Annotated in this window: 50 protein-coding genes, 4 pseudogenes and 1 riboswitch (1 of these 55 only partly in view); of the genes and pseudogenes, 21 read left to right on the top strand and 33 right to left on the bottom strand. The window is 71.4% G+C overall.

Translation table 11 applies throughout. The annotated features are described in order from the left end of the window. The 3 genes in view from ACIQM0_RS37500 to ACIQM0_RS37490 are tightly spaced (at most 9 nt apart) and all read right to left on the bottom strand, a layout consistent with a single transcriptional unit that may run on beyond the window. On the bottom strand, positions 1-182 hold the 5' portion of the coding sequence (locus ACIQM0_RS37500) for a DUF742 domain-containing protein (RefSeq protein ID WP_401295351.1). Its footprint begins 241 nt before the window's first position; only the first 182 of its 423 coding nucleotides appear in the window; the start codon lies at positions 180-182; the stop codon falls past the left edge of the window. Between the two features lie 9 nt (positions 183-191). Next, positions 192-635, bottom strand: coding sequence for a roadblock/LC7 domain-containing protein (locus tag ACIQM0_RS37495; protein WP_385036240.1), 444 nt, complete (start codon positions 633-635; stop codon positions 192-194). Beyond that, positions 632-3,511, bottom strand: a complete 2,880-nt coding sequence (locus ACIQM0_RS37490) for a nitrate- and nitrite sensing domain-containing protein (RefSeq protein WP_401295349.1) — start codon at positions 3,509-3,511, stop codon at positions 632-634. The genes ACIQM0_RS37495 and ACIQM0_RS37490 overlap by 4 nt, the downstream gene beginning before the upstream one ends. A 402-nt stretch (positions 3,512-3,913) precedes the next feature. Here ACIQM0_RS37490 and ACIQM0_RS37485 point away from each other — a divergent pair, with 402 nt between their 5' ends. After that, positions 3,914-4,399, top strand: a complete 486-nt coding sequence (locus tag ACIQM0_RS37485; protein WP_401295347.1) for a hypothetical protein — start codon at positions 3,914-3,916, stop codon at positions 4,397-4,399. A gap of 67 nt (positions 4,400-4,466) precedes the next feature. Here ACIQM0_RS37485 and ACIQM0_RS37480 read toward each other — a convergent pair whose 3' ends face one another. The 5 genes from ACIQM0_RS37480 to ACIQM0_RS37460 all read right to left on the bottom strand — a co-directional run bounded on the left by ACIQM0_RS37480 (position 4,467) and on the right by ACIQM0_RS37460 (position 14,277). Then, complete coding sequence (locus tag ACIQM0_RS37480) at positions 4,467-9,284, bottom strand: hypothetical protein (RefSeq protein ID WP_401295346.1); 4,818 nt, start codon at positions 9,282-9,284, stop codon at positions 4,467-4,469. Positions 9,285-9,368: 84 nt separating this feature from the next. Continuing rightward, the gene (locus ACIQM0_RS37475; RefSeq protein ID WP_401295344.1) at positions 9,369-10,289 is read right to left on the bottom strand and encodes a hypothetical protein; all 921 of its coding nucleotides are present in this window, start codon (positions 10,287-10,289) and stop codon (positions 9,369-9,371) included. A 190-nt stretch (positions 10,290-10,479) separates the two neighbouring features. Beyond that, positions 10,480-12,006: a hypothetical protein gene (locus ACIQM0_RS37470; protein ID WP_401295342.1), complete on the bottom strand. Its 1,527-nt coding sequence runs from the start codon at positions 12,004-12,006 to the stop codon at positions 10,480-10,482. 240 nt (positions 12,007-12,246) lie between these two features. Beyond that, positions 12,247-13,665, bottom strand: a complete 1,419-nt coding sequence (locus ACIQM0_RS37465; RefSeq protein WP_401295341.1) for a HEAT repeat domain-containing protein — start codon at positions 13,663-13,665, stop codon at positions 12,247-12,249. 219 nt (positions 13,666-13,884) lie between these two features. Next, a complete protein-coding gene (locus ACIQM0_RS37460; RefSeq protein WP_385354776.1) occupies positions 13,885-14,277 on the bottom strand; it encodes an ankyrin repeat domain-containing protein in 393 nt (130 codons plus the stop codon). A 312-nt stretch (positions 14,278-14,589) separates the two neighbouring features. Between ACIQM0_RS37460 and ACIQM0_RS37455 the strand changes: the two genes are divergently transcribed. Beyond that, a complete protein-coding gene (locus ACIQM0_RS37455) occupies positions 14,590-14,784 on the top strand; it encodes a hypothetical protein (protein ID WP_123468223.1) in 195 nt (64 codons plus the stop codon). A gap of 38 nt (positions 14,785-14,822) precedes the next feature. Beyond that, the gene (locus ACIQM0_RS37450) at positions 14,823-16,412 is read left to right on the top strand and encodes a hypothetical protein (protein ID WP_401295338.1); all 1,590 of its coding nucleotides are present in this window, start codon (positions 14,823-14,825) and stop codon (positions 16,410-16,412) included. Positions 16,413-16,487: 75 nt separating this feature from the next. Here the strand turns inward: ACIQM0_RS37450 and ACIQM0_RS37445 are convergent, their stop codons facing one another. Continuing rightward, positions 16,488-17,987, bottom strand: a complete 1,500-nt coding sequence (locus tag ACIQM0_RS37445; RefSeq protein ID WP_401295336.1) for a PLP-dependent aminotransferase family protein — start codon at positions 17,985-17,987, stop codon at positions 16,488-16,490. A gap of 102 nt (positions 17,988-18,089) precedes the next feature. Here ACIQM0_RS37445 and ACIQM0_RS37440 point away from each other — a divergent pair, with 102 nt between their 5' ends. The 4 genes from ACIQM0_RS37440 (at position 18,090) to ACIQM0_RS37425 (ending at position 21,581) form a co-directional block, all read left to right on the top strand. Beyond that, the gene (locus tag ACIQM0_RS37440; protein WP_401295334.1) at positions 18,090-18,752 is read left to right on the top strand and encodes a YitT family protein; all 663 of its coding nucleotides are present in this window, start codon (positions 18,090-18,092) and stop codon (positions 18,750-18,752) included. Beyond that, positions 18,749-19,513: a glycerophosphodiester phosphodiesterase gene (locus ACIQM0_RS37435; RefSeq protein WP_363031268.1), complete on the top strand. Its 765-nt coding sequence runs from the start codon at positions 18,749-18,751 to the stop codon at positions 19,511-19,513. The genes ACIQM0_RS37440 and ACIQM0_RS37435 overlap by 4 nt, the downstream gene beginning before the upstream one ends. A 45-nt stretch (positions 19,514-19,558) precedes the next feature. After that, positions 19,559-20,932: an MFS transporter gene (locus ACIQM0_RS37430; RefSeq protein ID WP_401295332.1), complete on the top strand. Its 1,374-nt coding sequence runs from the start codon at positions 19,559-19,561 to the stop codon at positions 20,930-20,932. Positions 20,933-21,206: 274 nt separating this feature from the next. After that, positions 21,207-21,581, top strand: coding sequence for an RNA polymerase-binding protein RbpA (locus ACIQM0_RS37425; RefSeq protein WP_003959706.1), 375 nt, complete (start codon positions 21,207-21,209; stop codon positions 21,579-21,581). A gap of 114 nt (positions 21,582-21,695) precedes the next feature. Here ACIQM0_RS37425 and fxsA read toward each other — a convergent pair whose 3' ends face one another. From fxsA to ACIQM0_RS37405, 4 genes are all read right to left on the bottom strand, one after another. After that, on the bottom strand, positions 21,696-22,271 hold the full coding sequence (gene fxsA / locus ACIQM0_RS37420) for an FxsA family membrane protein (RefSeq protein WP_401295330.1): 576 nt from the start codon (positions 22,269-22,271) through the stop codon (positions 21,696-21,698). Positions 22,272-22,337: 66 nt separating this feature from the next. Then, positions 22,338-23,105 carry a polyprenol monophosphomannose synthase gene (locus ACIQM0_RS37415; RefSeq protein ID WP_363031505.1) on the bottom strand — a complete coding sequence of 256 codons (768 nt, stop codon included), beginning with the start codon at positions 23,103-23,105 and terminating at the stop codon, positions 22,338-22,340. A gap of 528 nt (positions 23,106-23,633) precedes the next feature. Further along, the gene (locus ACIQM0_RS37410) at positions 23,634-25,274 is read right to left on the bottom strand and encodes an amidohydrolase (protein ID WP_401295328.1); all 1,641 of its coding nucleotides are present in this window, start codon (positions 25,272-25,274) and stop codon (positions 23,634-23,636) included. A gap of 45 nt (positions 25,275-25,319) precedes the next feature. Then, on the bottom strand, positions 25,320-25,760 hold the full coding sequence (locus ACIQM0_RS37405; protein WP_123528381.1) for an Lrp/AsnC family transcriptional regulator: 441 nt from the start codon (positions 25,758-25,760) through the stop codon (positions 25,320-25,322). Between the two features lie 204 nt (positions 25,761-25,964). Between ACIQM0_RS37405 and ACIQM0_RS37400 the strand changes: the two genes are divergently transcribed. Then, the gene (locus ACIQM0_RS37400) at positions 25,965-26,366 is read left to right on the top strand and encodes a hypothetical protein (RefSeq protein ID WP_363031507.1); all 402 of its coding nucleotides are present in this window, start codon (positions 25,965-25,967) and stop codon (positions 26,364-26,366) included. Positions 26,367-26,818: 452 nt separating this feature from the next. On the opposite strand, the gene ACIQM0_RS37395 is transcribed toward ACIQM0_RS37400, so the two are convergent. Further along, the gene (locus tag ACIQM0_RS37395; RefSeq protein WP_401295325.1) at positions 26,819-27,991 is read right to left on the bottom strand and encodes an acyl-CoA dehydrogenase family protein; all 1,173 of its coding nucleotides are present in this window, start codon (positions 27,989-27,991) and stop codon (positions 26,819-26,821) included. A 403-nt stretch (positions 27,992-28,394) separates the two neighbouring features. On the opposite strand from ACIQM0_RS37395, the gene ACIQM0_RS37390 reads away from it, so the two are divergent. Then, a complete protein-coding gene (locus tag ACIQM0_RS37390; RefSeq protein ID WP_401295323.1) occupies positions 28,395-29,666 on the top strand; it encodes a glycoside hydrolase family 18 protein in 1,272 nt (423 codons plus the stop codon). A gap of 83 nt (positions 29,667-29,749) precedes the next feature. On the opposite strand, the gene ACIQM0_RS37385 is transcribed toward ACIQM0_RS37390, so the two are convergent. Further along, positions 29,750-29,902 (bottom strand): SCO1431 family membrane protein, encoded by a 153-nt coding sequence (locus tag ACIQM0_RS37385; protein WP_401295321.1) that lies wholly within the window; start codon positions 29,900-29,902, stop codon positions 29,750-29,752. A 117-nt stretch (positions 29,903-30,019) separates the two neighbouring features. Then, positions 30,020-30,163 (bottom strand): annotated as a pseudogene (locus tag ACIQM0_RS37380) (peptidase C39 family protein); the annotation flags it as partial. Between the two features lie 462 nt (positions 30,164-30,625). On the opposite strand from ACIQM0_RS37380, the gene ACIQM0_RS37375 reads away from it, so the two are divergent. Both ACIQM0_RS37375 and ACIQM0_RS37370 read left to right on the top strand, forming a co-directional pair. After that, positions 30,626-31,294, top strand: coding sequence for a hypothetical protein (locus tag ACIQM0_RS37375; RefSeq protein ID WP_401295319.1), 669 nt, complete (start codon positions 30,626-30,628; stop codon positions 31,292-31,294). 55 nt (positions 31,295-31,349) lie between these two features. Further along, positions 31,350-31,976 (top strand): class F sortase, encoded by a 627-nt coding sequence (locus tag ACIQM0_RS37370; protein WP_401295317.1) that lies wholly within the window; start codon positions 31,350-31,352, stop codon positions 31,974-31,976. 269 nt (positions 31,977-32,245) lie between these two features. Here ACIQM0_RS37370 and ACIQM0_RS37365 read toward each other — a convergent pair whose 3' ends face one another. Continuing rightward, entirely contained in the window at positions 32,246-32,830 is a 585-nt protein-coding gene (locus ACIQM0_RS37365) for a helix-turn-helix domain-containing protein (protein ID WP_401295315.1), read from the bottom strand. Between the two features lie 115 nt (positions 32,831-32,945). Between ACIQM0_RS37365 and ACIQM0_RS37360 the strand changes: the two are divergent. The 3 genes and pseudogenes from ACIQM0_RS37360 to ACIQM0_RS37350 form a co-directional block, all read left to right on the top strand. Then, a pseudogene (locus ACIQM0_RS37360) lies at positions 32,946-33,035 on the top strand (EamA family transporter); the annotation flags it as partial. Positions 33,036-33,301: 266 nt separating this feature from the next. Next, positions 33,302-33,808, top strand: coding sequence for an FMN-binding negative transcriptional regulator (locus tag ACIQM0_RS37355; protein WP_401295371.1), 507 nt, complete (start codon positions 33,302-33,304; stop codon positions 33,806-33,808). Continuing rightward, positions 33,805-34,512 (top strand): B3/4 domain-containing protein, encoded by a 708-nt coding sequence (locus tag ACIQM0_RS37350; RefSeq protein ID WP_401295313.1) that lies wholly within the window; start codon positions 33,805-33,807, stop codon positions 34,510-34,512. Before ACIQM0_RS37355 ends, ACIQM0_RS37350 begins: the two co-directional genes overlap by 4 nt. Before the next feature lie 310 nt (positions 34,513-34,822). On the opposite strand, the gene ACIQM0_RS37345 is transcribed toward ACIQM0_RS37350, so the two are convergent. Further along, on the bottom strand, positions 34,823-35,686 hold the full coding sequence (locus ACIQM0_RS37345) for a helix-turn-helix domain-containing protein (RefSeq protein ID WP_401295311.1): 864 nt from the start codon (positions 35,684-35,686) through the stop codon (positions 34,823-34,825). A 151-nt stretch (positions 35,687-35,837) separates the two neighbouring features. Here ACIQM0_RS37345 and ACIQM0_RS37340 point away from each other — a divergent pair, with 151 nt between their 5' ends. Together ACIQM0_RS37340 and ACIQM0_RS37335 are read left to right on the top strand one after the other, a co-directional pair. Further along, positions 35,838-36,884 carry an NAD(P)-dependent alcohol dehydrogenase gene (locus ACIQM0_RS37340; protein ID WP_401295309.1) on the top strand — a complete coding sequence of 349 codons (1,047 nt, stop codon included), beginning with the start codon at positions 35,838-35,840 and terminating at the stop codon, positions 36,882-36,884. 389 nt (positions 36,885-37,273) lie between these two features. After that, positions 37,274-37,594 carry a barstar family protein gene (locus ACIQM0_RS37335; protein WP_401295307.1) on the top strand — a complete coding sequence of 107 codons (321 nt, stop codon included), beginning with the start codon at positions 37,274-37,276 and terminating at the stop codon, positions 37,592-37,594. Between the two features lie 4 nt (positions 37,595-37,598). Here the strand turns inward: ACIQM0_RS37335 and ACIQM0_RS37330 are convergent. Together ACIQM0_RS37330 and ACIQM0_RS37325 are read right to left on the bottom strand one after the other, a co-directional pair. Beyond that, positions 37,599-37,715 (bottom strand): annotated as a pseudogene (locus tag ACIQM0_RS37330) (IS5/IS1182 family transposase); the annotation flags it as partial. Positions 37,716-37,801: 86 nt separating this feature from the next. After that, positions 37,802-38,011, bottom strand: coding sequence for a hypothetical protein (locus ACIQM0_RS37325; RefSeq protein ID WP_401295305.1), 210 nt, complete (start codon positions 38,009-38,011; stop codon positions 37,802-37,804). A 254-nt stretch (positions 38,012-38,265) separates the two neighbouring features. On the opposite strand from ACIQM0_RS37325, the gene ACIQM0_RS37320 reads away from it, so the two are divergent. Continuing rightward, positions 38,266-38,457 carry a hypothetical protein gene (locus tag ACIQM0_RS37320; protein WP_401295303.1) on the top strand — a complete coding sequence of 64 codons (192 nt, stop codon included), beginning with the start codon at positions 38,266-38,268 and terminating at the stop codon, positions 38,455-38,457. A 251-nt stretch (positions 38,458-38,708) separates the two neighbouring features. On the opposite strand, the gene ACIQM0_RS37315 is transcribed toward ACIQM0_RS37320, so the two are convergent. Then, positions 38,709-39,620, bottom strand: coding sequence for an alpha/beta hydrolase family protein (locus ACIQM0_RS37315; RefSeq protein ID WP_401295301.1), 912 nt, complete (start codon positions 39,618-39,620; stop codon positions 38,709-38,711). Between the two features lie 103 nt (positions 39,621-39,723). Between ACIQM0_RS37315 and ACIQM0_RS37310 the strand changes: the two genes are divergently transcribed. Together ACIQM0_RS37310 and ACIQM0_RS37305 are read left to right on the top strand one after the other, a co-directional pair. Further along, positions 39,724-40,293: a TetR/AcrR family transcriptional regulator gene (locus ACIQM0_RS37310; protein WP_401295299.1), complete on the top strand. Its 570-nt coding sequence runs from the start codon at positions 39,724-39,726 to the stop codon at positions 40,291-40,293. 172 nt (positions 40,294-40,465) lie between these two features. Next, positions 40,466-40,645 (top strand): annotated as a pseudogene (locus tag ACIQM0_RS37305) (IS5/IS1182 family transposase); the annotation flags it as partial. 199 nt (positions 40,646-40,844) lie between these two features. Here the strand turns inward: ACIQM0_RS37305 and ACIQM0_RS37300 are convergent. Together ACIQM0_RS37300 and ACIQM0_RS37295 are read right to left on the bottom strand one after the other, a co-directional pair. Then, positions 40,845-41,699: a class I SAM-dependent methyltransferase gene (locus ACIQM0_RS37300; RefSeq protein WP_401295297.1), complete on the bottom strand. Its 855-nt coding sequence runs from the start codon at positions 41,697-41,699 to the stop codon at positions 40,845-40,847. Positions 41,700-42,005: 306 nt separating this feature from the next. Beyond that, positions 42,006-43,367, bottom strand: coding sequence for a peptidase C39 family protein (locus tag ACIQM0_RS37295; RefSeq protein WP_401295295.1), 1,362 nt, complete (start codon positions 43,365-43,367; stop codon positions 42,006-42,008). A 174-nt stretch (positions 43,368-43,541) separates the two neighbouring features. Here ACIQM0_RS37295 and ACIQM0_RS37290 point away from each other — a divergent pair, with 174 nt between their 5' ends. Beyond that, positions 43,542-44,171 (top strand): uridine kinase, encoded by a 630-nt coding sequence (locus ACIQM0_RS37290; protein ID WP_401295293.1) that lies wholly within the window; start codon positions 43,542-43,544, stop codon positions 44,169-44,171. Between the two features lie 357 nt (positions 44,172-44,528). Beyond that, positions 44,529-46,421 carry an AAA family ATPase gene (locus ACIQM0_RS37285; RefSeq protein WP_401295291.1) on the top strand — a complete coding sequence of 631 codons (1,893 nt, stop codon included), beginning with the start codon at positions 44,529-44,531 and terminating at the stop codon, positions 46,419-46,421. A gap of 112 nt (positions 46,422-46,533) precedes the next feature. On the opposite strand, the gene ACIQM0_RS37280 is transcribed toward ACIQM0_RS37285, so the two are convergent. The 10 genes from ACIQM0_RS37280 to ribD form a co-directional block, all read right to left on the bottom strand. Further along, positions 46,534-47,631, bottom strand: a complete 1,098-nt coding sequence (locus ACIQM0_RS37280; RefSeq protein ID WP_401295289.1) for a hemolysin family protein — start codon at positions 47,629-47,631, stop codon at positions 46,534-46,536. Then, positions 47,628-48,998 carry a hemolysin family protein gene (locus tag ACIQM0_RS37275; RefSeq protein WP_401295287.1) on the bottom strand — a complete coding sequence of 457 codons (1,371 nt, stop codon included), beginning with the start codon at positions 48,996-48,998 and terminating at the stop codon, positions 47,628-47,630. Before ACIQM0_RS37275 ends, ACIQM0_RS37280 begins: the two co-directional genes overlap by 4 nt. 184 nt (positions 48,999-49,182) lie before the next feature. After that, entirely contained in the window at positions 49,183-49,647 is a 465-nt protein-coding gene (locus ACIQM0_RS37270; protein WP_401295285.1) for a PH domain-containing protein, read from the bottom strand. 22 nt (positions 49,648-49,669) lie between these two features. Further along, complete coding sequence (gene hisG / locus ACIQM0_RS37265; RefSeq protein ID WP_401295283.1) at positions 49,670-50,518, bottom strand: ATP phosphoribosyltransferase; 849 nt, start codon at positions 50,516-50,518, stop codon at positions 49,670-49,672. Positions 50,519-50,594: 76 nt separating this feature from the next. Then, positions 50,595-50,867: a phosphoribosyl-ATP diphosphatase gene (locus tag ACIQM0_RS37260; protein WP_018524273.1), complete on the bottom strand. Its 273-nt coding sequence runs from the start codon at positions 50,865-50,867 to the stop codon at positions 50,595-50,597. Between the two features lie 34 nt (positions 50,868-50,901). Beyond that, positions 50,902-51,387, bottom strand: a complete 486-nt coding sequence (gene ribH / locus ACIQM0_RS37255) for a 6,7-dimethyl-8-ribityllumazine synthase (RefSeq protein WP_024493156.1) — start codon at positions 51,385-51,387, stop codon at positions 50,902-50,904. A gap of 49 nt (positions 51,388-51,436) precedes the next feature. Next, positions 51,437-52,735 (bottom strand): bifunctional 3,4-dihydroxy-2-butanone-4-phosphate synthase/GTP cyclohydrolase II, encoded by a 1,299-nt coding sequence (locus ACIQM0_RS37250; protein ID WP_401295280.1) that lies wholly within the window; start codon positions 52,733-52,735, stop codon positions 51,437-51,439. Next, positions 52,732-53,376 carry a nicotinamide riboside transporter PnuC gene (locus ACIQM0_RS37245; RefSeq protein WP_401295278.1) on the bottom strand — a complete coding sequence of 215 codons (645 nt, stop codon included), beginning with the start codon at positions 53,374-53,376 and terminating at the stop codon, positions 52,732-52,734. Before ACIQM0_RS37245 ends, ACIQM0_RS37250 begins: the two co-directional genes overlap by 4 nt. Continuing rightward, complete coding sequence (locus ACIQM0_RS37240) at positions 53,373-53,990, bottom strand: riboflavin synthase (protein WP_401295276.1); 618 nt, start codon at positions 53,988-53,990, stop codon at positions 53,373-53,375. Before ACIQM0_RS37240 ends, ACIQM0_RS37245 begins: the two co-directional genes overlap by 4 nt. Next, positions 53,991-55,091 carry a bifunctional diaminohydroxyphosphoribosylaminopyrimidine deaminase/5-amino-6-(5-phosphoribosylamino)uracil reductase RibD gene (gene ribD, locus ACIQM0_RS37235; protein ID WP_401295274.1) on the bottom strand — a complete coding sequence of 367 codons (1,101 nt, stop codon included), beginning with the start codon at positions 55,089-55,091 and terminating at the stop codon, positions 53,991-53,993. It abuts the gene before it with no gap. Between the two features lie 155 nt (positions 55,092-55,246). Continuing rightward, a riboswitch (FMN riboswitch) is annotated at positions 55,247-55,377 on the bottom strand. Between the last annotated feature and the right edge of the window lie 306 nt (positions 55,378-55,683).

Below are 55,683 nucleotides of genomic sequence, written 5' to 3'. Positions count from 1 at the left end.
TCGTCGGCCGCGGGTTCGGGGACGACGATCGCGATCAGGTCGAGACGATGACGGGACGCGCTGCTGGTACGTCCCCGCGTCATCGCGTACGGACGGACGACCGGCCCCGCGTCGGCGTCGTACCAGCGCGAGGACTGCGGACCGCCGGGGGCGGCCGGGGAACGGGAGGAGTCGGCGCTCATGCCATCCACTCACCCTCCGGAGGGCAGACCGGTCGTCCGGGGGGAGTTGGCCAGGTGGGCGCCGACACGCTTGACCATCAGCGTCATCTCGTACGCCACCTGGCCGACGTCCGAGTCGGAGTCGGCGAGCACGGCCAGACAGCTGCCGTCACCGGCCGCCGTGACGAACAGGAACGCCTCGTCGAGTTCGACGACGGTCTGGCGGACCCGGCCGGCGTCGAAGTGCCGCCCGACTCCCTTGGCGAGGCTGTGGAACCCGGAGGCCACGGCCGCCAGGTGCTCACCGTCCTCCCTCGTCAGGTCCTTGGACGCGCCGGTGGGGAGACCGTCGCTGGAGAGCACCAGCGCCTTGCGGATACTGGCGACGCGCTCGACGAGTTCGTCGAGGAGCCAGTTGAGTTCGCCGGACCCCTCGCGTGCTGAGTTGAGTGCTGCGGCGTTCGGTGCGGTCATGGACCGTCCCCTCCCGGAGTGGTTCCTTGTGCTGTGTCACCGGGGTCGGTCACGTCCTCGGCGTTCTGGAGGCGGCCGCGCTGCCAGCCGCGCTGGAGCGACGCCATGCGGCTGCGTACCTCGTCGGCGTCGCGTTCGATGTCCTCCACCGTCTCCACCGGGTCCGGCGCGGCGGCGCGGCCGACGGACCCCTCGCGGAGCTGCGGGGCGAGGCTGGCCTGCCGGACCCTGCGGGGCAGCCCGCCGACCGTCTCGGGAGCGGGCGCCGGGGTCCGGGCGGGTGACGACGAGCGGGGCGCCGGCACCGAGGGCGTGGCCGCCGGAGACATGGCGTGCTCAGTGCGGGTCCGCGAGCCGTTGGACTGCCGGGGTTCGGCGGGCCGGCCGCGGTCCGCGGACCGGCCGGGTCCGGGCGCAGGGCGGGTGCTCTCCGGGTCGGCTGCCGTGGGGTGGGACCGGCCCGTCTCGTCGATCCGGCGGCCCCGGTCGGTGACCAGGGTCGGCGGGGTGCGGCGGGGCAGCGGCCTGACGCCGTCGGGGCGCAGTTCCCGGACACCGCCCGGGTCCTCGATCTGGTCGGCGGCCTGCTGGTGCTGATCGCGGTCGCCGTCGCGCCGGAGCTCGCGGGCCCGGAAGATGCCGCCTCGTTCGCTCTCGGTGTCCTCCAGGTCGGACACACCGTCGAGCACCGGGTCGAGCCCCGGTCCGGCGACGGCTTCGAGTACCGGGTCGCGGGTGAAGTCCATTGGGCCGACCGGCCCTTCGAGCTCGACCGGACCGTCGAGCAGTGCCGGGTCCACCAGTCCGGTGGGCACCGGTGAGAGGCCGGCGGGCCTGCCGCTCTTCGGACGGCCGCCGTCGGGCCGGTCGGACGCGTCGCCGCCGCCCTTGCCGCTGCCCGCCGCGCCGCCGCCCGGCCTGCTGCTGGCGATCGCCCGCTCGGACCTGCGGTCGAGGCGGAATCCGGTGCCGTGCGCCTCCGGGGCGTCGGTGAGCAGCGCCGCCGGGATGAAGACGACCGCGGTGGTGCCGCCGTAGGGGGAGGTCTGGAGCGACACTCTGACGTTCTGCCGCTGGGCCAGCCGGCTGACGACGAAGAGGCCGAGCCGGTCGGTGTCGGACAGCTCGAACTCGGGTGTCTCGGCGAGTCGGAGGTTGGCGTCCAGGAGGAGTTCCGCGGGCATGCCGAGCCCGCGGTCGTGGATTTCGAGGGTGAACCCGTTGGCGACGCGCTCGCCGTGCACCTGGACCGCGGTGTGCGGGGGCGAGAACACCGTGGCGTTCTCCAGGAGTTCGGCGATCAGGTGGGTGAGGTCGGCGACGGCCGGGCCGCCCACACCGATCCTGGCGAGCCTGCGGACCTCGATGCGTTCGTAGTCCTCCACCTCGGCGACCGCGGCGCGCACCACGTCCATCAGCTGGATGGGCTTGCGCCACTGCCGTGACGGTGCGGCTCCCGAGAGGATCACCAGGCCCTCGGCGTGGCGGCGCATGCGCGTGGTGAGGTGGTCGAGACGGAACAGGTCGGCGAGTTCCTCGGTGTTCTCGGTGCGGCGCTCCATGGTGTCCAGGAGCGTCAGCTGGCGGTGCAGCAGCACCTGGTTGCGGCGGGCGAGGTTGACGAACACCTCGGACACCCCGCGGCGCATGTCGGCCTGCCTGACGGCGGCCTCGACAGCGGCCCGTTGCAGGATGTTGAGCGCCTGCCCGACCTGGCCGATCTCGTCACGCTCGTACTTGAGGTGCGGGGACTCGGTCTCGACGTCGATGTGTTCGCCCGCCGCGAGACGCCGCATCACACTCGGCAGGCGCACCCCGGAGACCTCGTGGGCGTCCTTGCGCAAGCGCGAGAGGTCGCGGATGAGTTCCCGGCCGATGCGCACGGAGACGAAGACCGAGACGAGGAGGGCCAGGAATCCCAGGACGCCGGCCACACCCGCCTTGATCAGGACGCCGTAGCCGGCGGGCCTGCCGCGGTCCTGGAAGCGGTTGTTCATCTCGGTCGAATCGTTGGCCAGCCGGTCCAGGACCGGCGGGGCCACCTCCTGCCAGCGTGCGGCGTCCATCTCGCGGGGGTCGTGGGTGGGCCCCTGGGCGATGAGCTTGTCCTCTGCGGAGCGCAGGGGCTCGCTGTCCGGGCTCGCCCAGTACTGCTCGACCCGGCGGCGCTCCGAGGCGGGGAGCGCTTCGAGGTTGATCTCGTACAGCAGTCCGCGCTTGGCGATGAGGTCGGAGATCTGCCGGAGTTCGGGGGCCGTCAGCCGTCCCGCGAGGAGTCCCGACACGACGAGCGCGTCTTCCTGGGAGAGCATTTCGCGGGCGCGCGAGATGCCCGCCAGGGCACGGACCTGCTTGTCCATCGACACGTTCTCCATGACGTGGAGGCCGGTCAGGAAGCGGTAGCAGGGGTCGATGAGGTTGTTGTAGTACTCCATCGCCTTGGCCCGGTCGATGGTGCGCTTGTCGACGGAGTCGCGGAGCGACTGCAGTCCCTCGACAGCGCCCAGGATCGAGCTGAGCTGGGTCTCGGCGTCGGTGCGCAGCGCGTCGCGGATGTCCTTCTGCGCCGCGCTCCTGTTGACCTGCTTCACGACCCGGTCGGTGGCGGCGCGCTGGCGGCGCAGGACCGGCAGGGCGTCGGAGGCGCGCGGGTCCGCGAGGAAGACGAGAGTCTGCCGGCGCTCGTTCTGGACGGCCCGGACGGTGTCCTCCAGGGGGTGGCCGATCTTCTCCACCACGGTGCTCGCGCTCATCAGCTGCCCGGCCTCGCGGCCGGTCAGATAAGTGGCGAAGCCCCATAGTGCGGTGAGGGAGACGAGCGGCACCAGGAGCAACGCCACGATCTTCCTGCGGATGGACTTTCCGCGAAAGCGCATGGCCTCCCCCAGCTCGGCACCGCAGAGCGGTGATGGTGTTCCGTCAACAAACGGCGCGAGCCTACTACCGACGCACAGACAACTCGAAGGGACGTCCGGACGATTTTCGGCCTCCTTACTGGGAGTTGACCATGGGTTGTCCTGGTATTCCTGGAGATGAAATTCGTGAAAGCGACAGAAGAGACCAGCCAGAGCCCCACATTCCTCCCCGCGCCAGTTGGCTGGAATTCTTCGTTCCGTGACGGTTCGGGGGAATCTTCACAGCCCGGCACTCGTCTGTCTGTACGGGGGTAGGGGGACTGCAGGGGCGCGTTCGGCAGGATGGGGCGGCCCGTCCGCGTAGAAACCGCCCATGCCGGGCAGCAACCCTGAAGTCGGACAGTGGTGGGGAGTTGAAAGACCTTGGAAACGGAAGAGCGCCATGGCGCCGCGGAGTCGGCGCGGTTCCGGGCGGCGAAGGGTGCGGCGCCTGCGGCGAGAGGCCGGCCGGAGATTCCGCGGCAGCAGCTCTGGGTCGAGGAGCCCGCGCTGCGGCGGCGGATGCCGGACCCGGTACGCACCGCGGCCGTGCGGGCCGTTCTGATCATGTCGCTGACGATCATCCAGGCGATGGTGGCCTTCCTGTCCACGGTGACAGGGTCCTGGCTGGCCTTCCCGATGGTGCTGAGCAGCGTGGCCAGCACGGTGGGCACGACATGGTCGGTACTGGACGTGTGGGTCACCCGGCAGGTGTGGAATCAGCGCAACGGCGTCGTCTCGATTCCGAGCAGCTCGGCCCGGCGGCTGCGCCGCGAGAGGCGCCGGGCGAGGCGCGCCGCTCGGACCGAGGTCCGGGACGGTACACGGATACGCCGTCGCTCCACGGACCGCGGACTGTCCCGGGCCTGAACCCACCGCGGCGGCCACACCCGGTGGGTGCCGACTCGCAGGCACCCACCGGACGCTGCTCGCCTTCTCAGTCGGTACGTTCGTCCGTGGCTTCTGCCTCGGTCCGTGCCGGGAGCGCGTCGGGCGTCGGTGCTGAGCGCTTGAACATCCGGGTGGCGGTGATCTCGCCGTGGACCGTCTCGACACCGGGGTCCTGCTGCGGCAGTCCGGGGCGCAGGTGCTCCTCGACGCTGATGTACTTCAGCCCGGCCCGCAGGTCCGCGTCGTTGCGCAACCTGATCACCAGCGGGAATTCGGCGAGCGCCGTCGTGTCGAACAGCCCGGTGGTGTAGAGCAGTTGTACGCCGAGCGCGTCCGACACCGCCCGCTGGAGCTCCAGCAGATAGGTGGCGTTGGCGCGGCCGATGGGGTTGTCGAGGAAGAGCGTGCCCGCGTGCTGGGGCTGGTGCCGGTCACGGCCCCGGTCGTTGCTGCGCAGTGCGGCCATCGTGCAGTACAGGGCGATGGCGGCGGTCAGCAGCTGACCGCCGGAGAAGACGTCGCCCATCTGCCCGACGGGTACGCGCTCGGCGCGCAGCACCGCGTCCGGCTTGAGGATCTCCACGGCGATGCCCTTGGGCTCAAGTGCCGCCTGCACACCTCGCAGCAGCAGGGACATGCCGTCGCGGCGCAGGTCGGAGTTCTTCTTCAGGGCCGCCTTGGTGGCCTCGTCGACGACCTCGCCGAGGCGTTCGGTCAGGGTGGCCTGGTCGGGTTCCTCGAAGCGGATCCGGAGGAACTCCTGGCCGGACCACTCCCCCAGGCCCTCGGGGAGCCGGGAGAGCCGCTGGGCGGAGCGGAGCGTGGTGAGCGCGGAGTCCACGAGGCCACGCAGCCGGTCGACGATGGAGTCGCGGTTGCGCTCCAGCTGGGTCAGTTCATCGGTGAGGACCCGCAGCCTGGGGGCGAAGGCGATGGCCCACTTCTCCGCGTGATCGGGCAGTGCGGCGGCCGGGAGTTCACGGATCTGCTGGCGGGCCGGGGTGCGGACCTGTTCGTACCGGGTGGAGTTGGCGTGCCGGACCAGCACATCGCCGGCCTCCCTGACAGCCGCTTCCGCGGTGGTCAGGTCGGCGGCGCAGCCCCGCAGTGAACGGCGTGCCTCCGCGGCGGACTGCCGGGCCTCGTCGAGGCTGCCGGGGTACGGCTCGGGGGTCTCCGGCTCGTCGTCGCCGTGGTCCCTGAGGAGGTCGCGCAGGAGGGCCGCGGTCTCGTCGAAGCCGCCTGCCGAGTCCTCGGCCGTGCGATGGGCGTGCAGCAGCTCGGCGTGGGCGGCCCTGGCGGTGTCCAGGGCCGCGGTGGCGGAGGCGAGTTCGCCCGTGGCGGTGCGCAGGAGGGCCTGGGCCTCTCCGGCGTCGGCGGGGACCTGCTCGTCGGGGAGTTCGGTGTGGAGGGTCTCGCCGTCGGCGGGGGCCAGCCGCTCGGCCTCGCCGCGCAGCCTGCCCAGCTGCTCGCTGGCGGCCGACGCCCGGGTCTCCAGCAGCTGGACCAGGGACTCGGCGCGGGCGGCCGCCGCCTGCCGGGACGGGCCGTCGGCGCCGTCCGTTCCCTCCAGGAGCTGGGCGGCCCGGGTGCGGACCTTGTTGGTGAGCCGGTCCAGCTCGGCCAGTGCGGCGCTCTCGTCGCTCTCCGCGCGGGCCTGTTCGGCGCGCAGGTCGGCCCCGACGCCCACCTTCTCGTAGAGCTGGGACGCCGCCCGGTAGGCCTCGCGCAGGGCGGGCAGTGCGTGGCGCGGGGCGTCCGGCGCGGGCTCCGGGATGTGCTCGGGCACACCGGCGATCTCGGCTCGTTCGGCCCGCAGGGCGCGGGCGGTGCGGCGGGCGTCGTCGGCGGCGCGCTGGGCGGCCCTGCGGTCCTCGTCGGCGGCTCTGGCGCGGTCCAGGCAGGCGGTGGCGCGGCCCTCGGACTCCGCCGCCTCGTCGACCAGTTCGCGCAGCTTCACCTGCCAGCCCGCCCGTTCGCGGAGGCGGAAGGCGAGTCCGGCGAGTGCGTCGGCGGCCCGGCGGGCGCGCTGGGCGGCCTCCTGGCGCTCGTCGCGGACGCGGGCGGTGTCCGCGGCGGCCTCGTCGGCCTCGGCGCGCACGGTACGGGCTTCGGCGAGCGCGGCCTCGGCCGTCTCGGCAGCCGTACGGGCGGTGCCGGCCGCTTCCGCCAGTTCGGCGAGGGTGCCCGGCGGGCAGTCCACGCGCCAGGAACCGATCCGGGCGGCGAGCGCGCGGTCCGCGGCGAGCCGGGCCGCGAGGGTGCGGATGTCCTCGTCGCGGGCGGCGGTGCGGCTCCTGAGCGCGTGCCGCTCCTCGTCGGCGGCGTGTTCGTCGTGCATCGCCGGGTTCGGCGGGACGAGGAACACCCCGTCACCGCTCGCGGCGGAGCCGGTGCCGGGCTCCGGAACGGGGGCGAGCAGGGCGGCGGCGGTGCCGACGGCCACGGCCGAGCGCGGCAGCAGGGCGGCGGCGCCGAGGACCTCGCGGGCGCGGGCGTGCGCGTCCGGGTCGGTGATCACGACGCCGTCGACGAGTTCGGGCCGGGCCGCGAGCACGGCCGCGTGGTCGGCGGGGTCGACGGCCTGGGCGAGGTAGCGCCAGCCGGGGAGGGCCGGGATGCCGTGCTCGCCGAGGTATTCGACGGTGGCGAGGACGTCGGGGCCGGGCGGCAGCAGTCCGCCGTCGCCGAGCGCGCCCAGGATGCGGGAGTCGTCGGCGGCCGCGGTGCGCAGCTCGAAGAGGCGTCGTTCGGCGGAGCTGACGCCCTGTTCGAGGAGCTCGCGCAGCTCTTCGGCGTTGCGGTCGAACTCGGCTGCGGTGAGCGGCTGTTCGGCCGGGCGGGACTGCCGGGCCGTGACGGTGTGGGCGCCGTGCGCGGCCGGTTCTGTCCCGTCGGCGCCGGGGGCGGCGGCGCTCCCCTCGGGGTCCGGGGCCTCCTGCCGCGGTCCCTGCTCCTCGGCCCCGGATCCGAGGCCGGTGGCGCCCCGGCGCGGCCGGGGTACGCCGCTGCCCTGCGCCGTGGGCAGGCCGAGCAGGTCGGCGAGGCGGTGCTCGGCGGCGATCGACTCGGCGGCCCTGAGCTCGGCCTCGTAGGCCTGCTCCGCGGCCCGCGCGCCGTCGGCGGCCCGCGCCGCGGCGAGTTCGGCGCGGCTCTCGGTGGCAGCCGCCTGCCGGGACCGGTCCGCCGCTGCCCCGGCGGCCTCGCGCGCCGTGTCCCAGGCGGCCACCGCGGACTGTTCGGCGTCGTTCGCGGCGAGGGCCGCGCGGGCGGGGTCCGCGTTCGGTGCGGTGTCGTCGAGCCAGCCGGCCCGGACCGCTTCGGCGGTCTCCTGCTCGACCTCGGAGAGGCGCTGGCGGAGGTGGCCGGCCTCGCTGCGGGCGCGCTGGGCCTCGGTGGCGGCCGTGGTGGCGTCACGGTGGGCGGCCTCGCCCGAGGTCTGCAGCGTCTCGGAGCGTTCCTCCTCCTCGTTGGCCACGCTCTCGCCCGCCTCCGCGGCGGTGTGCAGGGCCCGTACGAGATCGGCGGCGGCGGTGGCGCGTGCGGCCAGTGCCGGGGCGGCGTCGCGCTCGGCCTCGCGGATCGCGACGGCGACGCGGGCGGCGCGGTCGGCGGCGGCGCGGTGGCGCAGTACGGCCTCGGCCGCCTGCCAGGCGGAGTGCAGGGTGCGGGCGTCGCCCAGCTCGCGGCGTTGGGCCGCCGCGCTCTTCTCGGCCGCGGTGAGGGCCAGGGAGGCGTGCCGGTAGGCGAGTTCGGCGGCGATCAGGGCGGCCCGGCCGCGGGTCTGCTCGGCGCCGGTGACGGTGTGGGCCGCGCCGGTGACCTGCTGGGCGAGCTCCGCGGTCCGGCCGCGCTCCAGGCCGGCGCGGGCGGAGAGCCTGCGGGCCAGCGTGCGGGTGCGGCGCTCGGCGCCGGCGTGGACGTCGCGGGTCCGCGAACGCGTACCGGTCGCCTCCACGATGCGGCCGAGCAGGTCGACGGAGCCCGCGGTGAAGTCGCGCTCGGCGGTGAGTTCGGCTCTGCGGCCCAGTTTGTTGCCGAAGCCGCTGACGAGGTCGGCGAGGCCGTCGGTGTCGCGGGTGTCGGTGACGGCGCGCAGCAGCAGGTCGGTGAAGTCGGAGTCCTTCTTGACGGCGAAGAGTCCTGCGGCCTCGCCCTCGTCGGCGTTCATCTCGCGCTGGTAGCGGAAGAGTTCGGGGTCCAGGCCGATGTCGCCGAGGTGCTCGTTCCAGCGGTCGTGGATCTCTTCCCAGTGCACGTCGAGGTGCTGGTAGAACTTGCCGGCCTCGGTGAGCGCGTCCCGGAAGCCCTTCATGGTGCGGCGCCTGCCGCGGGCGCCGGAGACGCCTTCGGCGGGGCGGCCCACCGAGGTCGCCTCGGCGACGGGCAGCGAGTCGAGGCTGAGTCCGGGGCCGGGCCGGAAGGAGTACCAGGCCTCGGCGAACTTCCGTGGGTCGTTGGAGACCTGGCGTCCACGCCATTCGCTGACCTTGCCGACGACGACGCACTCGCCGGTCAGGGTGTGCTGCCACTCCAGTGCGACATGGCCGCAGTCCTCGGCGAGCAGGAACTTGCGCAGCACGCCGGAGCTGGCGCCGCCGAGGGTGTTGCGGTGGCCGGGCAGCATCACCGAGAAGATCAGCTTCAGCAGGACGGACTTGCCGCCGCCGTTCTCCAGGAAGAGCACTCCGGCGGGGGCGGGGCGGCGGGGCGGGCCGACCGGTTCCTCCTCGAAGAACTCCGCCTGCGCCGGTGCGGGGTGGGGTACGGGCGCGCCGACCCCGCGCAGGTCGAGCACGGTGTCGGCGTAGCGCGCACCGGCGGGCCCGATGGAGTAGAGGCGGACCCGGGACAACTCGTACATGGCGGCGGACTCTCGTCGTTCAGGCAGCGGGAAGGAGGCGTCGGTGGAGGGCCGGCCGGCCGTGCGGTGGCCGGCGGGGGCCGGTCAGCCGTGGAAGGGCAGGCCTGCGTCGGCCGCCAGCTCCAGGTCGTCGGGGTCGGGGGGCGGCAGCAGCGTCGCCGATCCGTCGGTGACCGGGACCACCCCCAGCTCCAGCAGTTCGGCCATGGCGGCTCCGCCCGCCATGTCGCGGACCTGGAGCTGGTAGCGGGCGGTGGTGCGGAAGGCTCCTCCGGCGTCGTCCCCGGTGCGCTGGAGGAAACCGGAGTCGGTGAGGAAGGCGACGGCCTTGCCGACGATGCCGGTGGTGGATCCGGCCAGCCGCCGGGCGTCCTTCGTCGCTCCGGTGGAGCTGCGCCGGGAGTAGACACGCCAGCCGGCCTCCAGGCCGGGGGCGTCACTGGCCGGGTCGGTGTTGTCGCCGTGCTCGTCGGCGCGCTCCTCCAGGCGGTGGCACGCCTGGCGGACGAAGGCGTCGACGCCGTTGACCGTGATCCGGCCGATGTACGCGTCGTCGGCGAGGTCCTCGGGGCGCGGGAAGGCCATCGCGGCGACGGCCAGGTGGGCGAGGCCGTGCAGGAACCGGTCGGCGGAGTCCGGCGAGGCCCGGCGGGCGTAGTCGCCCATGCGGACGGCGAAGACCGAGTCCTCGCCCGCCGTGACGGCCATGCCGGCCCGGGTGGACACCTCGAGCACGATGAGGCCGAGTCCGGTGGCCACGGCGTCCGCGAGGCGGCCGAAGGCCGGTTCCTCCCGGTAGCGGCGCAGCAGTTCGGCGTACTCGGCGTCGCGGGCGGGCAGCAGCTTGGGCTGGAGCCCGAAGGCGACGAGCCGGGCGGCGTCGGCGGCATCGGCCGGGGTGACGGCGGCGGGGGCGGACGGCGGCGCGGACGCGGTCCGGTCGGCCGGGTACCCGGCGCTCTGCTCGCTCCACGCGTCGGCGTGCTCTGCGCGGTGGTCGCTCACGACGGGCGCTCCTTGCTGCGGACGGACTTCGGTACGGGTACGGATACGGGGTGGGCGGTTCGGGTGCTCGCGGCCGCGAGCCGGAAGGGAGCGGTCCGGACGGAAGCGGTCCGGACGGAAGCGGTCCGGACGGAAGCGGTCCGGACGGAAGCGGTCCGGACGGAAGCGGTCCGGACGGGCCGCGGGGCGCTCACGCCGCCTCCGAGCGGTCCGCCGCCGTGCCCGCCGCGTCCAGCAGGGCCATGCCCACGATCAGGTCGGCCCCGCCGAATTCGTGGTCCTCCAGCTGGGTCCCGTCGTCGACGGAGAAGAGCAGGCGGCGCTCGCCCTGCCGGTAGGCGGTGCCGACCGGCGGGCTCGCCGCGTGCACCGCGAGCAGGGCGACCAGGTAGGGGAGGTCCTCGTCGCGCCGTCTGGCGTCGGCCAGCAGCCCGGAGAGGCGGCGCGGCGCGTCGGGCTCGAGGTCCAGCAGCTCCATGGCGCTCGCCAGTTGCTCCTCGCTGAACCGGCTGTCGGCCGGGGTGGCGATCAGATCGGGTTCGGGCATCTCCGCGCCCAGGTGTTCGCGCTCCAGCGGCGGGGTCAGCAGCATGTCGACGAGGTCGCCCACCCGTACAGAGGTGGGGGTGCGCAGTCCCGTGCCGTGGGCGAAGAACGCGTCGGTGGCGCGGATCGCCTGCTCGACGGGGAGCGGCAGCAGCGGTGCCAGCAGCTGTCCGTACAGGTCGAGGCCGGTCCGGACGGCCGGTGCGGCGAACGCCTGCCGGTCCTGCTCGGCGCGGAACAGCGGTCCGGCCTCCAGCAGGCGGGACTGCAGCTGGGTGTGGCGGCGGATGCAGTCCTTGACGATGTCGACGAGTTCGGCGGCGCGCCGCTTGTGCTCGGGCTCCTCGGCCTCGTCACGGGCCTTGCGGATGTTGGTGAGGATGGCGTTCTCGTGGCGGTAGCGGTCGGCGACGTGGTCCAGCGCCTCGGCGATCATGTCGGGCACGGCGTTGAGCCAGTCGACCGCCCGGACGTTGCGCCGGGTGGCGTCGAGTGTCTTGCGGAGGGTCTCGGCGTACTGGACGGTCCGGTAGCGGGCCTGCTCGGCGGCGAGCTGCGCGTCGGCGAGGCGGCCGCGGCTGATCAGGACCTCCAGCTTCACCTCGGCGGCGATCTGGGCGCTGGTGACGTCCGTGTCGAGGGCGCCGACCAGGACGTTGACCGCCTCGTCGGTGGCCCGCAGATAGACGCTGCCGCCGTATCCGGGGACTTCCTCGATCAGTTTGAAGTCGTAGTCCCGGCGGACGTACGTGCCGTCCGGGCCGAAGGTGCCGTAGACGGCCCGGAAGCCCCGGTCGACGCTGCCGACGTTGATCAGGTTCTCCAGGACCCAGCGGGCGACCCGTTCGTGTTCGGCGGCCGGGCGGCGCGGGGCCTGCGCGGCGACGCGCGGGAGGAGTCTGGCCACTATCTGGTCGTGGTCCGCGCCGGTGTCGAAGTCCATGTTGAGCGTGACGTGGTCGATCGCGGCGAGCGCGACCTCCGCCATCGCGTAGATGGTGAACTCACCGGCGAGGTTCGCCTTGCGCACGTCGAGGTCGTGCAGCGGCGCCGTGCAGGCGAGGGCGCGCAGCCGCCGCGAGAGCCCCTCGTCGGCGGCCGGGCCCGGTGCGGGCCGCGGCCCCGCGCTGAGCTGGGGCGCAGCGTTTTCCGTATAGGCAGGCGAAGTCACGCTGCACAGATTAGGTCCTCGCACCGACAACGGTCGAAACGGCGCAGAAGCCGCTGCTTGCCCCGGAGTCGGTCACGCGCTGCCGGCCGGCCCCGCGGGACCCGGACGGCTCCGCTCCCAGGCCCTCGGCACGGGGTCCGCACCCCGGCCGGACACCGTACCGGCGCGGCCCGTCGCCGGTCGGGCGATGTCGCGCCGCGCGCCCCCCGACGCGCAACGCCCCTGCTGTGCGTACCCCGGTCAGACGGCGGATGCGTCCGGACCGATCCTGCTGCGTACGGCTGTCTGCACCTCGGCCTCCTCGGCCGGGTCGGCGGCCAGCCGGCGCAGCCGTTCGGCCACCCTGATGTCGCCGGTCTCCGCGTGGCGTGCGGCGACTTCGCGGGTCGTCTCCTCGCAGTCCCACAGGCACTCGACGGCGAAGCCGGTGGCGAAGGAGGGGTCGGTGGCGGCCAGCGCGCGGGCGGCTCTGCCGCGCAGGTGGGAGGAGGACGTCTCCCGGTAGACGTGGCGCAGGACGGGAGCGGCGCAGGCGATGCCGAGCCGTCCGGTGCCGTCGACCAGTGTCCACAGGCGGGGTGCGTCGGGCCCGTCGCCGCGTACGGCTTCGCGCAGGGCGCCGAGGACCAGCGAGGCGTCCTGCGCGCCGCCGCGGCCGGCCAGTACACCCGCCGCCGAGGCGCCGAGCGCGTCGGGCCGCCGGGCCCAGCGCCGGGCGCGGTCGACGGCCGCTTCACCGCACATCCGCTCGAAGGCGGCGACGGCCGCGTCGGCGACGGTGCGCGAGGAGCTGACCGCGGCGGACTCGATCAGGTCGAGCACGACCGGGTCCTGGGCCTCGGTCAGGTAGTGCAGGGCGGCGCACCGGGCGCCTTCAGGACCGCTGCGGGCGGCCTCGACGATCACGGGCCGGTCCTCCGGTCCCGCGACGGCGGAGAGGCAGCGGGCGGCCGGTACATGGAGGTCGCTGCCGCGGTCGAGCCCTTGCTGGGCCCAGTCGAAGACGGCCTGGACGCTCCAGCCGGGGCGGGGTCCGCCGGGCCGCATCTGGCGCTGCCAGCGGTCGAACGAGCCCTGTTCGGAGGCGGCCCTCACCCGGGCACCGACCGCTTCGCGCGGATCGTCGGCCCAGAGCCGCCAGGGCCGGGGTTCGAAGGCGTCGCGTACGGCGGTGGCCAGTTCGGCGGAGCCCTCGGCGTCCATGCCGAAGCGGGCGAGCACGGGCACAGCGAGGGAGCGCAGGCCGGCGTCGTCGTCGCGCAGGGCCAGCTCGTCCAGGGCCCAGGCCCAGTTGGCGCCGGTCGCGGCGTAGCGCCGCAGCAGGGCGAGGGCGTCGTCGCGTCCGTACGAGGCGAGGTGGCCGAGTACGGCGAGGGCCAGGCCGGTCCGTGACTCGTCGGTGTCGAGGTGGTCGTCGGGATCACCGAGGTGCCGTTCGATCTCCTCGATGCCGCCGTCGAGGTCGAGGTAGAGGCGCGCGTAGTAGAGGGAGCGGTTCTCCACCTGCCAGTCGTGACGCGGATCGCTCAGGACGCAGTGGTTGAGAGCCGCCAGGGCCTCGGGGCGCGGTGCGGCGAGCGCGTGGAGCGTGCCGTCGCCGCGGCCCCTCTGCAGCAGGCCGAGCAGCGTGCCGCTCGGCGCTATGAACGGATCAAACATGGGAAAAGCCTCACATCAAGCTGTCGACGCAACCGGGGACTGTGCAGTGCCGCGTGCCGGACAGGCACTAGACCGCGCAGCGACATGATCGGCCGACCGCCGTCTTCCGCCTGGTGTAGACCATCTTCCTCTGCCTCTCGTCGGTGGCCCGAATCGGACCCGCGACGTCATGATGACCCACCCATTTCGCCACCGCGACCACATTTACGGCGGACCCGGTCAGCGGGAACCGAAGAGTTCCAGCAGGTCGGCCTTGCCGAACATACGTGCGGTATCCAGGGCGGAGGGCGTTCCGGCCGCCGGATCGGCTCCTGCGGCGAGCAGGGCCGCGATCACCTCGTCCTCACCCTTGAAGACGGCTCCGGCGAGCGGCGTCTGCCCCCGGTCGTTGGCCCGGTCCGGGTCCGCGCCGCGACCCACCAGTGCCGTGACCGCGGGGGCGTGCCCGTGATAGGCGGCGAGCATCAGCAGCGAGTCGCCCCGGTCGTTGGTGAGGTTCGCGGGGACACCGGCGTCGACGTAGGCCGCGAGCGCGTCGGTGTCGCCGCGGCGCGCCAGGTCGAAGACCTTGGTCGCCAGCTCCACCACCTCGGGATCAGGGGTTTCGCTCATCGGGGGACCGCCTTTCCGTTAACCGAATGCTCCGCCGCCGGCCTGTGGGGGCATGCGCCTTGAGGCCGTACGAGTGAATCGACAGGGTACTGCCCGGACGCACCCACGACCCGGCCCGCCCATGGCAAAAGATCACGTCGACTGACGGTGGAGCGGTGCACGGCACCGGAACCCCTCCGACCTGCGCTCCACCGTCCGCCAGTCCAGTGAAAAACCAGACTTTTCACCCACTTGCACCTTTTATCCTATAGATACTTCCGGTGAGCCTGGAAGGACTCATGGTGACTGTCCCCCCAACCAGGAGAACCACTCATGATCCTTTCCATGTCAGGCGTCGTCATCCTCGGCATCATCGTCTTCCTGTTCTTCAGGAAGGACGGCCTCAAGGCCTCGCACGCCCTCATCACCGCCCTGTTCGGCTTCTACCTGGCCGGCACCGCCATCGCACCGAGCATCACCGCGGGCGGCGCGAGCCTCGCCGGCCTCTTGGGCGGGATCAAGTTCTGACGTACCGCTCCCGCTCCCACCCCCTTCAGGAGACAGACGTGGCCCGGCGACCACTCCCCCGCATTCTGAGCAGCGGCAGCGCTTCGATCACTCGCAGTCGAGAGTTCGCGCGCACGGCCGCCGACAGCGCCACCGACGTGCTCCATCCGCTGATCATGATCACCCGTGGTCTGCGGCTGCTGGCGGGGGCAGGACGGCAGAAGTGGGCCGCGACGCCCAAGGACCGGCGTGGTCCCACGCTGTTCCTCGTCGCGGCCTGCGTACTCGTGGTCGCGCTCGTCCCCTACGGGACGTTCACGGCCCTGGTGGCGGTGATGGCCGCAGCCGCGTGGAAGGGACGGGCACGCACTCCCGTCAGGACCGGCCCGGACGAGGCGGAGACCGCACGCCTGCAAGCCCTGTACGAGGCGCTCGTGCCGTACTTCTCCACACCCGACGACCCCAGTCCGCTGTTCGCCCACGGCGGCGACTGGGACCAGGTCTTCAACGACTACGAGTTCGACGGCGACGGCCGGGTCTCCCGGCTCCGGGTGACGTACCCCGCGTACTTCGCCGACAGCGAGGCCGCCTCCCGTGCCCGGATCGAACAGCTGCTGCACGCCAAGTCGGGCCGCGGCCGGGAGTACCGGTTCAGCTGGGACGAGGAGGGCAACCAGCTCGTCTTGAGCGTGCTCGACGCCCTGCCCACCTCGATCGCCGCCCAGCGCTTCGTCATCGCCCCCGGCGAGACCGTCCTCGGCTTCACGGACGACGACGCGGTGCGGCGCACCGTCCCGGTGAGCGACGGGGACGAGACCCGGGACGCGCCCGGAGTCGTCTGGCGGACCGGCGCACGCACCACGGAGCCGCATCTGCTGATCGCGGGACAGCCCGGCAGCGGCACCACCACACTGATGCGCTCCATCGCCCTCCAGGCCCTCCAGCAGGGCGACATCCTGATCATCGAGGGCAGCGGCATCGGCGAGTACGCCTGCTTCAACGGCCGCGAGGGCGTGCTCGCCGTGGAGTGCGGCGCGGCCGGGGCGCTGGCCACCCTGGAATGGGCGGCGCACGAGACGGAGCGCCGGCTGATCGAGGCCAACCGGGCCCGGCAGTCCGGCCACGCCGTCCCCGAGGACACCAGGCGCCCGCTCTGGATCCTGCTGGACCGGCCCAGCGTGCTCGGCCACCTGGCCGCCGCCGACGGCGGGCCCGACCCGCAGGAACTGCTCCAGGTACCGCTGCGGCACGGCAGGGCCGCCAACGTCACCGTGGTGATGACCGAGCAGTTCGACAGCCTGGACGGCCTGAACGACACCGTGCGGACCCACACCCGGGCCCGGGTGGTACTCGGCCACTGCTCCCCCGCCCAGATCGAGTCCGTCCTGGGACTCGAGCCGCACACCACCCCGACCCCGGACGTCCCGCCCGGCCGCGGGTACGCACGGCTCGGCACCGGTCCGGTGCTGCGCATCCAGGTGCCGGCCACGCCCGACCCGTACGACGACGCGACCAGCGAGGCGCAGCGGCAGACGGTGCTCGGCCTGCTGCCCGAACGGCGGACGGCGATCGAGGCGAGCGCGCCCGACCCGGCGGCGGAGACCGCGACCGATTCCGTCGCCATGGAGGCCGTGGCCGTCAGCGACTGACGGACGCGGAGGCGAGGGAGGGCCCGCGGATCAGGTGATCCGCGGGCCCTCCCTCGCCTCCGCCCCGGCGACCGCTCAGGCGACGAACGTCCGAGGCGCCTCCGCGCCCGCGCCCGCTCCCGAGCTGACCAGCCGGGCGGCGGCCGCGAGCCGCAGGGCCGCCTCGTCCGCCACCGGCCCGCCGACCGTGAACGGCAGCCGTACGTATCCCTCGAAGGCGCCGTCGACACCGAACCGGGGCCCGGACGGCACCCGCACCCCGACCCGCTCCCCGGCCACCGCGAGCCGCGATCCGGAGAGGCCGCCGGTGCGTACCCAGAGCGTCAGACCGCCGCGCGGCACGGTGAACTCCCAGTCCGGCAGCTCCCGCCGCACGGCCGTGACCAGCGCGTCCCGGTTGCCCCGCGCCTGCTCCCGGCGGATCTGCACGGCCTCTTCCCAGCCGCCGGTGCGCATCAGCCAGTTGACGGCCAGCTGTTCCAGGACCGGGGTGCCCATGTCGGCGTAGGCGCGGGCGGCCACCAGGCTGCGGATGACGTCCGGTGCGGCGCGCACCCAGCCGATCCGCATGCCGGCCCAGAAGGCCTTGCTGGCCGAGCCGACGGTGAGCACGGTGCTGCCCGCCGGGTCGAAGGCGCAGACCCGGCGCGGCATCCGCACGTCGTCGTCCAGGTGCAGTTCGTTCATCGTCTCGTCGACGACCAGGACCGTGCCGGCCGAGCGGGCGGCGTCCACCAGCTCACGGCGCCGGTCCTCGTCGGCCAGGGCGCCGGTGGGGTTGTGGAAGTCCGCGACGACGTACGCGAGCCGGGGGGCCGCGTCCCGCAGCACCTGGCGCCACCGGTTCATGTCCCAGCCGCCGAGCCCCTCCTCCATGGCCACCGGTACGAGGCGGGCGCCCGCCTCCCGCATCAGCTGGAGGATGTTGGCGTAACTCGGGGACTCCACCGCGATCCGTTCCCCGCGGCCCGCGAAGAGGTGGCAGATGGCGTCGATCGCGCCCATCGCACCGGTGGTGACCATGATCTGTTCGGGCATCGTCGGGATGCCGTCCGCGGTGTAGCGGTCGGCGATCATCTGCCGCAGCGCGGGCAGCCCCGCCGGGTAGTCGCCGTGCGTGTGCGCGTACGGGGCCAGCTCCTCCAGGGCCCCCTGGACCGCCCGGGTCAGCCACGGTTCGGGGGCGGGCAGCGAGGCGCAGCCCAGGTCGATCATCGATCCGAGCGCCTCCGGGGGCAGCGGCTCCAGGCCGCGGGCGGGCAGCGGATTGCCCGCGGGCACCGCCGTCCAGCTGCCGGCCCCGCGCCGGGACTCCAGGAACCCCTCGGCCCGCAGCCCCTCGTAGGCCGCGGCGACCGTCGTACGGCTGACGGACAGGGCGAGCGCCAGTTCCCGCTCCGCGGGGAGCCGGGCGGCGACCGGGACCCGGCCTTCCAGGACGAGCAGCCGGATGCCGTCGGCCAGCGCGCGGTAGGCCGGCGGCCTTCGGTTGCCGGGACCCGTCGGCCTGGGCTGCTGGGCCTGGAGCTGCCGGGCGAGCTGAGCCGCACCGACCGCCGAAGTCCACTGCACCATGAGAATCAGTCCACCTTCCTCGAATTGGCCATGGTTGGCAGCCAATCCCCTGCCACAGAGTGGCACGCAGCAGTCCACTACCACCACACCAGGGGGCACCACTTGTCCACCACCGAAGCCCCGCGCCGAGCGCACCTCACCCGACGGCTGATCCAGCTCTACACGGGTCTGGCGCTGTACGGGGCGAGTTCGGCGCTGCTGGTCGTCGCCGGGCTCGGCCTGGAGCCGTGGGGGGTGCTCCACCAGGGGCTCGCCGAGCGCACCGGGATCACCATCGGCGTCGTCTCGATCATCATCGGCGCGATCGTGCTGCTGCTGTGGATTCCGCTCCGGCAGCGGCCGGGGCTGGGCACCGTCTCCAATGTCTTCGCGGTGGGGATCGCGATGGACGGCACACTGGCGCTCGTCCCCGACGTGCACGGGCTCGCCGCGCGGGCCGGGGTGATGCTGGCGGGCATCGTGCTGAACGGTGTCGCGACGGGGCTGTACATCGCGGCCCGGTTCGGCCCCGGGCCGCGCGACGGGCTCATGACCGGGCTGCACCGGCGCACCGGCCACTCCATCCGGCTCGTCCGCACGGCGATCGAGGTGGCGGTCGTGGCGACCGGATACCTGCTCGGCGGGTCCCTCGGCGTCGGCACGGTCCTCTACGCCCTGGCGATCGGCCCGCTCGCCCAGTTCTTCCTGCGCGTCTTCGCGATCCCGGTCAACGGCCACACCACGGCCACCGCCCCGGCACCCGGGCAGGCCATACTGCCGCAGTGACTTCCGTACGCCACCCCTACCTGGACCACCCCGCCCCGCTCGCGTTCGCCCACCGGGGCGGGTCGGCGGACGGGATCGAGAACACGGCGGCCGCGTTCCGCCGGGCCGCAGAGGCCGGGTACCGGTACTTCGAGACCGATGTGCACGCCTCGGCGGACGGCCGGCTGGTCGCCTTCCACGACGCCACGCTGGACCGGGTGACGGACGCCAGGGGCCGGATGTCGGAGCTGCCGTGGAGCGAGATACGGCGGGCCCGGGTGGCGGGCCGTGAACCGCTGCCGCTGTTCGAGGAGCTGCTGGAGGCGTTCCCGGAGGCCCGCTGGAACGTGGACATCAAGGCCGGGCCGGCCCTTGAGCCGCTGGTGGACCTGATCCGCCGGACGGACGCCTGGGACCGGGTGTGCGTCGGCTCGTTCTCCGAGGCCAGGGTCGCCAGGGCGCACCGGCTGGCGGGCCCCCGGCTGGCCACCTCCTACGGAGTCCGCGGCGTCCTGGGCCTGCGGCTGCGCTCGTACGGCATCCCGGCGGCGCTGCGCGCCGGCGCGGTGTGCGCGCAGGTGCCGGAGAGCCAGGGCGGTGTCCGGGTCGTGGACCGGCGCTTCGTGCGGGAGGCGCACGCGCGGGGGCTCCAGGTGCATGTCTGGACGGTGAACGAACCGGAGCGGATGGCAGCGCTCCTGGACCTCGGCGTGGATGGCATCATGACCGATCACATCGAGACGCTGCGTACGGTGCTGAGCGAGCGGGGGGCCTGGGCCTGACGCCGGCCCGGTGACGTCTCCACGGGGAGAGACGAGGGGTGCGCGATGAGCGCCGAGACCGCGGACACCGCCGAACCGGCGGAGAGTACGGCCGGGGCGGCCGATCCCGGCGAGCGCCGGCGCGAGCAGCGGGGCTGGTACTTCTACGACTTCGCCTGCTCCGTCTACTCGACGAGCGTCGTCACCGTGTTCCTCGGGCCGTATCTGACCTCGGTCGCCAAGGCCGCCGCCGACGCCGACGGCTACGTCCGCCCGCTCGGCATCCCCATCCGCGCCGGGTCGCTGTTCGCGTACACGATCTCGGCCTCCCTCGTCGTCGCGGTGATCCTGATGCCGATCGTGGGCGCGGCCGCCGACCGCACGGGCCGCAAGAAGCCGCTGCTGGCGGCGGCCGCATACGTGGGCGCCACCGCGACGGCCGCGATGTTCTTCCTGGACGGCACCCGCTACCTGCTCGGAGCCTTCCTGCTCATCGTGGCGAATGCCGCGATATCCGTGTCGATGGTCCTCTACAACGCCTACCTGCCGCAGATCTCGGAACCCGACGAACGCGACGCGGTCTCCTCGCGCGGCTGGGCCTTCGGCTACACGTCGGGGGCGCTGGTCCTCGTCCTCAACCTGATCCTCTACACGGGCCACGACTCCTTCGGTCTCTCCGAGTCGGACGCCGTCCGGATCTGTCTCGCCTCCGCCGGTGTCTGGTGGGGCGCGTTCACCGTCGTGCCGCTGCGCCGGCTGCGCGACCGGAAGGTGGCGCCGAGCGGCCGCGGAGCGGTCGGCTCCGGATGGGGACAGCTGATGGCGACCCTGCGCGACATGCGCCGCCATCCACTCACCCTCTCCTTCCTGCTCGCCTACCTCGTCTACAACGACGGCGTGCAGACGGTCATCTCGCAGGCCTCCGTGTACGGCTCCGAGGAGCTCGGCCTCGACCAGACGACGCTGATCACCGCCGTCCTGCTGGTCCAGATACTCGCGGTGGCCGGAGCGCTGGGGATGGGCCGGCTGGCCCGGGTGTACGGCGCTAAGCGCACGATCCTGGCGTCCCTGGTCGTCTGGACGGCGATCCTCGTCGCCGGATACTTCCTGCCCGCCGACGCGCCGGTGTTCTTCTACGCGCTGGCCGCGGCGATCGGCCTGGTCCTCGGCGGCAGCCAAACCCTGTCGCGCTCGCTCTACTCGCATCTGGTGCCGCGCGGCAAGGAGGCCGAGTACTTCTCGGCGTACGAGATGAGCGACCGCGGACTGAGCTGGCTGGGGCCACTGGTGTTCGGGCTCGCATACCAGCTGACCGGCAGTTATCGGGATGCGATCATCTCGTTGGTGATCTTCTTCGTGGTCGGTTCCGTGCTGCTCGCGAGGGTGCCGGTACGGCTGGCCGTGGCGGCGGCGGGGAATCCCGTTCCGGAGCGGATTTAGACGTTGAAGTAAAAGGCCGGTAGTGTACGTCTTTGGCCTGCCCGGAGGACCGTTACTGCCAGTGGAAGAATCCAAACCGTTGGGTGACAACTTCTGCCAGATGTGACAAACCGGGCATTGGCGGGTACTTGAACCCTGGCAAACCTGAATACTCAGCGGCCGACGGGCGACGCATGACCGGCAACGGGAATCTTTGCCGTCGACCGGACGTTGAGCCGGATGACGACGACAGCGACACCTGTCCTGTGGGCGACAAGCCCGGGAGGCACGATTCATGAGTGAGCGAGCTCTCCGCGGCACGCGACTTGTGGTTACCAGCTACGAGACGGACCGCGGCATCGATCTGGCCCCGCGCCAGGCGGTGGAGTACGCATGCCAGAACGGACATCGATTTGAGATGCCATTCTCGGTAGAGGCGGAAATTCCGCCGGAGTGGGAGTGCAAGGCGTGTGGCGCCCAGGCACTCCTGGTGGACGGGGATGGCCCCGAGGAGAAGAAGGGCAAGCCTGCGCGTACGCACTGGGACATGCTCATGGAGCGGCGCACACGCGAGGAGCTGGAGGAGGTGCTGGCCGAGAGGCTGGCGGTTCTGCGCTCCGGAGCCATGAATATTGCCGTGCATCCGCGGGACAGCAGGAAGTCTGCTTGACCGCGTAGCACAGCACTGAGACAGAGCCGCGGGCCGCGACACACTGTGTGTGTCGCGGCCCGCGGCTCTGTGCTGTCCTTGCGGCTGGTGCCCCGGGGCACCAGCCGCTCGGGGTTACGGCGTCAGGGGCGGGCGGGGGTTCTCGTCGGGGTGAGAGGGGTCGTCGCGGATGACCTCGCCCTGGACGACCTTTCCGTCGGGCCTGTGCATCCGGGCCTGCTGGAAGGCGTCCGAGAGGCCACCGGGAGCCGCCGCGCGCATCCGGCGCTCCAGCGACCGCTCCGCGTACCTGCTGAGCGCGGAGCGGACCGGCGGCACCAGGAGCAGCAGTCCGGCGACGTCCGAGATCATCCCCGGAATCATGATCAGCAGCCCGCCGAGCATGAGGAAGCCGTTGCCCCTGCTGCTCGGAGGCGCGGGTGAGGAGCCATCGGCGCCGGGCTGTCCCGGCATCTGCTGGAGCGTCTCGGTGAGATTGCGGAAGGCGCGGCGGCCCGCCGACTTCATCACCACGGCTCCGAGCACGACCCCCGCGGCCAGGAGCAGCAGGACGGCGAACCCGCCCGCCACCTCCGCCACCACGATGAGCAGCCAGATCTCCAGCACCGCCCAGGCGGCGATGGCGAGGGGTACGAAGGTCCGGGCGCGCGAGCGCCGGCGGGCGGTCGGGGGCGGTGTGCCGGTCGTCATGCCACCAGTGTGCCTGGCCACGGGTCCGAGCGCCGTAAGGGGGTGGAGATCATCGCCCCGCGGACGTCAGGGCGTCCGGCGTCCCAGCACCCGGTTCGTACGGGTGGTGACGCCCCAGGCGGTGACCCGCCAGAGCGCCTCGACGAGGATGTCCCGGCTCATCTTGGAGTCACCGATCTCCCGGTCCACGAAGGTGATCGGGACCTCGACGACGTGGTAGCCGGCCTCGATCGCGCGGCGCGCCAGGTCCACCTGGAAGCAGTAGCCCTGCGAGGCGACCTCGTCGAGGCCGATCCCCTTCAGGGTCTCCGTGCGGAACGCCCGGTATCCACCGGTGACGTCCCTGGTGCGGAGCCCGAGCATCAGCCGCGAGTAGGTGCTGCCGCCGCGGGAGATCATCTCCCGGGACTTGGGCCAGTTGACCACGCGCCCGCCCGGGACCCAGCGGGAACCCAGCACCAGATCGGCGCCCTTGAGGGCGGTGAGCAGCCGGGGCAGTTCCTCGGGCTGGTGGGAGCCGTCCGCGTCCATCTCGACGAGCACGCCGTAGTCGTGTTCCATCCCCCAGCGGAAGCCGGCGAGATAGGCCGCGCCGAGTCCTTCCTTGCCCTGGCGGTGCAGCACGTGGACCCGGTCGTCCTCGGCGGCCAGCTCGTCGGCCAGCTTGCCGGTGCCGTCGGGGCTGTTGTCGTCGGCGACCAGGATGTCGGCCTCCGGTACGGCGGCGCGCACCCGGCTGACGATCGGCTTGATGTTCTCGGCCTCGTTGTAGGTCGGAATGATCACCAAGGTTCTGCCGAGCGGGCCGTATCGCCTCTGACCGCCGTCGTTCACTTACTGCCCCTTAAGTCCGTACGCAGGTGCACACCATATCCAGCGTGACGGGGCCGCAGACCGACCCGGTCGGGGCGGCCCCGAGCGCGGCGGCGGACAGAAGAGCGGAAGTACGGACAGAACTGCGGATCGGGGCCCGGCGTCCTTCGGGCCGACCTGGGACCCGCCGGCTGCGGGTCGACCTAGAGCCGTTGTCTACTGAACGTCCGGGCCCCACCCGGGTCGCACCCTCCGTCCGGCTGAAACCTTCCCTCGCCCCCGAGGCGCGGGCGCTGAACCTGGCTGTCAGCGGTGGTGCGCCGGTGCGGCACACCACCCCATGACTCAGCGGCGTTCGACGACTGCGTGGACGTTTAACCGGTCGGACGTCCTGTGGTGGACTCGGCCGAACCTACCGGCCGGTGGGCACATTCTGTCAATAGTTGCCTGACCAGCATCGTTTACCGAACTTGCCTGGTCAGTACCGGAGATCCCCAGGTCGCGGGAGAACCGGGGCACCTTCGATCGGCGGTACGAAATGTCCGCACGTCACTCGTTCGGCCGTACGTAGACAGTTTGTCCGAACACCACCGTGCGCAGGCAGACCGGGAGTTCGGCCCCCGGGCTGAGGTCCGGCAGTCCCGGCGTCCCCGACCTGGGATCCGTCGACCAGCGGGCGACCCGGTCGTCCGGGGCCTGGACCACCAGTTCCTCGGTGCGCCAGACCGCGTAGTCGGCCGGGGCGCCCGGCACCAGGGTGCCCGCGTCGTCGCGGCCGACGGCCCGCCAGCCGCCCCTGGTGTGGGCGGTGAAGCCGGCCCGCACGGAGATCCGGTGCTCGGGCGTCCGGTGGAACGCGGCGGCCCGCACGGTCCCCCACGGGTCCAGCGGGGTCACCGGGCTGTCCGAGCCGAAGGCGAGGGGCACACCGGCCCGCAGGAGGGCCGCGTACGGGTTCAGGGTCCTCGCCCGCCCGCCACCCAGCCGCTGGACGTACATGCCCTCCTCACCGCCCCAGGCGGCGTCGAAGGCGGGCTGGACCGAGGCGGTGAGCCCCAGTTCCGCGAAAGCGGCGACGGTCTCCGGGGTGAGCATCTCGGCGTGCTCGATCCGGTGCCTGGCGGCCCTGACCCGGCCCAGACCCACCTTCTCGGCGGCGCCCCTGACGCCCTCGACGACGGCGGAGAGCGCGGCGTCGCCGATGGCGTGGAAGCCCGCCTGCAGCCCGGCCTCCGTGCAGGCCGCGACATGGGCCGCGATCTGTCCGGCGTCCAGATGGGCGGCGCCGGTCACCGGGGCGTCGGCGTAGGGCTCGTGGAGGCAGGCGGTGTGCGAGCCGAGCGAGCCGTCGACGAAGAGGTCCCCGGCCGCGCCCACCGCGCCGAGCTCCCGGATGCGCCGGGCGTCCTTCGCGTCGGCGACCTGTTCGGCCCAGTAGCCGAAGACCCGCGGTCCGCGCTGCCCCGCGGCGAGCTTCAGCAGGGCGGTGAAGTCCTCCTCGTCGGAGATGTCGGGGCCGCCGCACTCGTGGACCGTTCCGATGCCCAGGGAGGCGGCCTCGCGCAGCGCGGCTCGCTGGGCGTCGGCGCGCTGCTGCGGCGAGACGGCCCCGTGGGCGGCCGCGCGCACCGCGTGGTGGGCGGCGCCGGTCAGCGGCGCCTGGGGGTGGTAGCCGGGCATCGAGGCGATCCGGGGCACCAGGTCCAGCAGCGCGGTACTGGCGACCGCCGAGTGCACGTCGACCCGGGGCAGGTAGACCGCCCGCCCGCCGGCCGCCGCATCGAGCTCCGCGCGGGTGGGCGGCCGCTGTTCGGGCCAGCGCGTGGCGTCCCAGCCGTGCCCCAGGACCACCTGGTCGGCGGGGTGCGCCGCCACGTACGTCCGTACGAGTCCGAGGGCCTCGTCCAGGGTGCGGGCACCGGAGAGGTCGAGGCCGGTGAGGGCCAGTCCGGTCGACGTGGTGTGGACGTGGGCGTCGGTGAACGCGGGGGTGACCAGCGCCCCGTCGAGGTCGATCACCTCGTCGACGCCGCCCGCGAAGGCGTCGGCGGCCCCCTCGGAGCCGACCCAGGCGACATGGCCCCGTTCGACCACCATGGCGGTGGCGAAGGGGTCGGCGGGGCTGTGGACGTCTCCACCGCGCAGCAGCACGGTGCGGTGTTCGCTCTGGGGGGCGGTGCTCTCGGTCATGGGAACAGTCTCCCGCCTGCCGGGTCCCGCCCCGTGCGCGACCCCTCAGATCTGCGGCGGCCGCGCCTCGTACGGTGTGGACAGGACGACCGTGGTGCGCGTGGAGACACCGGCGAGCGAGCGGATCCGCGTCAGCAGGTGCTCGAGCTCCAGCGGGGTCGCGACCCGTACCTTCAGGATGTAATTCTCGTCACCCGCGACGCTGTGGCACGCCTCCAGCTCCGGGACACCGGCGAGCCGCTCCGCGATGTCGTCCGGCGCACTCGGGTCGAAGGGCTTGACCGAGATGAACGCGGTCAGCGGCAGGCCGACGGCTTCGGGGTCGACGACCGCGGCATAGCCCCGGATCACCCCGCGCTGCTCCAGCCTGCGGACTCGCTGATGAACGGCCGAGGTGGACAGGCCGGTCGCCTTGCCCAGGTCGGTGTAGCTCATCCGCCCGTCCCTGACGAGCAACTCCACGATTTGACGGTCCAGCTCCTCCATATGGATCAATCTATGGCCCCAGGTGCCTCCAGGCACAGCCACGGGAGCCGACGGAGGGCGCCTTGCGGCAGCCATGTGATGAATGCCACAGGTTTACGGGTCGGTAGCCGGGCACCTCGCGGTTACGGCCGATCCGCGACGGGAAGTGCTTGCTTTGGCCGAGGCCGCGGCGCCTTGTCGGCCCACCCGAGGGGGGAATTTCCCATGCAGAGCATGAAGCTCACCGGACGTACCGAACCGGAACCCGTTGATCCTTTCGAGGACAACGCTCCCGACGTGTACGACACACTTGAGATGTACCGGGTCACCTGCCCGGACTGCGCACAGCCGATCGCCCTCCTGGCGGACGAGGACACGCTGCCGGAACACGCCCTGTGCCCGACCGCGTGGAACCCGTTCGTTCTGACGGTGTGCGCGGGGACCGGCCGTCCGGCGTCGAAGGCGCGGCCCGCCGATGAGTCGACCGACGTCCAGGAGCAGGAGACGGCCCTGCTGTTGACGCTCCCTCAGGGGCTCGACTGGAGGATGCAGCCCTTCTCGCACGCCGGGGGCGACGGCTCGCGCCCGCTCCGGGTGCCGCACCAACTCCGGCGCGACGCCGCCTGAGGCCGCCTCCCGCCTCCGCGGGACCGCGAGCCTCCTGACGACAGAACTGCGCTGCACCACGACGGCCCGACCGGCGTGGTGCGGGCAGCCAACGGGGCTCCGGCATGCCGGCGGACCTGGCGAACGGGCGCCCGAATCGGCCGGACAGTGACCCGGCCCCGCCGCGCGGCGTTCGCCGGTCATGACCTTGCTGCACTCCACAGCCGGCCCCGGCCGCCGTCTCGCCGTTCCGGCTGCCGAAGAATCGGTTCCGCAGCCCGGATCGTCACCGGCGCCGCAGCCCGAGCCGCCCCGTCCGGCACCGCGCTCGATGCCCCAATCGACCGATCCTCCCCTCTACCGGGCGATGCTCCGGCAGTGGGAGGGCACCGACAGGACCCTGCCGAGCCGCCATGACCACGAGTGGAACCGGCTCATGACGATGCCCGTGTGGTCGGACCGCCCGCTGCGGGTCAGTGCGTCTCAGGACCCGCGAGGTGGCGGGCGATGACCATGCGCTGGATCTGGTTGGTGCCCTCGACGATCTGCAGCACCTTCGCCTCGCGCATGAGCCGTTCGACGGGGAAGTCCAGCGTGTAGCCGTATCCGCCGAGCACCTGGACGGCGTCGACGGTGACCCGCATCGCGGCGTCCGTGCAGAACAGCTTGGCCATGGCCGCCTGCCGCGAGAACGGGCTGCCCGCGTCACGCAGCCTGGCCGCCTCCAGATAGAGCGCCCGGCCGGCCTCGATCTGGGTGGCCATGTCCGCGAGCATGAACCGCAGCCCCTGGAAGTCCGCGATGGGGCGGCCGAACTGCTTGCGGCCGGTGGCGTACGCGACGGCCTCGTCCAGCGCCGCCTGGGCCACACCGATCGCGCAGGCGGCGATGCCCAGCCGGCCGGAGTCGAGTGCGGACAGCGCGATCGCGAAGCCCTGCCCCTCCTCGCCGATCCGGCGCGCGTCCGGGACCCGTACGCCGTCGAAATGGAGCTGGGCGGTGGGCGAGCCCTTCATCCCCATCTTCTTCTCGGGGAGGGCGGCGCTCAGTCCCGCCGCGTCCCCGGGGACGAGGAAGGCGGTGATTCCGCGGGCGCCGTCGACGCCGGTACGGGCCAGCACGGTGTAGAAGTCGGCGATGCCGCCATGGGTGATCCATGCCTTGGTGCCGGTGATGACCCAGTCGTCCCCGTCCCGTACGGCCTTCGTTCGCAGCGAGGCGGCGTCGGAGCCCGAGGCGGGCTCCGAGAGGCAGTAGGCGCCCAGCAGGCCGCCCCCGAGCATCGACGGAAGGTGTTCGGCCTGCTGTTCCTTGGTGCCGTAGCCGGCGACCGCGTGGCAGGCGAGGGAGTGGACGCTCACGCCGAGTCCGACGGTGAGGCGGGCGGCCGCGAGCTCTTCGAGGACCTGGAGGTACACCTCGTACGGCTGGTCGCCACCGCCGTGGGCGGAGTCGTACGGCAGCCCGAGGAGGCCGGACTCGGAGAGCAGTGTGAAGACTTCGCGCGGGAACCGGCCGGCGTCCTCCTCCTCGGCCGCCCGCGGTGCGATCTCCCGCTGGGCGATGTCGCGGACGAGCGCGATGAGCTGCCTGGACTCCTCGGTGGGCAGACGGCGTTCCACTGCCTGCGGGGCACGGTCGGACATGACGGCGCTCTCCTCCCTGTCGGGCGTTGCGGCGGTCGCGCGCGCGGGGTGTGAGCGGCGCCGCCGGGGGATCTCCGGGCGGGGCCCGAAAAGACTGCGGACCAGCCGATGTTGCCCTCCCGGATTACGAGAGGTGCCGGTCAGCGGCTGTGGCGGCTTGAGTATGCCCGATCGGACGGTATCCGTCACTGGGTGACAGACCTCTTCGGCCACGGCACCCGGCAGCTGGCGGCGGTCAGCGGCCCGTCGGGCGCCCGTCACCAGAATTGGTCCGAACCATTGACCCAACTGGTCTAGTCCATCTACGGTTCGCTGCGAACCGGCTTTCCGCGTTCATGCCAATCATGTGAGCGTCGAAAGCCGGTCGTCCACCGGCAAGTCCCCTCCCCCACGAGGAGCAACGATGATTGGACTGCATCGCCCGGGAGCCCGTCTCCGGGCGTTCGCCGCTGCCGCCTGTACCGCCGCCCTGGGCGCCGCCCTGCTGGGTGTCGCGGGCACCGGATCCGCCGGAGCGGCCCCCGCCGACCTGAAGGCCGCCCCCGCGGCAGCGCCCGCCGCCCCCACAGCGGCCGGCGGCAAGGTGGTCGGCTACTTCACCGACTGGGGTGTCTACGACCGCGATTACCACGTCAAGAACATCGAGACGTCGGGCTCGGCCGACAAGCTCACGCACATCAACTACGCCTTCGGCAACGTCCAGGGCGGCAAGTGCACGGTCGGTGACTCCTACGCCGACTACGAGAAGGCCTACACGGCCGACCAGTCGGTCGACGGGGTGGCCGACACCTGGGACCAGGAGCTGCGCGGCAGCTTCAACCAGCTCCGCAAGCTGAAGAAGCTGCACCCCGACCTCAAGATCCTCTGGTCGTTCGGCGGCTGGACCTGGTCCGGCGGCTTCGGCGAGGCCGCGCAGAACCCGGCCGCGTTCGCCGACTCCTGCTACAGCCTGGTGGAGGACCCCCGTTGGGCCGATGTCTTCGACGGCATCGACATCGACTGGGAGTACCCCAACGAGTGCGGTCTGACCTGTGACACCAGCGGCCGTGACGCCTACGGCAACCTGCTGTCCGCCCTGCGCTCCAAGTTCGGCGCGAACAACCTGGTCACCTCGGCGATCAGCGCGGACGGCTCCGACGGCGGCAAGCTCGACGCCGTCGACTACGGCGGCGCGGCACAGTACGTCGACTGGTACAACCCGATGACGTACGACTTCTTCGGCGCCTGGGACGCCAAGGGTCCGACGGCGCCGCACTCCCCGCTGAACTCCTACCCGGGCATTCCAAAGGAGGGCTTCAACAGCGACGCGGCCATCTCCAAGCTGAAGGCCGCGGGCGTTCCCGCGTCGAAGCTGCTGCTCGGCATCGGCTTCTACGGCCGCGGCTGGACCGGCGTCACGCAGGACGAGCCGGGCGGCACGGCCACCGGCGCTGCCGCGGGTACGTACGAGGCGGGCATCGAGGACTACAAGGTCCTCAAGAACAGCTGCCCGACCACCGGCACGGTCGCCGGTACGGCGTACGCGCACTGCGGCACCAACTGGTGGAGCTACGACACCCCGGCCACCATCTCGTCCAAGATGGACTACAAGAACCAGCAGGGCCTGGGCGGCACCTTCCTCTGGGAGCTCAGCGGTGACACCACCGACGGCGAGCTGATCAAGGCGATCAACTGACATCGCCGCAGCGTGCATGACGGGGGCGGGGAGCCAGGCGGACTCCCCGCCCCCGCCACGTCCGCCGTCACGCCCCCGTCAGGTCACATGAGACCGATCTGTGTGACGAACATGGCGATGACGACGACGAGCGTCCAGCCCAGGAGGGTCTCCAGCAGCCCGGAGCGGTCCCCTGGCCCGCCCGTCCGCGTGCGGCGGCGGGCAGGGGTGGCGGTTGCGGCGGCAGTCGCGGTCATGGCATCTCGTTCGGGTCGGCCGGCAGTCGTTGTCCCCCGAGGACCCGACCACAGTGCCAGCAGGACGGGCCCCCGGGGTAGAGACCTGCGTCACTGCCTCGGGAGAGCCGGACCGCGTCAGCGGACCCCGACGGCGGCCGGAGCCCGGCGCTGGACGGGTGTCGGGCGCGCGGGGACGTACAGGTGGCAGACGCCGCCTGTGCCCGAGACCACACCGCCGCTCGCTTTGTAGCGCTTGGTGCGCGGCCGGATCGTGTCCCAATGCGGCTCTATTCACGAAAATGGGTTCTGGGACAGCTTCTGTGGTGCCGACACGGTGGGTGACAGCTGGGAATGAGTGGGCGGTGTGCACCAGGGCCGAGGGTCGGGCCGTGGTGTTACAGGGCGATCAGCCCTGCTGCTGTCTCCCGGAAGCCACAGGCGTCGAAATAGAACGAACCCGTCACCAGCAAGCGTCCACCGGTCGTCGTGGCTCTGTACCACCGGTGGTACAAGCACTGAAAGCAACGGCAACCCGTCGCGTGTTCGTCGGCCACATGGCACACAAGACAACCGCGGATCGGTCGGCTCGCCACCCCTGCCGCATTCTGGCCCGCTATCGGCTACTCAGGGTACTTGTCGGCTTTTTTAGAGTGTTACGACATGTTTCTCCGCCGATCCATGCCATTCCTTAGGCGATCAATCGATCAGTATGACAATCATCTCGGCTTGAGGGAGTTCAGCATGCGTATTTCCGCTTCCGTCCGCGCCCGCAGTGTCCGCGTGGGCGGTTCCGTGGCTGCCGCGGTCGTCATCGCCGGAGCGACGCTGGCCGGTGCGTCCGCCGCCTACGCCGCCCCCGGCGACAGCGGTGAAATCGACATCCGCTCGGTGGGCTGGAACTCACGCGGCGGTGACGGGGTCGAGGTGTGCAAGTTCGTCCTCGCCGCCAGCAACTTCGAGTCCCTCCCGGCCGTTCCTTGGACGATTACCGCGCAGCCCCCGACCGTTCCCCCGGGCGACACGCTGCAGAGCGCGCTGCCGCTCGTGAACGGCTCGGCGCGCAGCCAGGAGTACCTGCTCCCGGAGGGCACGTACCAGCTGGTGTGGATCACCACGGCGGGTCCGAAGCAGAAGAGCTTCCGCGTCGACTGCTCCAAGCCGGCGGATAACGGCCGCCGCGCCGAGGACAGCGGCCGGGACTCGTCCGCGTCGGGTGTCGAATCGAAGTACGACCGGCCGTCCGGTGCGGTGCCCGCCGGCGGCGGGGGCGTCCCCGACATGACCAACCTCAGCGCCGAGAGCGACGGGAACGTGGGGACCACTGTCGCGCTGGCCGCGGGAGCGGTCGGGGCCGCAGGACTGATCATGGTCCGTCGAGCCGCACGCCGTCGTGCCCGCAACGAGGCCTAACGCGCACAGCCGACGGCGACGGCGACGGGGGCCGAGTCGGGCGTGCCGTCTCACGATGACACTGTGCGTGCTCTCCTCACTGGTGGCGGGCATCGTCTCAGCGAGTTCGGACTCGTCCGACGACCCGTCGGTCTCCGCCGCCCACGGCGGCGACGCCGCGGGCGGCGGAGACCTCCCGACCCGGCAGGTCTCGCACGTACCCCTGTCGCCCGCACGGCCGATGAAGATCGCGGTGCCCGGGATCTTCATCGAGGCCCCGGTCATTGGTCTCGGGCTCGACGCCCAGGGGCACCTCGGTGCTCCGCCGCTGAGCGAGCCGAGGGTGGTGGGCTGGTATCGGAACGGCCCGTCACCCGGTGACGCGGGAACCGCTCTGATCGTCGGTCACCGCGACACAGAAACAGGGCCGGCGATCTTCCTCAACCTCAACGCGCTGCACCGGGGCGACACGGTGAAGGTCAGCCGGGCCGACCGGCTCACCGCGCTCTTCACCATCGATGAGGTCAAGACCTACGCGAAGGACAAGTTCCCGGACGACAAGGTGTACGGGGCCGGCGAACGTCCGGAACTGAGACTCATGACGTGCGGCGGACGCTTCAACAAGAAGAACGGCTATTCGGCGAACGTCGTCGTCTTCGCCCACCTGACGTCACTGAAGAAACAGGCAGCCTCAAGGCTGTGAGCAGTTCGGGAGCGGCCGGTACCTCGGGGGCGAGGTACCGGCCGTCCGCGCGAATTTTGTAGACCTTGCAGCGAGGAGTTTTCCTCATCGCCCCCTCCGTCGACGCAACAGCTCTCGTGGACAAGGCGTGCCTCGCCGCATAGCCGGCGAGTTCGGCGACCCAGGCACCGTCACGGATCTGACCGTCCGGCTCGACGGCCGGCGTCCACGCCGATGCCAATGCCGGGACAGGCACAGCACGGCCTGGTGAACGGCCTCCGTGATGGAGGTCAGGGCGTTGAGGCGGGGCCGGGCGGCAGGTGAACGGTCATGATCAGGTGGCAGGTTTCGGTGCCGGTGCCGCGGTAGGCATGGGGCGCGTCCCCGTCGAAGGTGGCGGTCTGTCCGGCTTCGACGGGGTGCTCGGCGCCGTCGACGATCAGGATCATCCGGCCGGAGGTGACGCTGACGGTTTCCACGACCCCGGCCTGGTGGGGATGGCTGGGGTATTCCTCGCCCGGCTGGAGTCGCCAGCGCCAGACCTCAGTGGGGGCCGAGCCCGAGGTCGTCAGCATGAGCCGGGCTTCGCTGCCCTGCTCACCGGTCCACAGAGGCATCACCGTGTCGGCGGAGACGACGCGGACGCGATCCTCGGTCCGCCCTTCCATGAGGACGGACACGGAAACGCCGAGTGTGTCGGCCAGCCGGACCAGGGTCGCGAAGTTCGGGTTCCCCTGCGCCTTCTCCAGTGCGACCAGTGCGCCTTTGCTGACCTTGGCGCGCCGGCCGAGTTCGTCCAGGGAGAGCCCGGCCCGGGTGCGGGCCGCCTTGACGTTGTGCGCGAGCGTCCGCAGGGCTGCGTCCGTCCCGGCCATCCGATCACCATCCTCACTAAGACCACTGGAATGCACCGTGCGGTCGGTTGGTTGACATACGCCGGTCGGTTCGTTGTACGGTTTGGTCATTCCATTGGATAGTAAGGGATGTACCGTGATCGCTCTGCTGCTGGCCCCGGGCAGCTCCCTCGCCTACCGGTGCGCCGACTTCCTCGGCGGCCTCGGCGCCCACAAGGGCGGGGTAGCCCCACTGATCGCGGGCGGACGGTCTCCTCGCCCTGACCTGAGCCGCAGCCCGCCCTCACCGTCGATCGCGCAAGGAGAGCAGCATGTTCATCCAGCCCTGGGACGTCTGGACGAGGCCGAATGGCAGACCTGGATCGCCGCCGGCCACGACTTCGGCCGGCTGAGCGTCAACGGTCCGCCCGGTCGGCCACCCGGCGTCGTCCCCACCCACTTCACCACTGGCAACGGTGACCTGCTGATCCACCTCGCCCGGCCCCATCCGGTCTGAAGGCGATCGAGCGCGACCCGAACGTCACTTTCACCGTCATCGGCGACTACGCCTTCATCCCCGGCCCTTGGCGCGCCAAGCCCGACATCCCGCCCACCGAAGGCATCCCCACCAGCTACTACGCGGCCGTGCAGTTCACCTGCCGCGCCCACCTGGTCGACGACCCCGAGGCCAAGGCCGAACTGCTGCGCCGCCAGCTCGCCCACTTCCAGCCCGACGGCGATCACGCCCTGGTCGCCGTCGACCGGCCGCCCTACGGCAGGATGCTGTCCGGCATCCGCGGTCTGCGCCTTCAAGTCATCGACGTGCGGGCGAAGTTCACGCACGACGACCACAAGCCCGTCGAACAGCGGGCCGACATCGCCGACCGCCTCACCGAACGCGGACAGGATCTCGACGTTCCCACCGCACGGCAGCAGCGCCGCCGCCTGGACCGCCTCGGCCCCTGGATAGCCCTGACCCCCACCCCGCACGCACGCACCGAGGAACGGAGCCCTTCATGACCGCCTTCCGTATCGCGCCCGCCGTCGCCGACGCCTTCCCCGACACCCTCATCGCCGTGGTCACCGCCACCGGCCTCCGCGGTCACGAGTCCTGGCCCGCCACCACCACCGCCCTTCAGGACCTGGAGCAGCAACTCGCCGACGGCACCTGGCAGCCCGCCGACGAGACCGACCCGCGGATCGAGGCGTGGCACACCGCCTACCGGTCCTTCGGTACCAACCCCCGCCGTATCCGTCCCAGCGTCGACGCGCTCGGCCGCCGCTTCACGAAGAAGGGGGCCCTGCCGCGCATCAATTCGGCCGTCGACTCCTACAACGCCGTATCCGTCCAGCACGGCCTGCCCGCCGGCGCCTTCGACCTGGACCACGTCGCTGGTGACGTCGACATCCGGTACGCCGACGGCACCGAGGAGTTCACCCCGCTCGGCGAACCCGACACCGTCGAGAACCCCAAGCCCGGCGAGATCATCTACACGGACACCACCGGCGTCCTGACCCGCCACTGGAACCACCGCGACGCCCACCGCACCCGAGTCACCGAAGACTCCACCCACGTCGCCTTCGTCCTCGAAACCCTCCACGCCGCCCGCGACGGCCATCTCCTCAAGGCCGCAGCGCTGGATCTGCGAGGGTTGCTCGCCCCACACGCCGAACAGACCGCCGTGTACTACCTCAGCCCGGACCAGCCTCAGTTCACCGTCTGAGGACCGGCCCCGGTCCCCAGCCCCGGTCCGTGGCGGGGAAGTCGTCCGACCAGGGCCGAACGGCTACGGCGCACGGACCTCAGTGACCGCGCCCGGACCCGCTACGGCCCAGGCATCGCCGGAACCGCAGCCGCCTACCGCACCATCGCAGCCCTGATCAGCCCCCCTGACCTTGGACATCGAGCCGGCGCAGTCCCGGACGGCATCATCCGTGGAGCAGCCCTCCATCCATCTTGACCAAAGAGGCTTGACCAGTGAGACAGGGGCACCCCCGGCGCCGCGGCGAGCGGCGCCAGCGAGAGAGGGCCGGTCAGCGGTTCACGGCTCGGTGGTCCGTGTCCAGACCCCAGCTGCCCAGCAGCCGCATCGACTCCTCGGACGCCGAGCCCGGCGCCGCGTGGAAGGTGATCAGGGACATGTCCTGATCGGCGGGCAGCTTCAGCGTCTCGTACGACAGGGTCAGATCACCCACCAGCGGATGGTGCAGCCGTTTCGTGCCGTACCCCTTCTCCTGAACGGTGTGCGCGGCCCACAGGGTCCGGAACTCCTCGCTCTTCACGGAGAGCTCTCCCACCAGCGCCGAGAGCTGCTGATCGTCCGGCCAGCAGCCCGCGCAGAGCCGCAGCGCGCTCACCAGCTCGACGGCCTTGCACTCCCAGTCCACGTACAGATCTCGCGCGTTCGGGTCGAGGAACACGATCCGCGCCATGTTCCTCTCCTCGGGCGGCAGTGCCGTCTCGTCACCGAGGAGCGCCCGTGCCATCCGATTCGACGCCAGGATCTCCATCCGCATCCCCACTACGTACGCCGGCACGCTCTCCATGGCGTCGATCAGATGCTGGAGCTCCGCCCGCAGCCGCTGTGGACGGGCGGCCGCGGCCCGCTTCTTCTTCGTCTTCGGGTTCGCCAGATGCGTGAGGTGGGCGTGCTCGGTGTCCGACAGGCGCAGTGCCCTGGCGATCGCGTCCAGTACCTCATCGGAGACGTTCCCGCTGTTTCCCTGCTCCAGGCGCGTGTAGTACGCCACGGACACCCCGGCGAGCTGCGCCAGCTCCTCGCGGCGCAGCCCGGGGACCCGGCGGGCGCGCCCCACGTCCGGCAGGCCGACGTCCCCGGGCTTGAGGCGGGCCCGGCGGCTCCGGAGGAATTCGCTGAGTTCGGCGCGCTGGTCCATGCCTCCCAGTATCCGGGTACGGCACGACGGCCAGCGTGACCCTGCCAGTGGTACGCACGGCAGGCGTAGGTCCAGCTGGGATCTGGGTGTTTGCCGGGGTACGAGGCACAGTGGACAAGAACCACCCCACCTTTGAGGAGATCATTTCCGGATGACTGTCACCACCGTCGCCGCATACGCCGCCCCCGCTCCCAAGGCCCCGCTGGAGCGCACGACCGTGCCGCGCCGCCCGGTCGGCGAGCACGACGTCCTGATCGACATCAAGTACGCCGGGATCTGTCACTCGGACATCCACCAGGCACGCAACGGCTGGGGCGAGGGCATCTTCCCGATGGTGCCCGGCCACGAGATCGCCGGCCTCGTCGCCGAGGTCGGTCCGGGCGTGACGAAGTTCGAGGTCGGCGACCGCGTCGGCGTCGGCTGCATGGTCGACTCGTGCCGCACGTGCGAGAACTGCCTGGCCGGTCTGGAGCAGTACTGCTCCGAGGGCAACGTCGGCACGTACAACGCCGTCGGCAAGGACGGCGAACCCACCTACGGCGGGTACTCCACCCACGTCGTGGTCGACGAGAACTACACCCTGCGCATACCCGAGGGCATCGCCCTGGACGAGGCGGCACCGCTGCTCTGCGCCGGCATCACCACGTACTCGCCGCTCGCCCACTGGAAGGCGGGCCCCGGCAAGAAGGTCGCGATCGTCGGCCTCGGCGGCCTCGGACACATGGGCGTCAAGATCGCGCACGCACTCGGCGCCGAGGTGACCGTGCTCAGCCAGACGCTGCGCAAGGAGGCCGACGGGCTGAAGCTGGGCGCCGACCACTACTTCGCGACCAGCGATCCCGAGACGTTCCAGCAGCTCAAGGGCTCGTTCGACCTGATCGTCTCCACAGTCTCGGCGCCGCTGCCGCTGGACGCGTACCTCGCGCTGCTCAAGACGGACGGCGCGATGGTGAACGTCGGAGCGCCGGAGGAACCGGTCTCGTTGAACCTGTTCTCCGTCATCGGCGGCCGGAAGACCCTCGCGGGTTCCGGGATCGGCGGGATTCGCGAGACGCAGGAGATGCTCGACTTCTGCGCGCAGCACTCCCTCGGCGCCGAGATCGAACTGATCCGTGCGGACCAGATCAACGAGGCGTACGAGCGGGTGCTCGCCAGCGACGTGCGCTACCGCTTCGTGATCGACACCGCCACCATCTGAGCCCCGCCGCTTGCGGACCGGGCTCCGCCCCTGGGCCCGGTCCGCAAGGGACGCCCTGGAGTCGGCAAGCGAGGTCGGGGGCGAGGTACGCGCGGTATCGGCACCGTCTCCTTCAACCGGCGCCCCGGCTGGACGCAGGCCACGCGGCGTTCCTTGGGCCCGGCACCCGGCCGGCGGCGGCTCCACGCAATCGATGCCGCTGGACCAAGAGCTCCTCACCGTCACCTCCGGCGGGACTCGCTCAAGGCGCTACTCCATGACGAAACCGCCGCCCCTATCAAGCGGCCGCCCCGCAAACGGGATGGGCCGATCATCTTCCTCACCGCCATGGGCGGCGTACCCCTCCCAGCGGTGGACGGTCCACCTCCGCTCGCGCGGAGGTGAGCCGTATGGGTGATGTCTCGCGCAAGCATTACTTCGGGTGGAACCGGGATGCCCTCTCCGACTGTCCGTGCGACCTGAAGTGGCTGCCCGCGGACCGCTACGTACTGATCGTCGCGGCCGCGGACGAGGCACTCTCGGGCGATTGCGCCGGACGGCGGCTCCTCTTCAGGACGCTGCTACGGGCAGGACAGCGGCACTCCTCCACACAGCGGCCGAGGACATGGACCTCAGCAGGCTCGTCATCGTCATGTCCTGCAACGCAGCGTCCGGTCGCCGGCCTGCAGGCACAACCGCGGTTGCACTGGGAAGAGACGGTCTCGTCGTAGCACGGCTTCGTCCGTGGGATCCGGCCAAGTAGACGGGCCCGGCCTTCCCATGGCGGGTGTCGATGCCGCGCCACAGCTTCAAGCGGTTGATGCGGCGTTCGACGGTGTTGCGCTGCTCGTAGTCTGAAGGCAACGACTTGGCCCCCGTCCGGCGCGCGGGGCCCCGGGCGAGGAGGTCCCGCGCTCACGGAGTCGGCGGGCTGCCGGTCAGAGGGTCTCGACCCACAGGTTCTCGGCCCAGCCGCCCGAACCGCAGTCCCAGATGGACGCCTGCTCGGTGGTGCCGTTGCGGTACCCCGCGGTTCCGTAGAACGGTGCGCTGCCCTGGAGCGCGGCGCAGACGCCGCGGATCCGGAACGTCCCGCTGCCGAGCTGGCAGAGGCCGACGGCCCGGTGTCCGTGGTGCAGGCGTGGCATCCGTTCGCGAGATGCTTCCGGAGATCCACGCAACCGGAGTCCGGAGGCCGGGGCACGGGGCGTGGGACGCCGGGTGGGCCCGGACGGCCGCCGGCCCTGGCGGAGGGCAGGCCGCGAGGAGCAGCTCATGTACCCCTTCACCGCAGGCCGACGACGTACGGGAAAGCTCCCACGATGGGACACCGCGGGCGGCCTTCACGGCTGGGGCGCGGGTCCCGGTGGCCGGTGACCTGGCATGACGTTCTCTGGCATCCATGGGCTGCGGGCTCGGCTTCTACGGCGTCTTCGCCGCGCTGCTGAGCGGTGGTCTCCCGCTCGACTGCCGCATCCTCGGCTTCCAGGGACTGTTCACCGTCGGAATACCGTCCCTGCTGTTCCTGGTGCACTGCATCCAGGAGTTGACCAGGAGGTCCGACCTCCGAAGACGCGGCCGACGCCCCCGGTGAGAACGAGGGCCGCCCGTCAGGACGGGAGGAACAGCCTAGGACGTGTATCGAAAGTGCTGGTCACTCGACCGCGTGGCGCTCGCGGCAGTTGGCCACCGCGAGCCACCCGGTTCTTGCAGTTGGGGATCAGGTCGGGCTTCTTCGGAATCGTGCAGCGAATTCCGCCTCGCCGCAGGCAGCCGCGGTTGGTGTGGACCGGTGGGCCCGCTCCGCGCGCACCCGACTCGGTCGACAGCACGGTTTGGATGGGTTCACTTGCTGGTGATGCTCCACGTGCCGTCGCCGGCCGCAGCGGCGTTATTGAGGGCGGACCACGCGGCGTCGTCGAGCTTGAAGGCATCGTGGAGGTAGGCGGAGATCGCGTCGGCGACGAGAGCGACGCGGGCGGGGTCCTCGTCGGTGGTCTCGGCGACCATCTCGCCGGCGAGGCCGCCCAGGGTGTGCTCGCCCTCGGCGATGGCGAGCAGGCTCTTCGGGGACGGGCTGAGGTGGTAGGCGTCGGTGAACCACTCCGGTCCCCGGGTGGAGAGCTGGGACTGGTCCTTGCCGCCCGCGATGACCAGGGCCGGGGTGGTCATGGTGGAGTAGTCCGGCCTCATGAACGGGAGGTGTTCGGCAGCGAACGGGGTGAGCGTGTCGCCGGTTCCGGTCGCGGCGATCAGCGCGCCGGCCGAGACCGCGGAGTGGGACAAGTCCTCTCCGGAAACGCCGTCGGCGTCGAGCACACGCGCGCCCAGGATCACGCCGGCGGTTTGGGCGCCCCAGGAGTGGCCGACGATCGCGATGCGCTCATGGTCGACACGGGTCTCCAGGCCGCCGGCCTGGAGAAGGATGTCATCGAGGCCGTCGAGGACCGCGTGGAGGTCGGAAATCCGGACGCGCCAGATGGTAGCGAAGCGCGGGTCGTCCCACCCGATGCCGTTGCGACGGGAGTCCAGGTGGGTGGGCTGCACGACGATGAATCCGGCGGCTGCCCACCGGTCGGCGAGGGGTTCGTATCCGTCCAGGGACCATGCGTTGCCATGGGAGAACACGATGACGGGAAGGTTCTGGCCTGACAGTGGGGCGGTGACCTTCACCTGGAGGTCGACGCCGCGGCCGGGCGCGGGAACGGTGATGGGCTTGACCGCGACGATCCGCTGATCGGGGTGGCTGGAAGACATGGGGGGCCTGCGCTTTCTCCATGGGGTCGCTCTGCCATACTTTGGCGGAGCAGCGTTCCGTCAATCTAGCGGAACATTGTTCCGCGAGCAAAGGGAGAGTCTCGTGCCTGAATCGGGCGGAGTGCGTCAAGCACAGGCACAGCGCACCCGCAGCGGCGTGCTGGCGGCCGCATCGGCGGTCTTCGTGACCCAGGGCGTCCAAGCCCCCATCCGTGACATCGCCGAACGCGCCGGCGTCGGCGTCGGCACGATCTACCGGAACTTCCCGACCCGGGCGGACCTCGTCACCGCCGTCTACCGGCACCAGATCGACACCTGCGCCGCACTCGCGCCCCAGCTCCTGGAGGACTCAGCCTCCCCGTTCACCGCCCTGACCCGCTGGGCGGACGCGTTCGTGGAGTTCCTGGTAACCAAGCACGGCCTCGGTGCCGCCCTGGGGTCCGGTGATCCAGGGCTGGAGAACCTCCACGCCCTCATGCTCGACACCCTGGTCCCAGCCTGCGCAACGCTGCTCGACGCCTGCACCGCCGCCGACGAACTCGGCCCCGACTTCACCGCCTACACCCTCATGCGCGCCATCGGAAACCTCTGCATCACCGGCCCCGACTACGACCAGGCCGATGCCAAGCACATGGTCGCAACCCTCCTCGTCGGATGCCGCCGCAAGGCATAGCGACAGGACCCGGCCGCCCGCTGTACGCAACTTCGATCTCTGCCTGGGACGTGGAGCGTGTACCTACCGCGGGACGGCCGAGGTCACAGCCACTCGTTGACGGCGGCGATGAGGAAGTCCTGCCAGAATTCGACGGTCGCTCTCGGGTTCCAGTCGTCAGGGGTGTGATCGCCGACATCGTCTCGTCGAGAGGCCGCTCGCGTGGATGATGCACGCCCGCCGCCACGCGAGGGACTACGAACGGCTCATCCAGCACTCCGAAACCTTGATCACCGGGGCGGCCCTCATGACCAGGCGTCTCGCACGGAAGGCGGCCGTCCCCAGCCGGCCGAGGAAACCGGCGCCCGCCGACGGCTGACCGCCCCCTCCTCTTCCTCCACGTCGCCAATGGCGACGTGGAGATCGTCATTTCTACTGGACCTCGCTCACTGACGCCTTGGCCCGGCCGAGAGTTCGCCGGACACCTTCACACCCCCGGCCTGGAAGCGGAGGTGGTCCAGGGCTGACCGATCGCACTGAGCTCTGACCGCGCCAGCCGCTGGGGCCGTATGTCAGCGCGCGGTGACTGAATACGCGGCGAGCGCGCGGTTGCCGCGCGGCTTGGCGATGGCCCGGAGAACGTCGGCCTGGCTCAGGACGAGCTGTCGCACCGGCTCGGGCAGCACGGCCAGGCGTTCCTCCGTTGCGACCAGGTCGAGGCAGGCAGCGATTTCCCAGTCCCCGTCCTGAAGATCTTCGGTGTCGACCGACCTGCTGCCGTCGGCCGTCCAGCCGGCCTCAGGCAGGAGCCGCAGCAGCCCTTCACGGGAGAAAGGAGTGCGGACGTTGCCCTGGCCATCCGATCCTGCGGCCTCGGTCTGCCCCTGGATCAGCACGGCGAGGAGGTGCGCCAGTTGGTCGCCAGATGCAGGCGTCAAGTCCCACTCGGTGAACCATAGTCGCCCCGCCCATGGCCGTACCCGGGCCAGTGTGTCGCGCAGCTGTCCGAGCGATGCGAAGTACCAGGAGCAATGTGCGAGCACCACGTGGTCAAAGGTACTTTCGGGGAAGTCGACTGATCGGTCGAGGACGTCAGTACCGAAGCGGAAATCGATGCGCGGCCCGAGAGGGCCCGCCGCGAGCCGGGCCGCCGATTCCCCGAGCGTGACCGGCGCCCCGTAGGAGGGTTCGGCCACGTCAATGGCCACCACGCGCCCATTGGGGCCAACCGCCTCCGCAAGGACGGCAGTCATGTCGCCCTGACCGCAGCCCAATTCGAGAACGGCTGAGCCTGGCGCAATGTGCCAGCTCTCCACTAGCGCGGCGCGGTGGCGAGTCTGGGACAACTGGATGTCCGGGCTACGATCGGCGGCGGCCATGCCTGCCGCGAGCGAGGGGGCCTTGGCGCGGAGATCGGAGTGATTCACAGAGTCCTTGGTGATACTCGACGGTTCGGTGCGGGCTGATCGTACGAGACGCGCGGGCAGCGGCGCCTCCGACTTCCTGAGCATGCTGTCGCGCCGCAGCCTGAACAGATGAGAAGCACGCACTGATGGGCCCGGCACACCGTGGATTCGACGCTCAGTCAACCAGCGGCGTCTCCATTCACGAGGTGTCCCGCCGGCTCGGACACCGCTCGGTCAAGGTCACGGTCGACCAGTACGGCCACCTCACGCAGGACGGCCATGAGCGCTGCCGCCAGGTAGTCGAGGTGGCCGTAGGCCCCTACATGCTCACAGCAGGCCGAGCGACCTCAGAGCACGGTGCTGAGTCGGTGCTGGGTTAGACGGCCAGTAGACGTAACAGACCCCACCCGTACCACTCCTGACCTGCCCGTTCGCGTCGTACCGCTTGGTGCGGAGCCAGATCGTCTCCCACTCGTGCCTCCGGTAGACGCGGCGGACCGCCTCGTCGCTCGGTGACGCGGGGTCGTTGGCGATCACGTCGCCGTCCGCGGTGAAGCCGATCACGGTCATCAGGTGGCCCGAGGTGCCGTACCCCGCGCCCGTCAGCTCCTCCTTCAGGAACGACTGCGACGTTATGGCCGGGATCCCCGCCCGAACCAGGGTCTCCAGGTCCTTCAGCGAGCCCAGCCGGGTCACCACGGCGCTCATGCCCTCGTACGTGGCCGCGTAGGCGGCGTTGAACGGCCAGTTGCCGCAGCCCTCGTACTGGTTGTCGTAGGTGAAGCGCGCCGCGTGGCAGACCTGCGGGTCCTGGAGTCCGGGTTCGACCCAGGCGAGGTCCTCGGCGCTGGGCCGACGGCCCCAGTACTCGATGATCATCTGCGAGGAGGTCGGGCTGCACCACGCCTCGCCGCCGTTGTCGTACTCGGGGTACTGGCCCACGTGCACGTTCTGCGAGTAGCGCGGCACCGGCAGCTCCCGGACCAGGCCGGGGACGGAGGCGGGCACGGTGAAGCGGTCGGGGATGTCGGAGGCCATCGCGCCCACCCGCCACACCGTGGGGGTGAGCCGGGTTCCCGGGGTGCGGTACAGGGTCAGCCGCAGCCGGTAGGAGACGAGCCGCAGGCCGCTCGCAGCGTCGTCCACCGAGAAGGTGTCGGTCCAGATGGAGCTCTTGCCGTCGCTCTGGTCGTCGACGGAGGTCCGGCGGATGTCGCCGTCGCCCGCCGCCCAGCGGCCCATGACGTACCAGGGGCTGCCGGTGCCGTCCGAGTAGCCGCCCTGGAGTTCGATCTGGATCCAGGTGCCGGCCGGTGTGTGCGCGTTCCAGGAGGCGATCGCCTCGGTGGCCGGGACGGTGGAGCGGTGGACGGGTGAGGTCCAGGTCGCATACTCCCAGGCCGCCGTCGTACCGGTGTGCGGGTCGGTGTAGTCGGTACGGCCCAGCGGGTGGCCGATCACCAGGCCCGCGCGGCGGCCCGCGACGGCACGGGTTCCGGCGCCGGAGCCGCAGCGCCAGTCGGTGTACGTACTCCAGGAGTGGTTGTCCACGGGAGAGGCTGCCGCCGAAGGTGCGTGGTGCGGGACACGTGAGGGAGCGGCGGAGGCGGTGGACGACACCGCTCCGGCGCCGGCCGCTGCCGCGATGGCGGCGGTGAGCACTGTTCTGCGTGAGGTCGGACTGGGCATGGGCGAGACCCCCGGTCGTAAGCGGAATGGGGCTGCGGGTGCACGACAGTGCGCCAACTATTGCGGGTCGTCCCCCGGTTCGGCCAGCGATTCGCCTCGTGCCGCCCGACCAATATTGGTCTCGACCACTGGCGTGACCTGCGGCAGCTCCGCACCGGCTCGTAGGCTGGACGGATGAACGACCTCTCGCTCCACGCCGCGCGGCTGCGCACCCTGCCGCCGTCCTGCGGACCGGTCCGGCTGATCGCCGTCGACGGCCACGCGGGATCCGGCAAGAGCACCTTGGCCGCCCGGCTCGCGGCGGTGCTCGACGACGCACCCGTACTGCACCTGGACGATCTGGCCACCCACGAGGAGTTCTTCGACTGGACGGACAGGCTCCGGGAGCAGGTCCTGGAACCGCTGTCGCACGGGACACCCGCACGCTACGAGCCGTACGACTGGACGGCCCGGGGCTTCGGCCCGCCGCGCGTCCTGGAACCCGCACCGGTGGTCCTGGTCGAGGGGGTCGGCGCCGGGCGGCGGGCCCTGCGCCCCCTCCTCGCGCACCTGTTGTGGATGGATCTTCCCGCCGCCGAGTCCTGGGAACGGGGTCGGCGTCGGGACGGGCCGGCCCTGACGGCGTTCTGGGACGACTGGACCGCCGCCGAAATGGCTCACTTCTCGGCCGATCCCTCCCGCCCCTCGGCCGATGTACTGGTACGGCAGTTGCCTGTGGGGTACGAGTGGCTGAAGGGATCCGGTGCGACAGCGGGAGTGGACCATTCCGTCACCCACCGTGATCATTTCGCGCCGCCATACTGAGCAGTCGGAATCGGCCCGGAAGTGCCTCAACTCTGCTTGACCCGGGGCGGTACAGGTCTTACGTTCTCAATGTGCGGCTTTTCGGAGCCCCCGCAGACGCGAAGCCCCCGGTTGTTCCCCCGTGATCGGGGGCTTCGCTCTGTGCCCGGCGCCGGTTTCCGGCCGCCGTTGACCTCATTCCGCTTACCGTGGGTCACGGTCGCCCTTCGGCCTGCGGCGCCCTTAGTCGGACACTCCCTGCGCAGGTACGATGCCTCTCGGTGCGGTCAATTCCCGTCCACGGCACAGTGATTCGGCGCGCCTCGACGGGCGTTCGTGCGGCGGGACATCCTGGGGGCACGGTTTGTGGGGGACCAGATGGACATCGGCACTCAGGGGGCACAGGCCCCGGCCGACCTCGCCTGGCTGCGCGGCGTGGACGCCTACACCATGGGCGCCTATCCGCAGGCCGAAGAGGAATTCAGCACTGCGGTGCGGCTCGATCCGGGCATGGCGGACGCCTGGCTGGGCCTTCATGCCCTGCGGGTCGACACCACGACGGCGCTGCTGCACATGTACCGCCATCGCGACCGCTTCGGCGAACAGCGCGGCCGCCATCGCCGCACGCTGAACTCCTGGTACTGGCTGGGCTGGTGGGTGCAGCCGGTGCTGGAGAGCCCGCGCGATCTGTTGCTGGCGCACGCCTCGCACTGGCTGGACGGACGCCATGTCCCGGAGCTCGACCGGGCGTTGGCCGGGCTTCCGCCGGTGGACGCCGACGCGCAGGTCCGCTTCCTGCACGCCTGCCGCTCCTACCTGGTCAAGGACTGGGAGCAGCTCGTACGCCATACGGAGCAGCTGATCGACGATCCGCTGCTGGGCATCGAGGCAGGTCTGTTCGGCGGTATGGCGCGGGTCCGGCTGGAGATGTACGGACAGGCCGAGCCGCTGCTCTCCACCGCGCTGATGCGCTGCCGCAGCGAGCAGCCGCAGCGCAAGGAGCTGCGGTACTGGCTGGCCCGCGCGCACGAGGGAACCGGCCGCAGCGCGGCGGCCCTGCCCCTGTACCGGGCGGTGCACCGGATCGATCCGGCGTTCATGGACACCTCGGCGCGGCTGGCCGCGATCGCGGACTACGACGGTCTCGACGGCTCCGACGAGGTGTCGGGCCTGGCCGCGGTGTCCCTGACCGGTGTGGGCATCGACGGCACGTTCGCGGAGAGCCAGCCGGACGGCGACTCGCTGCTGGGCACCGATCTGGTGGACGGGCGGGAGCTGCGCCCCGGCGGTGAGCCTCAGGACCTGCCGGGGGTCGGGGTGTCACCGCCGCCGGGCGGGGCGCGGGAGAAGACCGCGGTCCCGGGCCAGTCCGCGCCGCAGCCGTTCCCGGCCGGCCCCAGCGATCCGGTGCTCCTTGCCGAGGCGTTGGCGGAGCTGGAGCGGATGGTCGGGCTGGAACCGGTGAAACGGCAGGTCAAGGCCTTGTCCGCGCAGCTGAACATGGCGCGGCTGCGGGCCGGCCAGGGGCTGCCCGTACAGCCGCCGAAGCGGCATTTCGTCTTCTCCGGACCGTCCGGCACCGGGAAGACCACGGTGGCCCGCATTCTGGGGCGGGTGTTCTACGCCCTGGGCCTGCTCGGCGGAGACCATCTGGTCGAGGCCCAACGGGCGGACCTGGTCGGCGAGTTCCTGGGCCAGACGGCGGTCAAGGCCAATGAGCTGATCGACTCCGCGCTGGGCGGGGTGCTGTTCGTCGACGAGGCGTACAGCCTCTCCAACACCGGTTACAGCAAGGGCGATGCGTACGGGGACGAGGCCCTGCAGGTCCTCCTCAAGCGCGCGGAGGACAACCGGGACCATCTCGTCGTCATCCTGGCGGGATACCCGGAGGGCATGGACCGGCTGCTGGCCACCAATCCCGGGCTGTCCTCGCGGTTCACCACCCGGGTGGACTTCCCCAGCTACCGCCCGCTGGAACTCACCTCGATCGGTGAGGTCCTGGCCGCGGAGAACGGGGACGCGTGGGACGAGGAGTCCTTGGACGAGCTGCGTTCCATCAGCGGCCATGTCGTCGACCAGGGCTGGCTCGACGAGCTGGGCAACGGCCGGTTCCTGCGCACGCTGTACGAGAAGAGCTGCGCCTACCGCGATCTGCGGCTCTCCGGCTATGCGACGGTGCCGACGCGGGACGATCTGGCGACGCTGCGGCTGCCGGATCTGATGCAGGCGTACGGCGAGGTGCTGTCGGGGCGGCGGCCGCCGGCGGGGTGAGCGGGCCGGGGAGTGCGGGGTCGCCGCTCGGTCCTCGTACGCCGGACGGGCCGGCAGACGCCCTCGATCGCCGGGCGGGAACAGTCCGTCCGGCGATCGAGGGGCGGCCGGGTCAGCGGACCAGGGCCGTGAGCTCGTCCGAGCCGGTCTTCTCCTCCTCGGTGCGACGCGGCTCCGAGACCCGGTGGGCCGGGTCGCGTACCTCGCCGACCAGCATCTCCAGGACGTCCTCCATGGCGACCAGGCCGAGTACCCGGCCCGACGCGTCGGCGACCTGGGCCAGGTGCGTCGCGGCGCGGCGCATCACGGTCAGGGCGTCGTCCAGCGGGAGTTCGGCCCGTACCGTCGCCATCGGGCGCCACACGTGCTGCGGGACCGCCCGCTCGCCGTCCTCCAGGTCGAGGACGTCCTTGACGTGGAGGTAGCCCATGAACGGGCCGCCGCCCTCCGCGCAGACGGGGAACCGCGAGTAGCCGGTCCGTACCGTGAGCGCCTCGATGCGGTGCGGGGTGACGGACGGGTCGACCGTCACCAGGCCGGCCCGGCGGAGCAGCACATCGGTGACGGGCCTGCTGCCCAGCTCCAGTGCGTCCTCCAGCCGTTCCTGCGCGTCCGGCCCCAGGAGTCCGGCCTGCCCGGAGTCCTCGACCAGCCGGTTGAGCTGCTCGCTGGTGAAGACGGCCTCCACCTCGTCCTTCGGTTCGACGCCGAAGAGCCGGAGCACCAGCCGGGCGCAGGCGCCCAGCGCGGAGGTGACCGGGCGGCAGAGGCGGGCGAAGCCGACCAGGCCGGGGCTGAGCCAGAGCGAGGTCTTCTCCGGGGCGGCCATCGCCAGGTTCTTCGGGACCATCTCGCCGATGACGAGATGGAGGAAGACGACGAAGACCAGCGCCAGCACGTAGCCGAGCGGATGGATCAGCCCCTCGGGCAGGTGCACGGCGTGGAAGACCGGCTCCAGCAACTGGGCGACGGTCGGTTCCGCGACCGCGCCGAGGGTCAGTGAGCAGATGGTGATGCCGAACTGGGCGGCCGCCATCATCTGCGGCAGGTTCTCCAGTCCGTACAGCACCTGCCGGGCCCGGCTGGACCCGGTTGCCGCGAGCGGTTCGATCTGGCTGCGGCGTACGGAGACCAGTGCGAACTCGGCGCCGACGAAGAAACCGTTCGCGAGGACCAGGAGTCCGGCGAACAGCAGTTGGACGAGGCTCATCGTGCGGCCTCCAGGACACCGCGGGCGGCCGGTCCGGCGGTGACCGGGTCAGCGACCCCTGCCAGCCGCACGAAGCGGACCTTCTCGGCCCGGTAGTGGCCGACCTGGCGGACCGAGATCCGCCAGCCGGGCAGTTCGGCCCGGTCGCCGGGCGCGGGGATCCGGCCCAGCAGATCGGCAACCAGACCGGCCACCGTCTCGTACGGGCCGTCGGGTACGTCGAGCCCTATCCGGCGCAGGGTGAGGACCCGGCAGCTGCCTTCGGCGTCCCAGGCGGGCCTGCCGTCCTCGGGGGCGGCGGGGGCCAGCTCCGGGCGGTCGGCGCCTTCGGCGTCGTGCTCGTCCCTGACCTCGCCGACGAGTTCCTCGATGATGTCCTCAAGGGTGACGACACCGGCGGTGCCGCCGTACTCGTCGACCACGACGGCGATCGGCTGTTCCTTGCGCAGCCGCTGGAGGAGCTGCTCGACGGGCAGGGTCTCGGGCACCAGCAGCGGGGGCACCGCGATCCGCCCGGCCGGGGTGCGCAGCCGGTCCTGGGACGGGACGGCGAGCGCGTCCTTGAGGTGGATCATGCCGACGACCTCGTCGATGCGCTCCCGGTAGACGGGGAAGCGGGAGAGGCCGGTGGCCCGGGTGAGGTTGAGGACGTCGGCCGCGGTGGCGGACGTCTGGAGGGCGCTGACCTTCACCCGCGGGGTCATGACGTGCTGGGCGGTGAGGCCGGCGAGCGACAGGGTCCGTACGAAGAGATCCGCGGTGTCCTGTTCGAGGGTGCCGGCCTCGGCGGAGTGCCTGGCCAGGGAGACCAGCTCCCCCGGGGTGCGGGCGGAGGCCAGCTCGTCGGTCGGCTCGACGCCGAGCAGCCGCACCAGCCGGTTGGCGACGGTGTTCAGCAGCCCGATCACGGGCCGGAAGACCATGGTGAACCGGTGCTGGGGTCCGGCGACGAACCGGGCGACCTGGAGCGGCTTGGAGACCGCCCAGTTCTTCGGTACGAGTTCGCCGATCACCATCTGGACGGCTGCCGCGAGGAGCATGCCGATCACCACGCTGATGCCGGGGACGGCACCGTCGGGGAGACCGGTCAGGGTGAGTGGGCTCTCCAGCAGCTGGGCGAGGGCCGGCTCGGCAAGCATGCCGACCACCAGTGAGGTGATGGTGATGCCGAGCTGGGTGCCGGACAGCTGGAAGGAGAGTTCGCGCAGGGCGTCGACGACGGTACGGGCCCGCCGGTCGCCCTCGGCGGCCGCGCGCTCGGCGTCCGCCCGTTCCACGGTGACGAGCCCGAATTCGGCTGCCACGAAGAATCCGTTGGCGAGGATGAGAAGGAATGCCGCAGTGAGAAGCAGCAGGGGGGTGGTCATACCGCCGCCTCCACAGAAGGGGCGGCGCAAGTACTACCGGAAGATCCGTCCATTGCTGGAGGGAGTCACTCCTTGGGTCGCAGGGAAAGCCCCGCAGGTCTCGGGGACCTCTGGTGGGGGCGGGGCGCACAGGGCGCCGCCGCCCTCCAGAGTAAACAGCAAGAGGCCCTGTGGGGCAGGGGGCTCAGCCGTTGTCCGTGCCCGAGCCGTGGTTCTCGGCGAGGGCGCGGAGCGAACGGGCGTCACGAATGGCCTGCTCCTTGGCGATTCCGGGCTGGATGCCGAGGGCGGGCATGCTGGTCCCGTCGCTGAGGTCGAGGAAGACCCACGGGTCACCGACCCGCAGGTTGACGCGCACGATCTCCGCCCAGGACAGCCGCCTGGTACGGGTGAGATTGACCACGGTCACCCCGCTGTCGTCCGCGACGATCTTGGGGCGACTGAGCAGCGCGAGAACGCCGAGGAAGACCAGCGCGGTGAAGACGAAGCTGGTCCGCTCCCCCGCGCTGAGCTGCTCCAGGGTGAAGGCGACGACGGTGATGACGGCGAACATCACCACCCCGACGCTCAGCAGGACCACCCGGGTGCGGGTCGGCCGGAAGGTGACCGGAAGGGCGGGGGGTTCGGTCCGTGGTGCGCGCGCTGACATGGTCTTCTTCCGTGTCCCGCCGTCAGAGCCGGCAGGCGTGGATGGCCGTGGTGAGGATGGCGCGGGCGCCGAGGTCGTACAGGTCGTCCATGATCCGCTGCGCTTCCTTGGCGGCGACCATGGAGCGGACGGCGACCCAGCCCTCGTGGTGCAGCGGGGAGATGGTCGGCGACTCCAGGCCCGGGGTGAGGGCGACCGCGCGCTCCAGGTGCTCGACGCGGCAGTCGTAGTCCATCATCACGTAGCTGCGGGCGACCAGGACGCCCTGGAGCCGGCGCAGGAACTGCTGCACCTTGGGCTCGTCGTCCGGAGCGCCGACGCGCCGGATGACGACCGCTTCCGACTGCATGATCGGCTCGCCGATCACTTCGAGGCCGGCGTTGCGCAGGCTGGTGCCGGTCTCGACGACGTCGGCGATGATCTGCGCGACGCCGAGCTCGATGGCGGTCTCGACGGCGCCGTCCAGGTGGACGACGGAGGCGTTGACCCCGACGTCGACGAGGTGCTTGGCGACGATGCCCTCGTAGGAGGTGGCGATCGTCAGGCCGTCGAAGTCCTGCGGCCCCTCGGCCGTGCCGGGCTTGGTGGCGTAGCGGAAGGTCGAGCGGGCGAACCCGAGCTGGAGGATCTCCTCCGACTCGGCACCGGAGTCCAGCAGCAGGTCGCGGCCGGTGATGCCGATGTCGAGGCGGCCCGAGCTGACGTAGATCGCGATGTCACGGGGCCGCAGGTAGAAGAACTCCACCTCGTTCTCGGGGTCGACGAGAACGAGCTCCTTGGACTCCTTGCGCTGCTGGTAGCCGGCCTCATGGAGCATCGCCATCGCAGGCCCTGAGAGTGAACCCTTGTTGGGGACGGCGATGCGCAGCATGAGGTCGGGTTTCCTTTGCGACAGGGGTCGGTGGAATGCGGGACGCGGTACGGGGGCCGTGCTCGGGGATCCGGGCTCAGAGGTGGGCGTAGACGTCGTCGAGCGAGATTCCGCGCGCGACCATCATCACCTGGACGTGGTAGAGCAGCTGGGAGATCTCCTCGGCTGCGGCGTCCTTGCTCTCGTGCTCGGCGGCCATCCAGACTTCGGCGGCCTCCTCCACGACCTTCTTGCCGATGGCATGCACGCCCTTGTCCACCAGTTCGGCGGTACGGGAGGTGGAGGGGTCGCCGTTGGCGGCCTTGAGCTGCAGCTCGGCGAAGAGCTCTTCGAAGGTTTTGTTCGCCATGATGTCCTTAGAATACGGGGTCCAGGACCCGCACTCAGCGCCAGGGTTCGCTGACCGAGCGCAGTGTGGTGGCGGTGGCCACGGCGGCGGTGACCGCTTCGTGCCCCTTGTCCTCGTTGGACCCCTCGATGCCCGCCCGGTCGAGTGCCTGCTCCTCGGTGTCGCAGGTGAGGACGCCGAAGCCGACCGGAACACCGGTGTCGACCGCGACCTGGGTGAGGCCGTTGGTCACGCCGTGGGACACGTATTCGAAGTGCGGGGTGCCGCCTCGGATGATCACGCCGAGGGCGACGATCGCGTCGTAACCGCGCCCGGCCAGCACCTTGGCGACCACCGGGAGCTCGAAGCTGCCGGGGACCCTCAGCAGGGTCGGCTCGTCGATGCCCAGCTCGTGCAGGGCGCGCAGTGCGCCGTCGACGAGTCCGTCCATGACCTTCTCGTGCCACTGCGCGGCGATGACCGCCACGCGGAGGTCACCGCAGTTGCGTACGGACAGTTCGGGTGCGCCCTTGCCGCTCATGTCTCTCCTACCGCTCGATTCCTCGGGTGACCGCTGGGGACTGCTGGATCTACTGGTTGCCGCAGGTCGACACGGTGGCGGCGTCGAGCCAGGGCAGGTCGTGCCCCATGCGGTCGCGCTTGGTGCGCAGGTACCGCAGGTTGTGTTCGCCGGCCTGGACGGGCATCGGTTCCCGTCCGGTGACGGCCAGGCCGTGCCGCAGGATCGCGGCGGTCTTGTCGGGGTTGTTCGTCATCAGGCGCAGGCTGTGGACGCCGAGATCCTTGAGGATCTGGGCGCCGGCCGCGTAGTCCCTCGCGTCGGCCGGCAGGCCGAGCTCCAGATTGGCGTCGAGGGTGTCGACGCCGCGCTCCTGGAGTTCGTACGCGCGCAGCTTGGAGACGAGCCCGATGCCCCGTCCCTCGTGGCCGCGCAGATAGACCACGACGCCGCGGCCCTCGTCCGTGATGCGCCGCATGGAGGCGTGCAGCTGGGGGCCGCAGTCGCAGCGCTCTGACTGGAAGATGTCGCCGGTCAGGCACTCGGAGTGGACCCGGACCAGGACGTCGTCGCCGGCCCCGATGTCGCCGTGGACCAGCGCGACGTGCTCGACGCCGTCCACGGTGGAGCGGTAGCCGTAGGCGGTGAACGCACCGAAGTCCGTGGGCAGCCGGACCTCGGCCTCGCGGCGGACGGTCGGCTCGGAGGTGCGCCGGTAGGCGATCAGGTCCTCGATGGAGATGATCGTGAGCCCGTGCTTGCGGGCGAACGGGACCAGTTGGGGAAGGCGCAGCATGACGCCGTCCTCGCCCGCGATCTCGACGATCGCCCCGGCGGGCCGCAGTCCGGCGAGCCTGGCGAGGTCGACGGCCGCCTCGGTGTGGCCGTTGCGCACGAGCACGCCGCCGGGGCGGGCGCGCAGCGGGAAGATGTGGCCGGGGCGCACGAAGTCGCCGGGGCCGGCGGTGCCGCCCGCGAGCATCCGGAGCGTGGTGGCCCGGTCGGCGGCGGAGATGCCGGTGGTCACGCCGTGTGCGGCGGCGGCGTCGACGGTGACGGTGAAGGCGGTCTTCATCGACTCGGTGTTGTGGTCGACCATCTGCGGGAGTTCGAGCCGTTCCAGCTCGTCGTTCTCCATGGGCGCGCAGATGAGTCCGCGGCACTCGCTCATCATGAAGGCGACGATCTCGGGGGTGGCCTTCTCGGCCGCGATGACGAGGTCGCCCTCGTTCTCCCGGTTCTCGTCGTCGACGACCACGACGGGCCGGCCGGCCGCGATGTCGCGGACAGCCTGCGCCACGGGGTCGAGGGTGAGGTCCTCGTCGGGCGCGAGGTGTTCGCGGTGCAACCAGGTGGGCTGGGCAGTCATGCCGTGGCTCCTTCCAGAGCGGGTGTCCGCGTACGCAGCCACCAGTCGCGCATGCCCCACAGGACGAGGGCGCCGTAGACGACGTAGATGAGACCGGAGAAGGCGAGACCGCTGTGGAAGTTGAGCGGTACGCCGACCAGGTCGACGAGGAGCCAGGCGAACCAGAACTCGACCATGCCGCGGGCCTGGGCGAGCATCGCCACGAGCGTGCCGGCGAATATGTACGCGTCCGCCCACGGGCTCCAGGAGAGCGAGGGAAACGCGGTGAACAGTGCGCCGACCGCGAGGGTGCCGACCGCGGCGCCGCCGAGCAGGTAGCCGCGCTCGCGCCAGGTGGCGAACCGTACGGCGATGGAGCCGTCCTGGGCCCGCTGCCTGCCCCGGGTCCACTGCTGCCAGCCCCAGACGGCCACGGCGATGACGATGACCTGCTTGCCCACGCTGCCCGCCTGGTGCACGGAGACGTTGGCGGCGACCAGGACGGCGCCGGACAGCAGTTGGGCGGGCCAGGTCCAGATCGAGCGGAGCCAGCCCAGGGTCAGGGCGATCAGACCGATCGTGTTGCCGATCATGTCGGACCAGATGATGTGCTGTCCGAAGACGCTGAACGCCTCCGAGTTCAGCCAGTGCAGGGCGCTCACTTCACCGGCTCCTCTGGCTCCTGCGCGCGGTGGCCGAGCAGTCGCTCGACGTACTTCGCGATGACGTCCACCTCCAGGTTGACCGGGTCGCCGGGCTCCTTGTGGCCGAGCGTGGTCAGGGCGAGGGTGGTGGGGATGAGGCTGATGGTGAAGTAGTCGGGTCCGGCGTCCACGACGGTCAGGCTCACGCCGTCGACGGTGATCGACCCCTTCTCCACCACGTACCGGGTGAGCTCCGCGGGGAGGGAGACCTTCACGATCTCCCAGTTCTCGGAGGCCTTGCGCTCGACGATGCGGCCCGTGCCGTCCACGTGCCCCTGCACGATGTGCCCGCCGAGCCGGCCGCCGACCGCCATGGGCCGCTCCAGGTTGACCCGGGAGCCGGGGCGCAGTGCGCCCAGGCTGGACCGGTTCAGCGTCTCGGCCATCACATCGGCGGTGAACTCCTGCTCGCCGTGTTCGACGACGGTCAGGCACACGCCGTTGACGGCGATCGAGTCGCCGTGCTTGGCGCCCTCGGTGACCACGGGTCCGCGGAGGCGGAATCGGGAGGCGTCGCCGAGGTTCTCGACGGCGGTGACCTCACCCAGCTCTTCGACAATTCCGGTGAACACTCAGTTTCCCTTCGGAGCAGGGCCGGGGACGGCGGTGATGCGCAGATCGGGGCCGATACGCACGGTCTCGGTCACATGGAGGCGCAACGCCTGGGTGATGGTGGTGATTCCGGCGTCGGCGAGGGCCGCGGGGCCCGCGCCGAGGAGCACGGGGGCGAGGTAACCGACGATCCGGTCGACCGCTCCGGCCGCGACGAAGGCCCCGGCCAGGGTCGGTCCGCCTTCGAGGAGTACGGAGCGGATGCCGCGCCCGTGGAGGGCGGCGAGCAGCGCGGGAAGGTCCAGTCCGGGGCCGGCCGCGGCGCGCGGCAGCCTCAGGACGGCCTCTTCGGGGAGGTGGCGGACGTCCGCGTCGGCGGCGACCGCGACGAGGGTGGGCGCGCTGGTGTCGAGGACCCGGGCGCCTGGCCGCACGGCGGTGGCGGCGGTGTCGACGACGACCCGCAGCGGCTGGACCGCGCCGTCGACGCCCCGGACGCCGAGCTGGGGGTCGTCGGTGCGGGCGGTGCCGGAGCCGACCACGACGGCGTCCGCCTCGGCGCGCAGCCGGTGGACGTCGGCGCGGGACTCGGCCGAGGTGATCCAGCGGCTGGTGGCGTCGGCGGCCGCGACCCGGCCGTCCAGGGTCGCCGCGTACTTCCAGGTGACGTGGGGCCGGCCCAGGCGCACCGAGGTCAGCCAGGCGGCGTTGCCCTGCTCGGCCTCTTCGGCGAGGAGGCCCTGCTCGGCCTTGACTCCGGCGGCGCGCAGGGTGTCCGCACCGCCGGTGGCCTGCGGGTTCGGGTCGCCGACCGCGTACACGACACGGGCGATCCCGGCCTCGATCAGTGCCTGGGCGCAGGGGCCGGTGCGGCCGGTGTGGTTACAGGGTTCGAGGGTGACGTAGGCGGTGCCGCCACGGGCCTTCTCGCCGGCCGCGCGCAGGGCGTGGATCTCGGCGTGCGGCCCTCCGGCGCGCTGGTGGAAGCCCTCGCCGACGGGCCGTCCCGCCGCGTCGAGGACGACGCACCCGACGACCGGGTTGGGGCTGGTGGAGCCGAGACCGCGGGCTGCGAGCGCGACGGCTCGGCGCATTGCGGTGATGTCGGCTGCGGTGTCCACCGGGTCCTCCTGCCTCTTCGGGCACGGACTCCGGGGCCTGTCGATGACGACAGATGAAGCGGAACGCGGAACGGGGACGCCGAATGCCGGAAAAACGGATGGATCGGTCGCCCGAAAACCATCCGCCGACGGCGGCGTACCCGCGAAACGGCCCGCCGCGCACTGCCTCCCATCCGGACTTTAACCGTCGGTCCAGGAATCCCACCTGGTCAACCGGCCGCTGGATGCGGACGGGTCGCGGACTATAACCGCCGGTTCGGAATTGCACCGACCCCGGAGTGCGCTGCTGCTGGTACAGGATCAGTGTGCCACGACTCGCCGTGCCCCATACGGGTGAACGCTGTGGAGTGGCTCACAGACAGCCTGTAACCAGGCCGGTTTCAGCCATTTTCCGGGGTCCGGGCTGCGGGGTCTCCGGGGCGGGGGTTTTGTCCTCAATCGCCGGACGGGCTTGATTGGTGCGGGTGCCCCGCAGGGGTGCGCTCTGCGCGGTGGGTGGGGGTGGTGCCCCTCCGGGGCGTCTCCTCGGAAATGGCGTGTTCACCCGGGTACGCGGGGGACCCGGGTCGTACGCCATTTCCTGCGGGGACTC

This window comes from Streptomyces sp. NPDC091387 (genome assembly GCF_044756945.1).
Taxonomy (GTDB): Bacteria; Actinomycetota; Actinomycetes; order Streptomycetales; family Streptomycetaceae; genus Streptomyces.
This window is presented reverse-complemented; position numbering and strand designations above follow the sequence as displayed.

Coding starts and splice junctions, on each gene's coding strand:
- ACIQM0_RS37495 (WP_385036240.1), bottom strand. CDS start 635: ATGACCGCACCGAACGCCGCAGCACTCAACTCAGCACGCGAGGGGTCC.
- ACIQM0_RS37285 (WP_401295291.1), top strand. CDS start 44,529: ATGGACATCGGCACTCAGGGGGCACAGGCCCCGGCCGACCTCGCCTGG.
- ACIQM0_RS37280 (WP_401295289.1), bottom strand. CDS start 47,631: ATGAGCCTCGTCCAACTGCTGTTCGCCGGACTCCTGGTCCTCGCGAAC.
- ACIQM0_RS37425 (WP_003959706.1), top strand. CDS start 21,207: ATGAGTGAGCGAGCTCTCCGCGGCACGCGACTTGTGGTTACCAGCTAC.
- hisG (WP_401295283.1), bottom strand. CDS start 50,518: ATGCTGCGCATCGCCGTCCCCAACAAGGGTTCACTCTCAGGGCCTGCG.
- ribH (WP_024493156.1), bottom strand. CDS start 51,387: ATGAGCGGCAAGGGCGCACCCGAACTGTCCGTACGCAACTGCGGTGAC.
- ACIQM0_RS37455 (WP_123468223.1), top strand. CDS start 14,590: ATGATCCTTTCCATGTCAGGCGTCGTCATCCTCGGCATCATCGTCTTC.
- ACIQM0_RS37320 (WP_401295303.1), top strand. CDS start 38,266: ATGGGCTGCGGGCTCGGCTTCTACGGCGTCTTCGCCGCGCTGCTGAGC.
- ACIQM0_RS37275 (WP_401295287.1), bottom strand. CDS start 48,998: ATGACCACCCCCCTGCTGCTTCTCACTGCGGCATTCCTTCTCATCCTC.
- ACIQM0_RS37405 (WP_123528381.1), bottom strand. CDS start 25,760: ATGGAGGAGCTGGACCGTCAAATCGTGGAGTTGCTCGTCAGGGACGGG.
- ACIQM0_RS37430 (WP_401295332.1), top strand. CDS start 19,559: ATGAGCGCCGAGACCGCGGACACCGCCGAACCGGCGGAGAGTACGGCC.
- ACIQM0_RS37390 (WP_401295323.1), top strand. CDS start 28,395: ATGATTGGACTGCATCGCCCGGGAGCCCGTCTCCGGGCGTTCGCCGCT.
- ACIQM0_RS37465 (WP_401295341.1), bottom strand. CDS start 13,665: ATGTTTGATCCGTTCATAGCGCCGAGCGGCACGCTGCTCGGCCTGCTG.
- ACIQM0_RS37480 (WP_401295346.1), bottom strand. CDS start 9,284: ATGTACGAGTTGTCCCGGGTCCGCCTCTACTCCATCGGGCCCGCCGGT.
- ACIQM0_RS37460 (WP_385354776.1), bottom strand. CDS start 14,277: ATGAGCGAAACCCCTGATCCCGAGGTGGTGGAGCTGGCGACCAAGGTC.
- ACIQM0_RS37375 (WP_401295319.1), top strand. CDS start 30,626: ATGCGTATTTCCGCTTCCGTCCGCGCCCGCAGTGTCCGCGTGGGCGGT.
- ACIQM0_RS37385 (WP_401295321.1), bottom strand. CDS start 29,902: ATGACCGCGACTGCCGCCGCAACCGCCACCCCTGCCCGCCGCCGCACG.
- fxsA (WP_401295330.1), bottom strand. CDS start 22,271: ATGACGACCGGCACACCGCCCCCGACCGCCCGCCGGCGCTCGCGCGCC.
- ACIQM0_RS37335 (WP_401295307.1), top strand. CDS start 37,274: ATGGGTGATGTCTCGCGCAAGCATTACTTCGGGTGGAACCGGGATGCC.
- ACIQM0_RS37410 (WP_401295328.1), bottom strand. CDS start 25,274: ATGACCGAGAGCACCGCCCCCCAGAGCGAACACCGCACCGTGCTGCTG.
- ACIQM0_RS37340 (WP_401295309.1), top strand. CDS start 35,838: ATGACTGTCACCACCGTCGCCGCATACGCCGCCCCCGCTCCCAAGGCC.
- ACIQM0_RS37395 (WP_401295325.1), bottom strand. CDS start 27,991: ATGTCCGACCGTGCCCCGCAGGCAGTGGAACGCCGTCTGCCCACCGAG.
- ACIQM0_RS37345 (WP_401295311.1), bottom strand. CDS start 35,686: ATGGACCAGCGCGCCGAACTCAGCGAATTCCTCCGGAGCCGCCGGGCC.
- ACIQM0_RS37290 (WP_401295293.1), top strand. CDS start 43,542: ATGAACGACCTCTCGCTCCACGCCGCGCGGCTGCGCACCCTGCCGCCG.
- ACIQM0_RS37370 (WP_401295317.1), top strand. CDS start 31,350: ATGACACTGTGCGTGCTCTCCTCACTGGTGGCGGGCATCGTCTCAGCG.
- ACIQM0_RS37490 (WP_401295349.1), bottom strand. CDS start 3,511: ATGCGCTTTCGCGGAAAGTCCATCCGCAGGAAGATCGTGGCGTTGCTC.
- ACIQM0_RS37350 (WP_401295313.1), top strand. CDS start 33,805: ATGACCGCCTTCCGTATCGCGCCCGCCGTCGCCGACGCCTTCCCCGAC.
- ACIQM0_RS37270 (WP_401295285.1), bottom strand. CDS start 49,647: ATGTCAGCGCGCGCACCACGGACCGAACCCCCCGCCCTTCCGGTCACC.
- ACIQM0_RS37325 (WP_401295305.1), bottom strand. CDS start 38,011: ATGCCACGCCTGCACCACGGACACCGGGCCGTCGGCCTCTGCCAGCTC.
- ACIQM0_RS37260 (WP_018524273.1), bottom strand. CDS start 50,867: ATGGCGAACAAAACCTTCGAAGAGCTCTTCGCCGAGCTGCAGCTCAAG.
- ACIQM0_RS37400 (WP_363031507.1), top strand. CDS start 25,965: ATGCAGAGCATGAAGCTCACCGGACGTACCGAACCGGAACCCGTTGAT.
- ACIQM0_RS37445 (WP_401295336.1), bottom strand. CDS start 17,987: ATGGTGCAGTGGACTTCGGCGGTCGGTGCGGCTCAGCTCGCCCGGCAG.
- ACIQM0_RS37295 (WP_401295295.1), bottom strand. CDS start 43,367: ATGCCCAGTCCGACCTCACGCAGAACAGTGCTCACCGCCGCCATCGCG.
- ACIQM0_RS37315 (WP_401295301.1), bottom strand. CDS start 39,620: ATGTCTTCCAGCCACCCCGATCAGCGGATCGTCGCGGTCAAGCCCATC.
- ACIQM0_RS37250 (WP_401295280.1), bottom strand. CDS start 52,735: ATGACTGCCCAGCCCACCTGGTTGCACCGCGAACACCTCGCGCCCGAC.
- ACIQM0_RS37365 (WP_401295315.1), bottom strand. CDS start 32,830: ATGGCCGGGACGGACGCAGCCCTGCGGACGCTCGCGCACAACGTCAAG.